The sequence below is a fragment of the uncultured Kordia sp. genome (assembly GCF_947489565.1).
In the GTDB taxonomy this organism is placed as follows: Bacteria; Bacteroidota; Bacteroidia; order Flavobacteriales; family Flavobacteriaceae; genus Kordia.
In genome coordinates this window covers 1-57,671 of record NZ_CANLEA010000028.1, presented here as the reverse complement: position 1 = coordinate 57,671, position 57,671 = coordinate 1, and the positions used below count along the sequence as shown (strand labels likewise).

Here is a 57,671-nt window from a genome sequence, read left to right as displayed (position 1 = left end):
CTGATAACGATACACCATCGATAGTAATCGACGATGTAACGGTAGATGAAGGCGATGGTAATGCAGTAGTTCCAGTAACGATCAGCAACCCAAGTGATGAGGATACGGTAGTAAGTATCACCACGACGACAGGAACAGCAGGAACGGATGATTATACCGAGACAACCGTAACAGCAACGATCCCAGCAGGACAGACCACTGTAGATGTGATGATTCCAATCACGGATGATGGTATTGATGAGCCAGCAGAGGACTTTACAGTCAATGGAACTGTAACAAGTGGCAACACAAGTAACACAGATCCAAGTGGAACAGTAACGATTACAGACAACGATGGATTACCAATGGTGACTATCGGCGATGTAACAGTTGATGAGACAGACGGCACAGCAACTGTACCAGTAAGTATTGATACACCAAGTAGTGTAGATACGGTAGTAAGTATTACGACGACTGATAACAGTGCGACGAATCCAGATGATTATACAACCACAACAGTAACAGCAACAATCCCAGCGGGACAAACGACTGTAGATGTATCGATTCCAATAGTAGATGATACCATTGGAGAAGATACTGAAGACTTCACAGTTAATGGAACTGTGACAAGTGGAAACACAAGTAATACAGATCCAAGTGGAACAGTAACAATTACTGATAACGATACACCATCGATAGTAATCGGCGATGTAACGGTAGATGAAGGCGCAGGTAATGCAGTAGTTCCAGTAACGATCAGCAACCCAAGTGATGAGGATACGGTAGTAAGTATCACCACGACGACAGGAACAGCAGGAACGGATGATTATACCGAGACAACCGTAACAGCAACGATCCCAGCAGGACAGACCACTGTAGATGTGATGATTCCAATCACGGATGATGGTATTGATGAGCCAGCAGAGGACTTTACAGTCAATGGAACTGTAACAAGTGGCAACACAAGTAACACAGATCCAAGTGGAACAGTAACGATTACAGACAACGATGGATTACCAATGGTGACTATCGGCGATGTAACAGTTGATGAGACAGACGGCACAGCAACGGTACCAGTAAGTATCGATACACCAAGTAGTGTAGATACGGTAGTAAGTATTACTACGACTGATAACAGTGCAGTAAGTACAGATGATTATACCACTACGACCGTAACAGCAACAATCCCAGCGGGACAAACGACTGTAGATGTATCGATTCCAATAGTAGATGATACAATTGGAGAAGATACTGAAGACTTTACAGTTAATGGAACTGTGACAAGTGGCAACACAAGTAATACAGATCCAAGTGGAACAGTAACAATTACTGATAACGATACACCATCGATAGTAATCGGAGATGTAACGGTAGATGAAGGCGCAGGTAATGCAGTAGTTCCAGTAACAATCAGCAACCCAAGTGATGAGGATACGGTAGTAAGTATCACCACCACAACAGGAACAGCAGGAACGGATGATTATACAGAGACAACCGTAACAGCAACAATCCCAGCAGGACAAACGACTGTAGATGTGATGATTCCAATCACAGATGATGGTATAGATGAGCCAGCAGAGGACTTCACAGTTAATGGAACTGTAACAAGTGGGAACACTTCAAATACAGATCCAAGTGGAACGGTAACTATTACAGACAACGATGGATTACCAATGGTGACTATCGGAGATGTAACAGTTGATGAGACAGATGGCACGGCAACTGTACCAGTAAGTATCGATACACCAAGTAGTGTAGATACGGTAGTGTCAATCACCACGACTGATAACAGTGCAACAAATCCAGATGATTATACAACCACAACAGTCACAGTAACGATCCCAGCGGGACAGACAACTGTAGATGTAAGTATTCCAATAGTAGATGATACTGTAGGAGAAGATACTGAAGACTTTACTGTAAACGGAACAGTTACAAGTGGCAACACAAGCAACACAGATCCAAGTGGAACGGTAACGATCACTGATAATGATACACCATCGATAGTAATCGGCGATGTAACGGTAGATGAAGGCGCAGGTAATGCAGTAGTTCCAGTAACAATCAGCAACCCAAGTGATGAGGATACGGTAGTAAGTATCACGACCACAACAGGAACAGCAGGAACGGATGATTATACAGAAACGACCGTAACAGCAACGATCCCAGCAGGACAGACAACTGTAGATGTGATGATTCCAATCACAGATGATGGTATTGATGAGCCAGCAGAGGACTTCACAGTCAATGGAACTGTAACAAGTGGGAACACTTCAAATACAGATCCAAGTGGAACGGTAACTATTACAGACAACGATGGATTACCAATGGTGACTATCGGAGATGTAACGGTTGATGAAGGTGATGGTACGGCAACTGTACCAGTAAGTATAGATACACCAAGTAGTGTAGATACGGTAGTAAGCATTACAACATCTACAGGAACAGCAGGAACAGACGATTACACAGAGACAACAGTAACGGCTACAATTCCTGCAGGACAAACGACGGTAGATGTATCGATTCCTATCACGGATGATGTTTTAGATGAAGGAGATGAAAACTTTACAGTAGATGGAAACGTAACAAGTGGTAACACAAGTAATACTGATCCAAGTGGAACAGTTACAATTATAGATAATGATGTTTGTACATCTGATCCAGCTACAGACTGTGATGGAGATGGAGTAACAAACGGAGATGAGTTGAATCCACCAAACGGAGGAACACCAACAGATCCAAATGATCCATGTAGCTTCAATGATGGCGACCAAAGTGTAGCAGTATCAGGAGACTACTTAGCAGCAGACTGTGATGGAGACGGAGTAACTAATGGAGACGAGTTGAATCCACCAAATGGAGGAACACCAACAGATCCAAATGATCCATGTAGCTTCAACGATGGCGACCAAAGTGTAGCTGTATCAGGAGACTACTTAGCAGCAGACTGTGATGGAGACGGAGTAACAAACGGAGACGAGTTAAATCCACCAAACGGAGGAACACCAACAGATCCAAATGATCCATGTAGCTTCAACGATGGCGACCAAAGTGTAGCAGTAAGTGGAGACTACTTAGCAGCAGACTGTGATGGAGATGGAGTAACAAACGGAGACGAGTTGAATCCACCAAATGGAGGAACACCAACAGATCCAAATGATCCATGTAGCTTCAATGATGGCGACCAAAGTGTAGCTGTATCAGGAGACTACTTAGCAGCAGACTGTGACGGAGATGGAGTAACCAATGGAGACGAGTTGAATCCACCAAATGGCGGAACACCAACAGATCCAAATGATCCATGTAGCTTCAACGACGGCGACCAAAGTGTAGCAGTAAGTGGAGATTACTTAGCAGCAGACTGTGATGGAGATGGAGTAACAAACGGTGACGAATTAAATCCACCAAACGGCGGAACACCAACAGATCCAAATGATCCATGTAGTTTAAATATGGATGATATTTCAGTAGCACAATCAGGAGACTGGTTAGCAGCGGACTGTGATGGAGACGGAGTAACCAATGGAGACGAATTGAATCCACCAAACGGCGGAACACCAACTGATCCAGCTGATCCATGTGATTTCAACGATGGCGACCAAAGTGTAGCAGTAAGTGGAGATTACTTAGCAGCAGACTGTGATGGAGATGGAGTAACAAACGGAGACGAATTGAATCCACCAAATGGCGGAACACCAACAGATCCAAATGATCCATGTAGCTTCAACGACGGCGACCAAAGTGTAGCAGTAAGCGGAGACTACTTAGCAGCAGACTGTGATGGAGATGGAGTAACAAATGGAGACGAATTGAATCCACCAAATGGAGGAACACCAACAGATCCAAACGATCCATGTAGTTTAAATATGGATGATATTTCAGTAGCACAATCAGGAGACTGGTTAGCAGCGGACTGTGATGGAGACGGAGTAACAAACGGAGATGAGTTGAATCCACCAAACGGCGGAACACCAACAGATCCAAATGATCCATGTAGTTTAAATATGGATGATATTTCAGTAGCACAATCAGGAGACTGGTTAGCAGCGGACTGTGACGGAGATGGAGTGACAAATGGAGACGAATTGAATCCACCAAACGGCGGAACACCAACCGATCCAAACGATCCATGTAGCTTCAATGATGGCGACCAAAGTGTAGCAGTATCAGGAGACTACTTAGCAGCAGACTGTGACGGAGATGGAGTAACCAATGGAGACGAGTTGAATCCACCAAACGGCGGAACACCAACAGATCCAAATGATCCATGTAGTTTAAATATGGATGATATTTCAGTAGCACAATCAGGAGACTGGTTAGCAGCGGACTGTGATGGAGACGGAGTAACAAACGGAGATGAGTTGAATCCACCAAACGGCGGAACACCAACCGATCCAAATGATCCATGTAGCTTCAACGACGGCGACCAAAGTGTAGCAGTAAGCGGAGACTACTTAGCAGCAGACTGTGATGGAGACGGAGTAACCAATGGAGATGAGTTAAATCCACCAAACGGCGGAACACCAACCGATCCAAACGATCCATGTAGCTTCAACGACGGCGACCAAAGTGTAGCTGTATCAGGAGATTACTTAGCAGCAGACTGTGATGGAGATGGAGTAACAAACGGAGACGAATTGAATCCACCAAACGGAGGAACACCAACAGATCCAAACGATCCATGTAGTTTAAATATGGATGATATTTCAGTAGCACAATCAGGAGACTGGTTAGCAGCTGACTGTGACGGAGATGGAGTGACAAATGGAGACGAATTGAATCCACCAAACGGCGGAACACCAACTGATCCAGCTGACCCATGTGATTTCAACGATGGCGACCAAAGTGTTGCAGTAAGCGGAGATTACTTAGCAGCGGACTGTGATGGAGATGGAGTAACAAATGGAGACGAGTTGAATCCACCAAACGGAGGAACACCAACAGATCCAAACGATCCATGTAGCTTAAATGCGGGTGATATTTCAGTAGCACAATCAGGAGACTGGTTAGCGGCAGACTGTGATGGAGACGGAGTAACGAATGGAGACGAGTTGAATCCACCAAACGGAGGAACACCAACAGATCCGAACGATCCGTGTGATTCTAATGTGGATGATATCTCTGTAACACCATCAGGAGACTACTTAGCAGCAGACTGTGATGGAGACGGAGTAACAAACGGAGACGAGTTGAATCCACCAAACGGAGGAACACCAACAGATCCAAATGATCCATGTGATTTAAATGCAGATGATATATCTTTGGTACAAAGTGACGAATGGTTAGCAGATGACTGTGACGGTGACGGAATACCAAATGATGTAGAAGGAACACAAGACACTGACGGCGATGGAATCCCTGATTTCTTAGATATTGATAGTGACGACGATGGAATTATTGATACAATAGAAGCAGGAAACGATCCAACGATGCCAGTTGATACGGATGGAGATATGATTCCAGACTATCTAGATCAAGACAGTGATGACGATGGTATCTTAGATAACGTTGAAGCACAAACTACGGATGGATATGTACCACCAAGTGGAAATGATGCTGATGGTAACGGACTAGATGATGCGTACGAAGTAACACCAGGATCTGGCGAAGGAATTGATCCAGTTAACACAGATGGAACTGATAACCCAGATTATATTGATACAGACAGTGATAATGATGGAGCATTAGATATCGTTGAAGGTCATGATTATGACGGAGATGGAATTCCAGATGTAATGCCTTCAGGAAATGATGTTGATAATGATGGTGTAGATGATGCATTTGATGGAGACTTAACAGGATATGGTGATCCAAATGGAGCAGCTGTAGACGATCCAACAAACGATTTACCTGATACAGACGGAACAGAAGATCAAGATTATAGAGACGACGATGATGATGGTGACGGTTTACCAACATCAGACGAAAACCCTGATCCAAATGGAGATGGAGACAACAGTGATGCTACAGACGCAAATGCGAATGATATTCCAGATTACTTGGAACCTAACAATGCATCACCGTCAGAAGATGATCTGGAAATCTTTAACGCGGTAACGCCAAACGGAGATGGAGATAATGATGTGTTCACAATTAGAAACATTGAATTATTCCCAGACAACACAGTACGAATCTATAACAGATGGGGAGTTTTAGTATACGAGACAAACGGATATGGACAAAATGGAAACTATTTCACAGGAATATCTAATGGTCGAGTTACAATTCAGAAAAACAAACTGTTACCAGTAGGAACATATTACTACGTTGTTGATTATGTAGCCAACGGTGTAAGCAAGAGCAGAGCAGGTTACTTATACATACAACGATAAACAATACAAGCGTGCATACTATTTCGGTAGTATGTACGCTATAACTAATAAACAAAAACACAGCATACTATAATGAGAAATAAAATCATCATCATCATAGTCTTATTGAGCACTGTATTTTCAATAGAAAGTTACGGACAGCAGGACGCTCAGTATACGCAGTACATGTACAACACCATAAGTATCAATCCAGCTTATGCCGGATCTAGAGGAGTATTTAGTATTGCGGGATTACATCGTTCACAATGGGTAGGTTTAGAAGGTGCACCACAAACGCAAACACTAAACTTACATACGCCAATAGGAAAAACAGGAAAAGTAGGACTCGGTGTCTCTATCGTAAATGATAAATTAGGACCAACCGATGAAACCTATTTCGATATTGATTTCTCATATACAGTCAATACATCAGAGAATGGAAAACTTTCTTTTGGTGTAAAAGCTGGTGGGCATTTATTAGATGTATGTTTTGATTGTTTAAATCAGTACAATCCAAATGATTTATTACTACAGAGTAATATTGATAATAAATTCTCTCCAAATGTCGGAGCCGGAATCTACTATCGAAATTCTGAAAAATGGTATGTTGGACTATCAGCACCAAACTTATTAGAAACAAAACACTTTGATGAATCGTCATTGTCAACGGCCAAAGAACGTATCAACTTTTATTTAATTGGTGGATATGTATTTGACATGAGTGATAGTGTAAAGTTTAAACCAGCAGTACTATTCAAAGCAGTATCTGGAGCGCCTTTACAGGCAGATTTATCCGCTAACTTTCTAATCAATGACAAACTAACACTAGGAGCCGCCTACAGATGGAGTGCCGCCTTTAGTGGATTGGTTGGATTACAACTATCAGATAGTTTTATGGTAGGTTTTGCCTATGATCGTGAAACAACTGAATTAGGAAATACACAATTTAACGATGGTTCATACGAAGTCTTTTTACGCTTTGAACTGTTTAATAACCGTGATAAAATTATCTCACCAAGATTCTTCTAAAACTAACTACGATGACACGAACAAAATATCTCATATACACTGTAATATCTTTATTCGTCCTTGTTGGTTATGCACAAGAACGAAAACTTGACAAAGCAGATAAAAAATATGATAGCTATGCTTTTATCAACGCCATAGAAATCTATGAAGAAGTTGCAGAAGAAGGATACAAATCAAAAGAACTGTTTGAAAAACTAGGAAATGCATATTATTATAATGCCGATTTAGCAAACGCTTCAAAATGGTATGGCGAATTATTCAGTCTAGGAGAAGAAGTAGCACCAGAATACTATTTCCGTTATGCACAAGCTTTAAAAGCAGAAAAACGCTATGCAGAATCCGACAAGAAAATGCAAGAGTTCAATAAACTTACAGGAAACGATATTCGTGGAACGAAGTTTATGAATACACGCAACTATCTAGATCAAATTGCAGAACAATCGGGTCGTTTTCGTATTGAAAACTTAGGTGTAAACTCGCCGTATTCAGACTTTGCACCATCATTCTATTTAGAAAATAACTTAGTATTCTCTTCCGCAAGAGATACAGGAGTTACCAAACGCTACAAGCACAAATGGAATGCACGTCCATTTTTAGATTTATACGGAGCCGAAGTTGCCGATAACGGAAGCTTATCAAACGTTGATAAATTCTCAGGTAAACTCAATACAAAATATCATGAGTCTACCACAGTGTTTACCAAAGATGGAAACACCATGTATTTTACACGTAACAACTATTACAAAGGAAAATACAAAAAAGACAGAAAAGGAATTAACAAACTAAAAATATTCAGAGCAACACGTGAAAACGATCGTTGGACAAACATTGAAGAATTACCATTCAACAGTGATTTATACTCTGTAGCACATCCAGCGTTAAGCGTAGACGAGAAAAAACTCTACTTTGCTTCAGACATGCCAGGTTCTGTTGGACAATCAGATTTATATGTCGTAGATATTAATGATGACGGCACGTATGGCGAACCAAAAAATCTAGGAAAAAGTATCAACACGGAAGCAAGAGAAAACTTCCCATTTGTGAGCCAAGACAATGAACTGTACTTTGCTTCAGATGGACATGTAGGTTTAGGTGGATTGGATATTTTTGTAATGCGTTTAGACGATGAAGAACAAATAATATACAATGTTGGAGAACCCGTAAACAGTCCTGTAGATGATTTCTCGTTCATTATCAACACAAAAACAGGAAAAGGATACTTTGCTTCCAATCGAGATGGAGGACAAGGAGATGACGATATCTATTCGTTTCTTGAAATAAAGCCAATTCAATGGTCATGTGAGCAAGAAATTGCAGGTATTGTAAAAGATAATAAAACCAATGAAATTTTAACGGGAGCGCAAGTTGTTCTATTTGATAAAGACAACAAAGAGCTAGAAAATACCTATAGTGATGATCAAGGTACATTTAGATTTAAAGCACTGTTAGCGTGTGACGAAGTATACTTTGTAAGAGCATCGAAAAAAGATTATACGCCGGCAGAAGTATTGTTGCCAAAACAAGAAGAACCTGGATTACGCTCAACAGTTTTATTACTTGAAAAAGAAGAAGTTCCTTTTAAAGTAGGTGACGATTTAGCTAAAATCCTAAACATTCCAATCATTTACTTTGACTTTGATAAATCGAATATTCGTCCGGACGCTGCTGCAGAATTAGAAAAAGTAGTGGCGGTTATGAGAAAATATCCAACACTCAAAATTGACGTACGTTCGCATACAGACAGTCGTGGTAGAGATGCTTACAATAAGAAACTATCACAGAGAAGAAACAAATCTACGCGTGATTATATTGTATCAAGAGGAATTGATGCAAGCAGACTTATAGGAGCAGGTTATGGAGAAGAACGTCTTGTAAACCAATGTAGCAACGGTGTAAAATGTACAGAAGAAGAACACCAACTTAACAGACGTAGTGAATTTATAGTTATAGAAAGATAAAACTAACTAATCATACACTCATTCTTAAAAGCATTCTAATTTTATATTAGGATGCTTTTTTTTATGGATTTTGATTTTAATCGAGAAAGAAGTAGTTTCGATTTATACAAAACTGAACTGCAATAAAAATGACACATCCGTTGCGACAACATATAGAAGAAATCATTCCGCTTACGGATGCGGAATTTGAGTTTATATTAGGTCATTTTCAAACCGTAAAAAAACGGAAACATCAGTATATTGTTCAAGAAGGAGAATATGTCAATAAAGAATATTGGATCATCAAAGGTTGTTTGAAAAGCTATTTTATCACTGATAAAGGAAAAGAACACATTCTGCAATTTGGAATGGAAAATTGGTGGATTACAGATTATGAAGCCTTTATAAAACAAACAAAATCTAAAATCTCAATTGACTGCATAGAAGATAGCGAACTCTTATATATTAACTATGAAAACCGAGAAAAGCTAACAGCAGAAATGCACAAAATGGAACGTTTTTGGGCGAAAAAAAGCAAAAAAGGTCGCATTGCACTCCAAAACAGAGTCTTATCACTCCTTAAAAATTCGACAAAAGAACAATATGAACTATTGCTAGAACAATATCCAAAACTCTTTCAACGGGTTCCTAAAAAAATGATTGCAGCGTATTTGGGTGTTTCTAGGGAAACGTTGAGCAGGCTCAATTCTTAATTACAAATAATGTATAACACTGAACATACGTCATTTCGAACGCAATCGAAATACAGTTGAGAAATACGCCTTTTAATTTTAGTCATAAAAAAATCAGTACTTATTAGATGTCGATTTGTGGTAAGTTATTTTAAGATAAAGGCCTTGGGTGATTACTTTTTCACATTAATCGAAAATTAAAGATTAAATAAAGTCTTTATAAAGCGTTTATATGCCCATTATTATTTTTTGAGATTCTATGAATTCATTGATTTTTTTATTATAAATCTGCTTTAATCCACCAGGACTTCTATTATTTGAGCCTAACTGCTTAGTATCATTATATTTTAATGAAAACGGAAATCTACCAGCCCATTGTGCGTATTCTTTTAACTCTAGGAAAATATTATGATGTTCTTCAGACACATCAATTTTATAGTACTTTATAATTTGAAAAAAATCATGTCCATTACTATCACCTTTCCAAGTCTTTAAAAAGTCTTTTAAGTTTTTAATTTCACCATTTTTAATTCTATCTTTTTCTTCGAAAAGAGCTCTTGCTTTTAATATTAACTCTACACTTACTGCATAGAGTAACATTGAAGCATTAAACAAACCTATTCCTTTAAGACGATTGTTCTCAGTTAATGGTTGAGTAGCTATAGATGAAAACATATTTGAATTTTCATCAGCTGCTAACTTCAAACTATAAGAATGTTCATAATAAGTGTAAAAATGTAGAGAATTTGGTATATCTAAATTGTACATGTCTTAATAATTTTCTAAATAATAAGGCAAATAAACAAAATGTCTACGCAACCTATTTACGTATGTTCTACTTACCATATTAAGTCAATGATTATTTTCTACTTGTCGTAGTACTGAGTAACAACTGTTTTTTTTATAGAATTTCACTCATCCTCATCAATAAAAAAGTGACATACATCACTTCAAAAACGTGATGTAGCTCCTATTGTATAGCGAGTCAATCACAGAAATTTGCATCATACTAATTTTAAAACAATGAAATATGAATGCACAAAAAAAAGAACAGTATCATCACATCGGATTGTTGTTACTAAGAATTACTATCGGAATACTTATCCTATTTCATGGAATCGCAAACCTGACTTCTAACTATGCTTTTATCAAGCAAGTATTGCAAGGATATCACATTCCAAGCTTTCTAGCGTATGGTGTTTTTGTCGGAGAAATCATAGCGCCTATTTTAATCATCATAGGTTATAAAGTCAGAGGTAGTGGTTTGATTATAGCTTTTAACTTTCTCGTAGCAATTCTGCTAGCACATAGCTCAGATATATTTGCACTCAATCAATTTGGTGGCTGGGCCATAGAGCTGCAAGTAGTGTACTTATTTGGTGCAATAACGCTATTCTTTACAGGCGCAGGAAACTATGCGCTATCAACAGACTCAAAATGGGATTAATATAAACTCTTAAATCATAAAATTATGCCATACGTAAATATTAGAATCACAGACGAAGACGTCACAAAAGAAGAAAAACTCCAACTAATCCAAGGAGTTACACAATTGTTAGTAGATGTATTAGACAAAGATCCAAAAACCACACATATAATAATCGATGAAGTCTCCGTTGAAAATTGGGGTTATAATGGAGAACAAACACTAAAAAAGAAAAAGTAACAATGATGAAAATGTACAGAAGAAAAACACCAACTTAATAAAAGAAGTAAATTTATAGTTATTGAAAATAATAAAAAAAACCTCCGTTACATCGGAGGTTTTAATTTTCAAATCAGCCTCAAAATATGTTTCAGGCTTACCTATAAAGCTTAATCAGTTGTATCACAAAGATCACTATAGCAAATACCTAAGCATGATTTAGCTATCGTTAAAGGAATCTTTCCGCCTCCTGTTATTGTAGTAGATTTAAAATTAGAAACGGCTCTTTTGTTTAAGTGTAATGAATTTAAATGTTGTTTTTTCATAATAAAAGTTTTAAAAATTAATTACGATAAAACTAGAGCAAAACAATATTCTTCAAATCGTGCAAAGTGTAGTATTTCTTTAAAAGACACATAAGAAACAAAATTCATTTATCAATAAATTAGATGCTTTATGTTAATTTTAACTAAAAAATAGCAAATAAGTATAATATACACAGAAAGCTATTTCGTAAATTTGTGTTCCAACAAAAAATATGACAAAAGAAAACGTAATTCTAGTAAACGAAAATGATGAGCAAATCGGTCTAATGGAAAAAATCGAGGCGCATGAAAAAGCATTGCTTCACAGGGCTTTCTCTGTATTCATTCTCAACGATAAAGGCGAATTAATGCTTCAACAACGCGCCTTACACAAATACCATTCTCCAGGACTATGGACCAATACATGTTGCAGTCACCAACGCGAAGGTGAAAGTAACATTGCTGCGGGTAAACGAAGATTGCAAGAAGAAATGGGATTTGTTACGGAACTTGCGGAAGCAGTTTCGTTCATATACAAAGCAGCTTTTGACAACGGATTAACCGAACATGAATACGATCATGTAATGATAGGAACATACAATGATGAACCTACAATCAATCCTGATGAAGTCGCTTCTTGGAAATGGATGGACGTGCAAGCGGTAAAAGATGATATTGCGGCAAATCCAGATGCATATACAGCTTGGTTTAAAATAATATTTGAAAAATTTTATGAACACATAAAAGTGGATATATGAAACGAGCATGTTAAAAAGTTTATTACTAAATACATTGATTATTAGTGAACAGCATGTAACCAATGAAAAACAAACAATATATACACATGAAAGTTACCGTAAGTAGAAGAGCACACTTTAACGCAGCGCACCGATTATATCGACCAGATTGGGACGATGCTAAAAACAACGAAGTTTTTGGTAAATGTAACAATCCAAACTTTCATGGGCACAATTACGAAATGATTGTGAGTGTAAAAGGTCCCATAGATCCAGAAACGGGATATGTGATGGATGTAAAAATTCTCAAAGACCTCATTCGTTCGGAAGTGGAAGATGCCTTTGATCATAAAAACCTAAACTTAGATGTTCCGGAGTTTAAAAACTTAAATCCAACAGCAGAAAACATTGTGGTAGTCATTTGGAACAAACTAAGAAAGCATATCAGTACTTCACTAGAATTAGAAGTAGTATTGTATGAAACACCTAGAAACTTTGTAAAATACACCGGAGAATAACAAAAAATATGATACTACATCCTTTAAAATTCGAGCCAATCTATAAAGAACGTATTTGGGGCGGAGAAAAACTGCAAACACAACTCAATAAAAATGTTTCGGGAGAAGCTATTGGTGAAAGTTGGGAACTATCGGATGTAAAAGGAGAACCTTCTGTCGTTGCTGAAGGTGTTCTAAAAGGGAAAACGCTTCAAGAATTGAGCGAAACCTATCAATCAGCATTACTAGGAAAAAAAGTATACGATGCATTTGGAACAAAATTTCCGCTGCTCATCAAATACATAGATGCTAAAAGCGACTTATCGATTCAAGTACATCCTAATGATCAATTGGCCAAAGAACGTCACAACTCATTTGGAAAAACTGAAATGTGGTATGTAATGCAGGCGGATGAAGGTGCAAAATTAATGGTTGGTTTCAATCAGGAAGTCACCAAAGAACAATATCAAAAACATCTGGAAGACAATACACTTACAGAAATTCTCAACTTTGAAGAAGTAAAAAAAGGAGATGTATATTTTTTGCCTACGGGCAGAATTCATGCCATTGGTGGCGGAATTGTCTTAGCGGAAATTCAACAAACTTCAGATATTACCTATCGCATTTACGATTGGAATCGAGTAGATGCACAAGGAAACGGTCGTGAATTGCACACAGCTTTAGCTTTAGATGCAATTGACTATACATTGCATAAAAACTATAAAACGGACTACAAAGAAGCAGAAAACGAAGTCACAACCATTGTAGACTGTCCATATTTCACTACGAATCTCATTCCATTCACAGGAGAATTAATATTGAATCATGACGACAAAGATTCTTTTGTCATATACATGTGTGTAAAAGGAAACGTAACCTTTGAAACAAACTTGTACAAAGAAGTACTCAAGTTTGGAGAAACATTATTACTACCAGCTTCCCTCAAAAACATAAAAATAAGCACAGACGAAGCTTCTGAATTGTTGGAAGTATATATTAAGTAGTATTGAGGAGTTAGTATTGAGTATTAAGATATTAGTATTGAGAAGCTAGTGCGAGTTTCCAACTCGTGCTAAAAAAAATAAAAATACTAACAGTCCAACAATCTAAAAGTCTAAGTAAGTCTAAGAAGTCTAATCAAGTCTAAGAAATCTAACCAGAAGCTAGCGCGAGTTTCCAACTCGTGCTAAAAAAAAATCCCAAGCAGTAAACAACTTGGGAATCTTATAACTCACGAAACTTTACGTATAGGTTTCTCCAACAGTGGAAAGCCAAACAAAGCATTACAAATGACTTCTTCGGTTTTTGATTTCTTTTTTGGTTTGGTGACTATAATGCGCACCATTAACTTTTTTTCGTCCTGTTGAATCAATTGTGCTTGAATTGTCAAAGAATCGTTTAAACGAGCGCTTTTGGTCATTTTAAACGTATAATCGACAATAGAAGGAACTTCATGAATATAAAATTCTCTAATCGGATACGTGGCTACTTTTTGAATTTTGTCAAAAAGAATATGTGGATGTAAAAATCCATTGCGGTTTGTTACTTTCTTCGTAACTAAAAACTGAATATTTGTTTGTATTTTATTTTGTGCTAATGTGTTCATAATGTAAAAAATTTAATGGTGTAACAATAGAGGTATCGGTTCAATAGGCGTATAGGATTTTTGCATCCCGAAAAAGGGTTGTAAAATTCGAATTGTCATGGCGATCATCTGGGTAATATTTTTTGTGGATTTCATAATAAATAATTTTAAAAATTAAACAGGTTAAAAATAAAAAAGGTGCTTTGTAAAAAGCACCTTTGTAAGTTTATAATATAGATATTGAATTGTTAACTAATACTTATGTCGATGCTTATTATAGGTACGTTTTGAATTCGATACGGGAATATAGATCATGGCGCACTTCGTTTGTGCGTTACGATTCATAAATTGGCGATATAATTGTACTAAAGCATTCATTGGTATAAAACTAAAAAATTAAACTTAAACCTACTAACATTTGTGATGTTTATAACAAATTATATACCATTTTAGTTTAAATTTGCAAAAAAATATACACCATGTCGAATAAAAGAGATTTAAAAAAGGACTTAAACTACGTTTTTGGAGATATCATTGACGCAGCTTTATTATGGCAAATGGCAAATCCGGATGCAGATGCTACTAAGAGTGAAGAAATCATTGACGAATCTATCAAAGGCTTTGATGAATTGATCGCAGAAACTAACAAAAGAGGTGTTGAAAATGTAAAAACACACTTCAAAGGAATCAGACAATCATTAGAGACAAAAGCAACAGAATTGGTAACAAAAATCAACAGTCTTTAAAAAAATAAAAAAAAGGTTTGCAAAAAATAAAAAGCTTTTTATATTTGCAACCGCTTTGCCGATGTAGCTCAGCTGGCTAGAGCAGCTGATTTGTAATCAGCAGGTCGTGGGTTCGAGTCCCTCCATCGGCTCAAAGTAATAAATTAAGCAGTAATCTTCATGGTTACTGCTTTTTTTGTACGCTAAAATTATGTTAGGACGAGAAGTTTATCCAGAGCGCAGTCGAAGGAAGTCCCTCCATCGGCTCAAAGTAATAAATTAAGCAGTAATCTTCACGATTGCTGCTTTTTTTGTACGCTAAAATTATGTTAGGACGAGAAGTTTATCCTGAGCGCAGTCGAAGGAAATTCCAGATTGGTGTAAACCTAGAAGGAATAATAATAAACGTGAGTTTGATATAACTAATTTGCCATATGTTTGATTTTTATAAACTTACACCAAATGTCAAATCGAGCGCAGTCGAGATTCAATTGAAATTATAGTTTTTCCAGTGTTCTCATGAGCTACGCTCGGTATCTACGATAATGCTCGAACTGACAAATGATTAATATTTAATACTTTCAGTTTACTATTACCTTTCAGCTATAAAAACTCCTTTGTAAACTCCTTCGGAAATTTTTAAAAATTCTGATCTCTCTACTAATTCACGACGATCTTTACCAAACAATTCCTGAGCACGTACGTCATATATTTTTTCGAAACCTTGAAATACAGCTGCAAGATTTGTTAGATAATTTTCAAAAACATCATTATCATCGTATGTTATGCTGATTAAATATGCTCTTGATTTTTTATCAACATGCTTTTTTACGAACCTATATACTTCTTCTTTATAATTTACTCCTGTACTACTTACATTAAGTTGAAGATATTCAATACCATTTAGTGTCGCTACATTACCTTCTATTGTGGCATTTGTCAAATCAATTCTCGCAGGTAAAGTATCATCATGAGAAGGATCTGCCCAATACAAAGGAGGAACTAAAAACGGCTGAATCATTTGTTTGCCAGAAGCTGTTTCACCATAATAGATCACTTTTCTTTTATCGAACTTTCTAAACTCATTCTGTATTTCTCGTACCTTTTTCATGTTTTGATTACGGTCAATTCTCATGGGAATTACGCCATGAGTCAATAAATCTTTAACCGCAGCTTCTATTTCTGCAATCGTAAAAGGTTTTCCATTTACTGTAAGCTTATCGTTTGCTACAGCAAATACTGGAGGACGAAGAAAACCAGTATCAGACATATTCATTACAATACCTCTATCTTTCTCATACTTGTTTAAAAGCGCTTCTGCTTCATCAGTTTTCGAATTACATTGAAATAATAGTAGACTAAATAAGATAGTACAAGTTATTGTCAGCGCTACTTTTAATTTTCCTTTAAATCCTGATTTATTACTTTTCATCATGGTGATTCTTTTTTTTATAAATGATAAATTAAAATTGTGTACCAACCCGCATGAGTTGTTGCTAACTAATTGTCTCAAAAGTAAGGTCTGGTAATCAACTAAAGAATAACCTGCTTTAATTATTTTCTTGTCTACTATATATTCATGTACTGCTTTTAAAGAGTTAATAAGCATCCAAATCAGTGGATTGAACCACAGAAATGCTGCTAAAAATTGTATACATATTAAATCAATAGAATGCTTCTGTTCAATATGTGCTTTTTCATGGGCAATAATCTGATCAATTTCTGGCGTATCAATTACTTTATCATACACAAAAGCATATGTTAAAAATGAAAAAGGTGCAATTGGCTGTGAAACCTTCACAACTGTTATTCCATTTATTTGTTCCTGAGGATGCATCAAAATCATTTTCCGAAGCCTTCTAAAATTCCAAAACAGTTTGGACAAACAGAATAAAACTCCAATAATATAGATGCCAATTATGGCCATCAATAAAATGGATATCCAATCGATAGAAGCGGTTTCAATTACTTTTGTAGTAGAGTCATCCAGAGAAACTGGGTTTTTATAAACCTGATACTCTAATGCTTCTGCATTTTCATAAAAAGACATTCTAAACTTACTAAACTGCTCAATAGAGTTATCTATCACAGCTATTTTACCTTGGCTAAAATCAAAACTCATTAAAGGCAATAGCAATGAAAAAACGACAATTCCCAGAAGGAAAAACCGATTCAAATTAAAAAAAGTCTCCTTTTTCATCACAACATAGAGTAGATAAAATACGGCTAATATGGCACTAGACTCTAAAAGATATATGAGAAATTTGATCATTTTTTCTTAGCTTTTAGTTCTTCTAACATTCTCATTGCCTCATCCAATTCCTTCTCATCTAGTTTTTTGCTTTCCGTAAAAAAATTAACTACTTGAGAAAGTGAATTATTATAATAATCAGTTACTAAGCGCTTCATTTGCCCTTTACTATATTCTTTCTTACTAATTAATGGATAGTATTGGTGTGAATTTCCATAGGCTTTATAACCTACAATTTCCTTTTGAACCAACACGCGTACAATTGTAGATACAGAATTGTAAGGCGGCTTTGGATTCGGATATTGTTCAATAATATCTTTGATAAAACCTTTTTCAATATCCCAGAGAATTTTCATTATTTTCTCTTCTCCTTTAGTTAACGTGATCATTACTTTATGAGTTTTAATTAATTAGCACTACAATTATACAACTTAATTTTAAGTTAACAAACTTATTTATACGTTATTCAACTTAAAATTAAGTTAAACTATTTGTTTTTAAGTTAAAACAAAGTGAGGTTCTCAACATGAATTTCACTTCATACAAATAATAAACACCGACATTTTGTTATTAAAATATATTCTAATAGTTTTAACAACAAATAAATACAAACACTTCTACTAAATTCAAAAGATGAAAAGAATCATTATCATTTTATTAGTCTTTGTGTCCTACACGCAAATGACAACTGCGCAATCTAACTTGACAGAATCACAGCAATATTTTCTTAAAGAATTAAGAGATGCTTATGGCGGACAAATTATGTTTGCAAATAATTATTATAAAACAGAAACTGTATATAGAAAATTAGCGGAATATTCAGGAATGAACTTTCCCGTAGTATTCAATCAAACATTTCATTGGGGAGAAGCACATTATGGCGGATTGATCATTTTAGATTATTCAACCATACACAAAGAAAAAGATGTGCTCGCTTTTGTATTTGCACACGAATGGGGACATCAAGCACTAGGACATCAGCCTAACATGTACAAACCACAAGGAAGTCAATGGCGAGTACGAACATCTAGCACACAATATGAAGACGAAGCAGATTACTATGCAGGACAGTTTTTAGCACAATACAGATATGATGTACAAGCGGTTGTAACTTACTTACGTTCGCTCCCTAACTCATCTGGAAATACACATTCATCGCCTCAAAAAAGAGCGCAAACGGTGTTAAGAGGATTCAATAGTGTCAATGACCGACTCAATAATGGAGAATTTCAATCAGTAAACCCTATAGATATACAAAGACAAAACAATTCTTTACGAAATCAATTGCCTTATACATCAATTTTGGTAGAAGATTTTAACAACAATAAAAACAATTGGAAGATTGGTAGAGATTACAAAAAATATAAATTTTCTTCAGATGGAGAAATCACTACACTAAACGTAACCCATGCAATGTCTAATGGAAAATACGTCATTAAAAGTAGCGGTGATTATGGAAAAGGTGACATAGGAACTAAACAATTAAGGTTCGATGCAAATAATAATTTTGAAATTTCAACGGTATTCAATTTATACACAGGAGAATTTGAAGTAAATTGGGACTCCTGTAAAGGTGAAACTGATGCAGATGGCTCTTATGAACAATTCTCTAACAGTATTCGTTTTACATCAGATGGTGAATATTTGGTATTACATCATAACAGAAGTTCAGAACTTGGGAGTATAGGAAAAGAAGGGAAATTTACATTTGGGAAAAGAAATAGAGTATACTTGCAAATTATTTATGAAAATGGTGTTTGTAAATACTACATCAATAAAAAATTAGTAGCAAGCGTAAAAGCAGATGTTTGTGGAAATGGAGCAGTTTTAGGAGTAGATTCCAATGTAGATGTGGAAATAGATAACATAATGATATTGCGAAAAAATAGATAAACAACAGATTTGTTACTTTTTAGAAAACAATAGTGCATAAAGCGCAGCTTCCTGTATCTTTGCGCAAAATTGTTTCTATAAAAAATTAGCTGAATGAACTTCAAAGAACTAAAATTAAACAAACACCTCGTCCGAGCACTATCTGAAAAAGGCTACGAAGATCCAACTTTAGTTCAAGAACGTGCCATTCCTATAATATTAGAGAAAAAAGATATCATTGTATCTGCACAAACAGGAACAGGAAAAACAGCTGCGTTTGCATTGCCTATTTTGCAATTACTGTTCGATAAGCAAGATGCGCCCAAAAAAGGGAAAAAAATACGTGCCTTAGTTGTGTGTCCAACACGCGAATTGGCGATTCAGATTGAAGAAAATTTCAAAAACTATAGTAACTATACCAATTTACGTACAGGTGTAGTTTTTGGTGGTGCTTCGATAGAACCACAAAAAGACATGCTCAAAAAAGGAGTAGATATTTTGGTGGCTACACCAGGACGACTGCTAGATTTACACAAACAAGATCTAGTCAATCTGGATTATATAGAAACCTTAGTATTAGATGAAGCCGATTTAATGTTAGACATGGGATTCATCGATGATGTCAAAAAAATAGAGCGGTTGTGTCCTGATGAGAAGCAAATTTTATTGTTTTCAGCCACAATGCCATACAAAGTAGAACACTTAGCAAATTCAATTTTAAGAGCACCAGAATACATTGAAGTATCTCCAACTTCTTCTGCAGCAAAAGGCGTAAATCAAGTATTGTATTATGTGCCGAAACCAAAAAAGATTGAACTGTGTTTGCATTTATTGCGAAATACCATCAAAGGAAGTGTCATCATTTTTAGACGCACCAAGTACGGTGTAGACAAATTGGAAAAAACATTGCTTAACAATAACTATAAAGTTGCGAGCATTCATGGAGACAAATCGCAAAGTTTACGACAACAAGCATTAAACGATTTCAAAAACGGAGAAGCCAATATTTTTATCGCGACTGATGTGGCTTCAAGAGGAATAGATATTAAAAATGTAGATACTGTTATTAATTTTGACATTCCAAATGTATCCGAAACCTATGTGCATAGAGTAGGAAGAACGGCGAGAGCTGGCGCATCAGGAATGGCATTATCATTCTGTTCTGCTGATGAAAAAGGATATATCAAAGACATTCAAGAATTAATAAACACTTCAATTCATGTAGAACAAGAGCATCCGTATCCACTCGATCCAAAAGCAAAACCGCAAGTCCACAAAAAGAAAGGAAGCAAATACAAAAAAGGACGTAAGTCAGAAGCTTCTAAAAAGAAGAAAAAACGCTGGTACTGAAAAGATTATTGTTTGAGAGTTTTTGACTTTTTCTCTAAGATTTGAAAAAGTATCCTATTTTGCCAAGTATTTTTTGATTCTTAAATACACTAAAACAAAAAAAAATTTGTGTTCTAAATAATTTCACTTACTTTTGTTGTTATAAACAACTATTGTTTAAATGAGTGAAGAGAATCTTTTTAAGGACGAAGCTAAAAACTGGCATGCTAGAGGATATTTTAAGTTCTTGCAAGTCAGTGGTAAAGTAGATGTTCAGTTGAAAAAAACCTTAAAAGAGTTTGGAGTAACTCATTCACAGTTAAATGTTCTTAATCTTTTAGTAAAAAACCATCCAAATCCTTTAGATGCAAAAACGATAAAGGAAAAACTGATTGTACCAAGTCCAGATTTAACACGCTTGCTAGATAGATTGGTAAAGAAAGAATTGGTAAAAAGAGAAACTTGTTTAGATAATAGAAGAAAATTAGATATCACAGTGACAGATAAAGGAATCGAATTATTTTATGCGGCACATAGTAAAGCTAAAAAATCTGTAAAAAATTATTTTGAAGATTATATTTCAGAAGAAGAAGCCAGAGAGTTGTTTCGAATTTTGAATAAAGTACAATTATAAAAAATTTATATAAAATGTTGTTTAAAACAACATTAGTTTAAAACAAATAAAATGAAAACTAAAAAAATCAGCCTATTCATTGTCATGTTTTGTCTTCAATATGTATTTGGGCAAGAGGCGATCGAAAAAAAAGAAGCTCCAGCATATAGCCTGTTCAGAGCTACCGAAAATTATGAATATTTAAAAGATAAAGATCAAAATGAATTTAAAAAAGGTGCATTTGATGCAATTAAATTTATAGCATTGAATGATCAAAAGAGCATTTATGTATCTTTTGGAGGACAGTTTAGACCACGTTTCGAACACTATTCTAATAGATTATGGAATGCTGAAGAAGATCAAAATTTTTATTCGCAACGACTAGCATTTCATGCCAATTTAGTATTCGGAAAATATGTTCGCGTTTTCGGGGAATTGTATCATGGGTACACAAGTCATGAAAAAGAATTTGTAGAATATGATGAGGTGGATATTCACCAAGCTTTCATAGAATTTAAGCTGCCATTAAAAAACAATAACAATGCATCTATAGTCTTAGGACGGCAAGAACTTGCCTATGGATCAGCACGATTAATAGGTTTTAGAGAAGGTCCAAACATTCGAAGAACTTTTGATGCTGCTAGATTTGTTTATAAGCATGGGCAAACCAATATTCAAGCATTTTATGGGCATGAAGTACGTCCAACGTTTGAAGCTTTTGATAATAAATTTACCCTTTTTGACGATGATGCTATAAACCCAAAACTTTGGGGAGTCTACAGTCAGTTCAAAATAAAAGGTTTTACAGGTTTAAATGAAGTATTTTACATAGGATATCAAAACCAGAATGCAAGATTCAATGATGTTTTAGGAAAGGAAAATAGACATTCTATAGGTTTGAGACGTTTTGGAAAACTAGGCAAGCGTTTTCAGTACAATACAGAGATCATCTATCAATTTGGAGAATTGGGGAATGCAGATATAAATGCCTTTAATATTGAAACTGACTGGCATTACAAACTCATCAATACAATTTGGTTATGGAATCCAGGGCTAAAATTAGAATACACAAGTGGAGATAAAAATAGAGGTGATGGAAAAATAAATTCATTCAATCCACTATTTGTAAATCCAGCATATTATAGTCTAGCTGCTACAATCACACCTATCAACTTGTTATCTGTGCATCCTTCAATTTCTGTAAAACCTACAGAAAAACTAATGCTATATACAGAGTGGGCATTCTTTTGGAGAGCTTCAAAAAATGATGGACTATATCAACCACCTCGATTTTTAAATCAGCCAGCCAACGGATCTGGAGAAAAAGACTTAGGAAGTCAATTTGGATTCAAAGCATCATACGAATTCAACAAACATCTTTCGTTCGATTTGGATATCAGCTACTTTATTGCTGGTAAATTCCAAAAAACGAGTGAAGCATCCGAAAATATTTTCCATTTCGCTCCAACACTGAGTTATAAATTTTAATCATAAAAACAATAGAAATTCAAACATTAAATAATTTAAAAAATGAAAACAATAAAAAACCTATCAATCATCTTGCTAGCAGTACTATGTATGTATAGCTGTAAAGCACAACAAAATGTAATGAAAAAAGGAGCATCTAGTGAAGCTTTAGTAACGACTAATAGCTTACAAACACTATTGCCAGGAGCTTCTGTTATGACATTCGGTCCTAATAATGTATTATTTGTAGGAGATAGTAAAGCAGGTGTTATATATGCTATTGAAACCCAAGCAAAAGTCTTAAAAGATCCAATATCATTCAACCTAAAAGGAGTAGATAGAATAATTGCTAAAAAATTAGGAGTATCAACTTCCGATTTAATTTTCAATGACATGCAAATACATCCTGTAAGTCAAGAAGCCTATATTGCTGTTCAAAGAGGTTTTGCACCAGATGCACCAGCAGTAATTGTAGCAGTAAGCCCTGCAGATAGTAATGTGCGTTTAATTGATCTAAGCAAAAAAACGCAAGTGCAAGTTAAAAACATTAGAACCGATGCGTTTGAAATTTATAAAAGACCATCAAGTCGACTCAACATTACAGATATCGATTATCATGACGGATATATTTATGTAGCTGGGTTGACCAATGGTGAATTTGCTTCTACTTTGCGAAAAATTGCATATCCGTTTTCTAACAAACAAGAAACTGTTTCTGGAATAGAAATGTATCATGCAGTACATCTTCAAAAAGAAACCAGAGCACCTATTAGAACGATGGCATTTGAGGAAATCAATGGAGAATCAACATTAATTGCAGCTTATACCTGTACGCCTTTGGTAAGCATTCCAACTTCAGAAATCAAAGAAGGCAATCATGTAAAAGCCAAAACAATTGCAGAATTAGGGTATGGAAATACACCAATTGATATGATTACGTTTACAGCGCAAGAACAAGATGGGTCATTTGATAAAAAACTATTAATCATCAACAAAGAGCGTAGTGCGAGTTTAATTTCCTTAAAAGATTTCGCAGAAGCTAACAAAGGAAAGGGGTTAGAAGGTTTTTCTATGGGGCCAGAAGGAGTGAAAATATTTCCCGTGCCGATGTCTGGAACGATGCAAGTTGCCGAACAAAATCAGATGATGTTAACTACTTTACAAAGAAATATAGATTCAGGTAGTGTTGATTTACTTTCTGAGTTAAAAGGAGCATACTTTAGACTAAGCAACTTTGATAGTGAATATGAATTTCCAGATTATAAATACACAGAAGGTGGAAAAGTTTGGAAAGATTTTCACAATATGGTAAAACCAATGGAAGGCTTTCCTGAGCTGATTAAAGAAAAATAATAAATATTAAAAAGAGGGCAGTGTTATAACTGCTCTCACTTTCAATACAAAGATGAAACTACAATTTTTTATACTGAGTTTAGTATGTATATGGAATAGTGTATTTGCTCAAATGGACTCTATTTCTGTGGAAAAAAATAGTGTTACATTTCACAATTGGCAAGCGAATAGTATTGATGCTTCTATTTTTGTTTTTGACAAAACAGATCGTATACCGATTCATGGAAATTTCTACAAAGCAGAAAATGATCTAGTATTTATACCGCAATTTCCCTTACTTCAAACTAGAAATTATGTATTTGTGTTTGAACAATTCAAAAAAGACTTTTCGCTTCCCAGAGAGAATTCAGAATTGCCTAAAGTAACGGCTATATTTCCGAGTGCTAATAAGTTGCCCGAAAATTTGTTGCGGATGTATATACAGTTTTCACAACCTATGAAAACTATTGGGAATTTAGAAAACATAAAATTAATAGATGAAAATGGAAAAGAAGTAAAAGGTGCTATTTTTAATAATGTACATGAACTTTGGGATGCATCACAAACGCAACTCACAATAATTTTTGATCCAGCAAGAGTGAAAACAGGTTTGATAGCTAATGAAACTCTTGGACGTGCCTTAACACCTAACAAAACTTTTACACTTGTCATTGATAATTTGGAAGATATTTATGGTGAAAAATTAGAAAAACCATATATGAAAGCCTTTTCGGTATTTTCCGCAGATACTATAGCACCTGATACTACAATTTGGAAAATAGAAATTCCAGTGATAGAAAGTATGAAACCACTAAAACTACACTTTTTTGATACGGTGGATAAAATGTCTTTACAAACACGAATTCAAATTTTCAATGCAGAAAACAAACTGATCAGAGGGAAAATGCAAATTGAAAACCAAGAAAAAACATGGAGTTTCATTCCTGAAAAAACATGGAAAAAAGGAACGTATTTCATTACTGTAAATTCAAGACTAGCAGATCCTTCAGGAAATAATTTAAATGGATTATTTGATCATGAAATTGGAAGTTTGAAAAACGATAGAGAAGGCGAAATTGTACGGTTAAAGTTTCTGATAAAGTAGTTCTTTGAATAGATTGATTAGTTGCAGTTTTTGTTTTTATACTGAGCCATTCTTGTGTAGGTAGGAACTTATTTTGATGACTTTTTATATCTTTAAAAGTAGTAAAACCATCAGATGACCTTCAAAAAACTATATTTAATACTTCTTACAATCTCTACAGGTATTATTTCTTGCACAAAAGAATCACCCAAAAAACAATATGATACTACCCGAATTCTAGCATACGAAGTCAATCCAAAAAAGGCTCAATTACATTTCTACTGGAAAAATGAGCAGGGACAAATCTATGGAAATGCTAAAAATCTAAAAACGCAGCTTCAAGCCAACAAGCAAGAACTCATCTTTGCAATGAATGGCGGCATGTATAAAAAAGATCAATCGCCACAAGGTTTATACATTGAAAAAGGAAAAATCCTAGCGCCATTAGATCGTAAGGAAGAAGGATACGGAAACTTCTATTTACAACCGAATGGTATTTTTTATATTACAAAAGATAATGTTGCCACTATTTGCATTACAGATTCTTTAAATACTGCGATAAGAAGTATAAAATATGCTACTCAATCTGGTCCAATGTTAGTAATTGATGGGAAGCTTCATGCAAAACTCACCAAAGGCTCTAAAAACCTCAATATTCGGAATGGTGTAGGTGTATTGCCCAACGGAAATTTGTTATTTGCCATGAGCAAAGAGAAAATCAACTTCTACGACTTTGCTACTTATTTTAAGGAAAATGGTTGTCAAAATGCTTTATACCTTGACGGATTTGTCTCTAAAACTTATCTTCCAGAAAAAAAATACGAACAAATGGATGGTAATTTTGGCGTAATTATTGGTGCAATAAAAACAAACTAAACCAATATCTCATACCATGAAAACCGTTTATACACTACTATTTTTAGGCATTATTTTTTTAACAAGTTGCGAAAACAAACCAACATCATCTATTGAAGGGCTTTGGCATGTGACTTCCGTAACTGCAGGCAAAAACGAAATGACTCCAAATGCACGTTGGGTTCAATTCAATGCAGATGCAACACAACAATCAGGCAATGGTTGGTTTCAACATTCAATTGGAACGTGGAATTTGAATGAAACAACAAACGAATTATCAATTGTAAATACAAATGGTTTAAAAGATCTGGCAGATCCGTTTCAAATAAAAATCAACCAAAATAAAATGACTTGGAGTAGAGAAGAAGAAGGCGAAACCATTACCGTTCATTTACAAAGAATAGAAACACTTCCCACAACCTATGGCGATCAACTATTGGGTTTATGGAAACTAGAAAAGGCTGTTGGGAAAGAAGACTATTTTTCCAATTCAGAAACATCAAATACTTCTCTTTATTTCGGATGGGACAAACGTTTTAGAATTAGAACTGGAAATGGCAGTATAAGCGGAATCTACAATGCACACGGACACAAATCAGAAGTTCAATTGATTCCATATAACAAAGAACTAAAACGAAGCTTTTGGAACATTCAATTTGAAGAAAATTCCATTACCTTAAAATTATTAAATTCGGATAGTTTGGTAACGAGAACCTTCAAAAGAATTCATGAGTTTCCAACACCTTAATAATTAACAAATTTTAGTAGTTTCGTGTTCTTAATAAAAACAGAAAACGATCATGTCGAAATTATTTTTTACTTCTGATCATCATTTTGGACATACCAATGTGATAAAATTTTGCGATCGACCTTTTGAAACGGTTGAAGAAATGAACGAAGTCTTAATTCAACGTTGGAACGAAAAAATTAGTCCAGAAGATGAGGTTTATCATTTGGGTGATTTTGGAATGACAAAAGATCGCGAAATGATTTTAGACATCTTAGATCGCTTGAACGGAACCATCTATTTAATTGTTGGAAATCATGAAGGAGCAGCACTCAATCACCGAAAAAAATTCAAGTGGATCAAAGATTATTTTGAACTCAAAGTAAAAGATGATAGCTGCAAAAATGGAGTACAACGCATCATTTTATTTCATTATGCAATGCGCGTTTGGCGTGGTGATTATAGAGGAACTTGGCATTTGTACGGACATAGTCATGGAAACTTACCCGATTTGGAAGATCGCTACTGTTTTGACATTGGTGTGGATTGTCATGACTTTTATCCGCTTTCGTATGATGAAGTCAAAGCCATTATGGAAAAAAAGACTTGGAAACCACCATTTGGCCCTTTAGAAATGTAAAACAATCAATTGAACGTAGATTTTGATAAACTTATCGGAGTTGTCAAATGTCTAGAGCGACTTTTTTTTAAAAACTTTAAATATATTGTATCTTACAATCAGAAAACGAAATCACAATTTAATCATTCACAAATGAAAAAATATATATTCCTTTTGGCGATGCTGTTTGCTTTACAATCGTATGCACAAAAAGACAAAACAGTTTTTGAAATCAATCCATCTCAAAGCATGTTAATGACCGGAAAAGGCATTGGGCAAGATGGCGCTATCAATCCGTATAAAGATGGAAATAGCATTGCACTTATTAAAAACATTGGTCAAAATGAATTTTCAATTCGCATTCAACGCGATGGAAAAGTGATCAAAACTAGAAGTTTAGCTGCAGGAAAATCAACAAAGATTGCCTTAGCTAAAGGAAACGAATTGTATTTTGATACTGAACAAAAAGCAAAAGTCAAGCTAGAATTTATGGATGGACTCAATTAGAAAAACTCTAATCAATATATAAAAGAAAAGAGATGGTTTTACGCCATCTCTTTTTTTTTGATATTATAATTCATCACATTGAAGAGCAGAATCTTTAAGTTTTTGACACGTACTTTCTTAAGAATTGAAAATGTAATTTGTAAATTTACTCAAATGACTTACTAAACATGTATGGGACAACGCGGAAACTATGTTATAAAATCGAATGCCAAAACTCAAATCTACTATACACATTGGCGATCAATTCATGTTGCAGATGATTTAATGTTGGGACCCGAAAAATATATCGAGTTCATACAAGGATTTGAAAAAAGAACCTATCTAACCAGCGAACCTTGGATAGAATCTTGTGTACACATTGATATAGACACAAAATCATTGCTTTTTTGGGAAGGTGAGGATTTAACTTTGACTTCCGTCAGAAGGCGCTATATGGAATTATTAAAGCAACTATGGAAAGGTTGGAGCGTGCAGTATGCAGTACAAGAAATGTATGATATTGAAGCAAAAATGAATATTCAATATGCCATTGAACAAGAGTACGATTATGAATATGACGTTACCTTGGAAGATTTCAAGAATGAAGAGGTTGATGACTATGAAACTTGTATTATTGTTTATATAAAAGACGGAAACGTTCAAGTAAAATGTTCGTATGATTATGATGTGCAAGAATTTATATTTTTTGGAACTCAAATTTTAGAAATACTAAACCAACGACCAACCTTTGATATCTCTGAGCACTTCGAAAAAGATGTGCAAGATGTGATGGTAATCGATTGCGATCAGCGGAAACTCATTATTAATTATGTGCATGGAGGTTTCAAAGAAAAACTTGCAAACGTCTGGAAAGATTGGAGCATCGATGTCGGCGATTATGGATATATCAGTATTTTAGAAAAAGCAGGAATTGATACTGCAAAACTGAAAATGACAGCAGCAGAAGTGGAACAGCAAATTCTAAAAATACTACATAAAGACGATACGTTTGATCCGAAAAGTTTCGCTGAAAATATTATGAAAAAAGATGATACAGCAAAGTTTCATCCGAGCTTTTTTGAAAATAGAAAACCTTCTCAAACCAATTAAAAATATACTATGAAAATAACCATCAAATTATTATTAATACTTTGTTTTGTGAGTTGTGCAACTACAAAAAATGAAGTAGCGGGAAATCCAAATCTCACCAAAAACTTAAAAATCGATAAAAACGATATACAAATCATCACGCCCAACATCGAATTGAGTGAGAAGAAAAGTGGGAAATTCTTAAAACATCCTGAAAAACGTGAAGAACTACGAAAACTGGCATTACAAGCCATCCGAATAAAGTTCCCAGACCAGCCGTATGTTGAGGTGCCATTTTTATACAAAGGTTCGTATACGATTAATAAAGTGTTAGAAACCGAACTCAATTACAAAAAGAAAAAAGCACCAGCAGAAATTTTGACCGCAGGAAAAAGATACAGCATATTGATAAGTACCAACGGTTATTTTGGCGAAATAGAAAGAGGCGTCGTGAATCTTATTTTGATTGATAATGAAAAGAAAACACGCAAAACATTAGAACATTATCGATACAAACACAGTCCGCTAGAAACCGAAAAATTTAAGCGCGAAATTTTGAAAGTTTTGGATAAATTGTAATTGAATTTATCGATGGAAGAAAAGCAATTTTCACCAGATTTTATAGCACAAGTTCATTATATAACTACTGAAGAAGGAGGAAGAAGTACACCAGCTAGTTCTGGATACAGACCGCAAATAAAATTTCCTTTTTCAAAACAAATGATTTCTGGGATGCAAAATTTTATAGGAAAAGATACTGTTTATCCCGGAGAAACTATCGTGGTAGAAATTATAATGCTATCACCTCAATTTTTTGAAAAACAATTAAAAACAAGAATGCATTTTGAACTTCGAGAAGGATACCGTATTGTAGCGACAGGAATCGTTTTAAAAATAGTAAATGATACACTAAGAGAATAAATTTTATGGAAACTAAATAAACTTTTATTCCATATATACCGTTACATATAATAACAACGAACCTTTTTAATATGAAGCTAACCGATAGAAAAGTTGTATTATATCTATTCTTATTACTAGTAAGTACCCAAACATTTGGTCAAAATATACGTCCTGAAATCAAAAAAATAACAGAAGCTATTTCCAAAGGAAAACAGTTAGAAGGTCCGCGCATAGGTTTTGGAGGAATGTCATCCAGTCAATATTCCAGATTTGAGAAACTTAAAAAAACAACTACAGAAAAAGAACTTTTGACATTGCTTCAACATGAAAACCCTATTGTAAAAGGATATGCAGCTTGGGCGTTGGCTGACAAAAAATATCATAAACTTGTTTCAGTTTTTAATACATTTCTAAATACTAAAGAATTTGTGCAAACGCAGCGTGGTTGTATTATTTCAGAAGATCTTTTAGCTTGGACATTATATTCACATATAGTATATCCGAGTCATGAAATTGCAGTAACTGAAGCAGATAAAAAATATTATAAAGAACAGATTCAAAAATTTGATAAGATCATACTCAGAAAAAGAGAGCAAACTTTTTTACTAAGAATTGCACTTGAAAATAACCAAGCGAATCCTGAAAATTATGCCATTATAAAATCACTTGCTTTGGAAGATGGTAATGTAGGTGCATTAGCTGAATTGGCAAAGTATCAAAAAGAAAGCGATATTGATATCATCTTAGAAAAAGGAACAGTCGCTTTTAAAGCAATGTCACATTTTCCGAATCCTAGGTTTTGGAATTTTTTAATGAAACACAAAACCACAGCAAACTCTTTAGACTATTTTAAAGCTATTGCAGCGTTTCAAAATGAGGAAGCAACACAAACATTAAGAAGTATTTATAAAACATTCATAAAAGAGGAAAGAAAAGGGATTACAAGCTTAGCCGAAGCTATCATTGAATTGTATTGTCCGAAATACAAAAAACTAACCCTAGAAATCTTTGCAGATACTAAATTGATCAATTTTAACCACGCAAAAAAGTTATTAAAAATTGCACCAAAAGAGTCATTACCTTACTTTATAGATGGATTACTGACTGATAACGGAAATAATTTTTTAGATGATTATCTGTCGTTTTCAAGTAAAGATTCGGTGTTGCCATTACTGCTAAAAAACATAAAAAAATATCAACCAGAAAGAATGCCAGAAATATGTGTTTATAATGTGTCAAAAGCAGAATTTATTCATTTAGTTGTGTTCTTAGAATTCATTATAGAAGATAAAATTGAAGCAGCAAAACAACCTTTAATGACTCGACTAGAGAAGAAGACCTATCCTTTTGAAACATTTCATTTGACAAGAACCTTACTTTCTTTTAAAGACAAATCATTGCATAAAGAAATAGAAAGAATATTATCCGCATCTCAAAAAAATTGGGATGATGGAATTTGGTCAGCATCTTTTAAAGAGCTTTTTGAAAAGTATGGGATTAATATATAACTATGATGAGGAAAACAAATAATTATATTGCAATCACTATTGTATTAGTATTGATAGTTGGATGTGCACAGAAATCAGAAATTGAAACGTATGGAGACCATTACCAAAAATATAAAGACTACAAAAGTCTCAGCAAGGTAGTGGAACTTGTAAAATTGGAATCAGATACTTCGTATGTCAAAAAAATACTAGGAGAACCTATTGACATGGGATTTGATTACAGATATCTAGTAGATTCTACAGGTGTAAAAGGCTGTCCATTTGGCGCTGTATTTCACATTACTAATGGCAAAATAGATGACAAATGGCTTGACGAAATTTGTGAGTAGATCTAAAAATAAAAGCATAAAAAAAAACAACTTTAATTAAGAAGCTGGGATTTTTTTATGTTTATATAGAAATAGTATGTGACAAATATCTAACAAGTCTAAAAAACGTCATGCTGAACTTGATTCAGCATCACATAAAGCAATGAAATAACGAAATAAATTATGCGACCATGAATCAAGTTCAAGGTGACGAAATGAATTACTTAAAAGTAAATTTTAGTTTTTGAGCAGATCTCGATACAAATTTGTTGCACAAATCCACTCGATCAGACGCTAGCAATTCCTATTAAATAAAGATTCTAAAAATCTAATATTCTAACAAGTCTAACAAGTCTAACAAGTCTAACAAGTCTAACAAAGTCTAACAAAGTCTAAAAAACTACTTCGTTTCTTCAACTTTACGTTTCTCTACCAAATCTTTTAATTTTTTTCCATACTTAGAAGCTGCAATCTTTGGCGTCAAGCGTTTGTAGATAGTATCTAAAAAGCGCGAATTGGCATCGTAAGTTTCTGTAGTAACTACATATGGTGAAATTTCTTTGTCACCATTCGTAATCGCATAATTCAAAATATACTGCATACGACTTTTCGCATAACGCGCAATTTTATCATTGATTTCTATGACTGTTTTTGTGTCTTCTTCTTTCTGAGCGTCCATTCCGTCACGTAACAACATCAATTCTCTGGTGTTGTACTTGGTCATATATTCTTTAAAAGTCACTAAATCTTTCTGATTGTTGGAACCCGTAACTTTCGCATCCTTTACAAACCTACGTAAGGTCGTATTAAAAGTCATTTCGCCAGGTTCAGCAAAGAATTCCACACGATCATTCAAATCATTAAAATCTTTTTTTGACAAATAGAAATACAATACTTCAGGTTCTTCAATTGTAGTGTTAAAGGTAAAATGAGCATCACCATTCACCACAAGAGAATCTATTGTTACCAAGGTCGTATCTTGTATTTTTTGCAGAAATAAGGTTCCTTCTTTTAAACCATCTATATTTCCAGAAATCGTTAAGTTTCCTTTTTTATCATTTCCACAAGCAATACATCCTAAAATTACTAGGACAAGCATACATTTTTTGAACATCATATTGAATTTTAAAGAAGGCAAATATCTACAATTTTAAGCAACTTTTGAAGCCATTTGCATCAAAATTGTACACAAAATTGCTCCATAGGTTCCTACTACATATCCAAACACAGCTAACAATACACCAACCGACGTTAATGACGGATGAAATGCGGATGCAACAATTGGTGCTGAAGCAGCTCCACCAACGTTTGCCTGACTTCCTACAGCCAAGAAAAAATATGGTGCACGAATGAGTTTTGCAACCAAAATCAATAAACCTGCATGAATGGACATCCACACCAATCCGACAGCAATCAATCCTGGATTTTTCCATACTTCTGTCAAGTTCATTTTCATTCCGATAGAAGCCACTAAAATGTAAATAAAAATACTTCCAATTTTACTTGCGCCAGCTCCTTCATAGTTTTTTGCTTTGGTATATGAAAGCATAATTCCGAAGGCAGTTGCAATGGTAATCATCCAGAAGAAAGAAGAACCTAAAAAGGACAAGGCGCCATCATCATTTTTTACAATATCAAATTGATTCAAATAGTCGGTAATCATACCGGCGCCAAAGTGCGCTAAGGAAACACCTCCAAACGCTAAGGCAAGAATAATCATCAATTCTGTTAGCGTAGGATTCCTTTTAATTTTATCTGTAAACGAAGAAACACGTTCTTTTAAGCTTTCTATGGCAGAGTTATCGGCTTTCAATTTTTCATCAATTTTTTTCGATTTTCCAATTCCAAAAAGTAAAATACCCATCCATAAATTTGCCACGACAATATCAACTAATACCATCGCACCGTATTTATCTTGACTATATTCAAAAATTTCTAACATCGCTGCCTGATTGGCTCCACCACCAATCCAGCTTCCCGCCAAGGTTGACAATCCACGCCAAACAGCATCTGGACCTGCGCCACCAACAGTTTCTGGAGAAACTATAGAGATTAATAAAATAGCCAATGGACCTCCAATAATAATTCCGACAGTTCCTGTAAAGAACATAATTAAGGCTTTTGGTCCTAAATTAAAGACACCTTTTAGATCGATACTTAAAGTCATTAAAATTAATGCCGCAGGTAATAAGAAGCGACTTGCAATGAGATATGCACTTGAATAATGATCTGAAATGATTCCGCAAGAACTTAAAATTGCCGGTAATAAATAGCAAATTAATAAAGCAGGAATATATTTATAAAACTTTTTCCAAGTAGCATTTTTGCTGGCTTCTGAATAAAAGACAAATCCTAGTAGCAACATTAAAATTCCAAATACAACTTTGTCACTAGTAAAAAATGGTTTTGCATAAATAATGGTAACCTTTACTTTTTGTTTGTCTTTCGGAATTGGAATTGCTTGATTTCCATCATAAAATGTAGCTTCTGTGACTTGGAAAATAAATTCTGAAAACCCTTTTTTAGGACTACTTTGAAGATCAAAAAGCGCTAAAGGCTTCTTTGTACTAGTTTTAGCAAAACCGCGATACGAAATAATTGCTTCAGAATTTTTTATATCAAACCTAAAATCACCGTTCTTAAGAAAATCTTTGTTGATATTTTTAATGTTTTCAATACTGGCAAGATCTGCAAAGGTATCAATGACTTTTATTTTAAGTTCAAATCCTGTAAAATCAAGCGAGTCAATGGTAATTTTTGTATTGAAGTTTTGTTGTTTGCCTTCTACACTTCCCACCGTAAGCTGTTGCGAAAACATGGTGAATGAAATAAAAAATAGAACGAAAGCAGTGGCTTTTTTGAACATAGTCGGATGGTTTATGCTGCAAAATACCAAAAATTGAAATTATAAATGTTAAATGATGAATTTTAAATGCTAAAACTATATTTCTATTCTAAAAAGATGGATAATTTTTAAGAAGATATAATGAAATCATTTTCTAAAATATTCAAAAATCAAATAGCCGGAATACTATTTCCGACTATTTTGATTAAACGAGTTAGTATGAACCTCCACATTGCATCATTCCAGAAGGTCCCCAACAAATAGTTTCAATAGTTAAGGGATGATCTGGTGCTTGTCCACAATTGCAATATGTTTTTGTGTTTGGCGCTGCACCAACAATCTTACTTTGATTGAAGTTAGAGATTGATTTCTTGTTTAATTTCAAATTTTTTAAATCCTGTTTTTTCATAATTGTATAAGTTTTTGTGTGTAATAAATTCAGTAACAAATAAATAGCTAAAAATAAGTAGAGTCAATAAACACCTATATCAATTCCTTGAATTGTGATTAGAATTCAGTGAATTATGAAAAATTTCACCTAAAAATTGAAAGAGCGGCAGATACATTTGGACTATATTTGTTAGAAACGTGATTCGCTCAATGAAAAAATTGATTATATATTTTTGTTTGTTTTTTGTGATGATTTCTGCCTATGGACAAAAGAATGATGCATTGCAGAATGAGATAGAAATGTTGACGGAAAAAATGTATCGAAAAAATATCAGTTTTGAGCATCTTAAAACAGATGTGGAGCATTACCTAATAAAAGTGAAAAAAGCCCAAAGAAAACTATTAATTGGGCGAGCTTATTATATTTTAGGATTAAAAGCACCTGATGCTACTACTCGAATTCACTATTTAGATAGCACTATTTTTTATACCAAAGATTTAAAAAAGATTGGCGATTTTCCAATGCTAGCTTATATAGCAAAAGGAAGTGTTTTATTCTCACAACGCGATTATCAAGAAGCTTTGGATAATTATATAATAGCAGAATCAAAAGCAAAACTGCATGAGAATGATGCTTATAAGTATGATATTAAATATAATATTGCTTCTCTAAAACGAATTTTAGGCAACTACACAGAAGCAGAAACGCTGTTTAAAGAATGTATTGCCTATAATGAAAATCAGGATAAAATGTATGTAGTTGGGCAATTGCATAATTTGTTTCAATTGTCTTCGGTGTATTATGAATCTGGACAAGTAGCCAAATGTTCAGCAATCAATACAAAAGGCGTTTCCTTAGCGTTAGAACATAATTTGCAGAAATTATTTTATTTTTTTGTTGTCAATGAAGGAATCAACCTGAATATTAAGGGTGAATATCAAGCTTCTATAGATAGCATACAAAAAGCAACGCCGCATTTATCAGCACAAAGCAAAGTGGTAGCCGATTTTTATTTGGCAAAAAGTTATCATGCATTAGGGAAAAAGGAAAAAGCACTGCACTATTTTGAACGTATAGATTCCGTGTTTACAGAAGCCAATGATTTATGGCCACCATTACGTGAATCATACGAGTATTTGATAAAAGATTCGAAAACCAAAGGAAATCTAAAACTTCAGTTACACTACACAAATCAATTATTAAAACTAGATAGTATCATTCATGCTGATTATAAATACCTTTCGCATACGATGACTAAAAAATATGATAATCTTGAACTCGTAGCAAACAGAAATCGTTTAATTCAATCATTACAAGAAGAAAAAGCAGTAGTAGAAAAAGAAAAGAGTTGGATTATTCAAGGAAGCATATACCTAACAATTTTGTTGCTTTTGGTTTTAGGATATTACTATCAATCAAGACTGAAATATAAGAAGTACAAAAAATTGTATGACGAGATTGTTGAAAAATCGAATAGTAGTATTGAAGAAGAGATAAATGTAAAAGATACTCATACACTTATAGTTCCGGTAGATATAGACGATGCTGTTGTACAAGAGATTTTAGCGCAGTTGGATACATTTGAAAAAGCACATCAATATTTGGAAAATCAAATTTCCTTGAGCGATGTGGCAAAAATTGTCAATACCAATTCAAAATACTTATCAAAAATCATCAATTCATACAAAGGAAAAAACTTTACGACTTACATTAATGACTTACGAATAGATTATTTGATAGATCGCATTCAACATGATCCAGTGTATCAAAAATATACGATCAATGCGATTGCGACGGAAGGTGGATTTTCAAACCCGCAAGCTTTTTACAGAGTTTTTAAAAAGCGAACAGGATTAAAACCTGGATATTTTATTAAAAAAGTTAAACAAGATCAACAAAAAGACTAACAATTCACGGAATTGTTATAGGTAAATGATTCTTAAGTTTTTGAATAACGTTTTCAATATGTAGTTTTAAGTTAGAATATTTATATAATCGATACTAAAGTATGAAAAAAGAGAGACGACAACTACAATTAAGAAAGTTTAAAGTAGCAAAGTTAACAGCATATTTTCTGAAAGGTGGTACTGAGAATGTTCCTGAAGAACAAAGTGCTGAAGTCATAACGATTCAAGCTAGTTGTGCCACTACTACATGTACTATAGGAGAACCAAAAACGGATATAAATAATGATTGTGGAGCCTCAGGAAGAGATACCTGTAATGTAATAAGTGGATAAATTATATAAAGGACACGTCCGTTTATTGACATACTAAAAAAATAAAATCACAAATAAAAAGCGTCAGATTGAGTGACTTTCTATAGAATTTTACTCAATCTGACGTTTTAAAATATGTTGATATAAACGTACTTTTTAAGACCCAAGACCCAAGACCCAAGACCCAAGACCCAAGAAATCTAATTCTTAAGCCACGCTTTTCGTAACTGTACTTCTTTGCTGTTTTCAGGTAAATCTTTTACCATGATTCCTGCGCTTTTTATAGTTGGTTTTGTAATATTCCCAGACAATGTTTTTACTTCTCCATTACGCTTTACAGTCATTGTAATTGGATCGCCAACATTCCAACCTCTCGAAGCTCCAATAAGATCGTATACATTTTTAAGATTGTATTTCACACCATTAATTTCATCAATAACATCTCCGTTTTGCAAGCCTAAATCAGTCATAAACGAATTCAAAGGACCTTCTGGCAGAATAAATATTTCCATCGTGCTTTCATCGGCGCCAATGTATGGAACTTGTCCGTCTAAGAAATATCCTGTTGTTACTTCCGTTTCTCCTAATTCCAACCCAACTTTCTGTAAAAAGTCATTGTATGGAATTGGCGTATTCCCAACAATATACGTGTCTATTACGCTTCTCAATTCAGGTGTTGTGAATTCTATAATTTTATCAAAAAGCTCATTGTCTTTAAAAGGTTTTTTGCTTCCATAGGCAATAGAGAGTTTTTGCATTAAATCTAAAATTCCAGTTTCCCCGTTGCTTTCTGCGCGAAGCGTTAAATCGATCATCATAGCAATTAAGGTTCCTTTTTCATATACATTAGCGTATTCATCTTTATATTCAGCCGAAAGAATATTAGCGCTCATTTCTGTGAATGATAACGCATCGTTAAAGCGTAAACGCGATTCTTTAATTTTTTCGTTGATTCTATCATAAAAAGCTTCTTCATCGATCAATCCTTGATTAATTTGAAAAAGATTTGCAAAATATTCTGTAACTCCTTCATACATCCATAAGTGTTTAGACATTTTAGGATTGTTGTAATCGAAATAGTGAATTTCTTCAGAATGTACTTTTAAAGGCGTCACAATATGAAAAAACTCATGCGAAACTACATCCTTCAACGCATCTTCAATGGCAGCTTTTGGCATTTGTTCAGGCAATACTACCGTGGTTGAGGTATTGTGTTCTAAAGCACCAAAACCAGAAGCATCTGTTTGAGTAAGAGTAGATAAGTACAATAAGATTGTATACTGTTTTGTAGCGTCAACGTCACCCAAGAAATTCTTTTGTGCTATAATCATCTTTTCAATATTCTCTTTTAGACTTTCCGCAGAATAAATGCCTGTTGGCGAATATACGCTGAGCGTAATATTCATGTCGCCTACTTTAAAACTCGCGATATCTGGTTCAGAATACATAATAGGATTGTCGGTTACTTCTGCGTAACGTGTTGCACCAAAAGTATCTACATTATAGTTTTCTTTTTCAGCAACTATTTTAGGAAGAGACGTAACACCTTCTAAGTTTTTCGGATACTGTACTACAATTTGATATGGATTTTGTTCGCTTCCGCTGAAATAACCCACGAATGCATGAAGATTCAATACAAAGTTTTTGTTTTCTAAAATATTAGAACCCGTAGGAGAGAAGACTTTTGCTTTGTCTTCATATTCCGTATCAAACGTATCGTTTACCCAATACGAGACTTTATCTACTTTTTTTGCATTGGAAATTAACCATGAATTTTGATTGATACGTGTAGTAGTGACTTCATTTCCTTTATAATCATACGCTTTAAAGTCGTCTATATATCTTCCGTAATTATCATCGCTATAGGTTCCGGGAACGGTTTTAGGAATATTGAATGTAGCGGTTTCGGTTTGAAACTTTCCGGGATTGACTTCTACTTTTACCTTATCGTCTACAACTGTGACTAAGTCAATAGTAGCAACAATATCTTTATTTGTATCGGTTCCGTTTTTTCCAGGACCACAGCTTGCTAAGGTGATGAGTGCAGCTGCTAGAATTCCTAAATTTTTTCTAAGCATGATTTTCTCTGTTTACATTCAATGCTGCAATTAGTATGATTTTTTTGAAAACGTAACAGATTATAGTGTTAATTAATGTTAAGATTGATGAAATATGCAATTAATAGGAAAAAATACAGCAAGCACCTTAAAAATTATTCAGGTGGTTGCTGTGAGGAATCAGGTTTCTTTTTAGGAGCTCTTTTTGCATTTTTTAGCGTTTGCATGAGCATCCATTCTATTTGTCCATTGGTGCTGCGAAACTCGTCCGCAGCCCATTTTTCAATAGCTTTCAACATCTCTTCATTGATTCGTAATGCAAAGGCTTTCTTTTTTGCCATAATTCTTATTTTGACTTTGGAGCTTTTTGATTTTTCAACATAAATACAATTAAAACAATAGGCATTGCCACGGAATATCCAATAATTACATACATCATTGTAGACGCTAAGAAAAAGTCGTTCCCAAATGCTTTTTGTATGATAGAATAGCAAACATACGCAAGCAAAAGTAAGGTTAAAATATTGACAAAGCGCAATAAACGATTGCTCATTTGGTAGTTGTGTTCGGCATTATCTTCTGTAATTTCTACCATATAATTATGAATATGAGGAAACTTTGTTAAAGCGTATAAACCAATTGTCACAACTGTTGTAATTCCAAGTAAAAACCATATCGTTGTCTTGTTGCCTGTTCCATCTACTTGCCCACTTAAATCGACATGTGTGGGCACAATTTCTGGCAAAGAAGCATAGGAAACAATTACATATACCCACAAAACAACAAGCAATGCAGCTGTGGTGCTTTCTAAGATAGTATCAATTGGTGCTAAAGGCACTTTTATTCTTGGTCTGTTTGCATACATAATTATCTGTTTTTATTACGTTCAAAGATGACTTGTACATAGCCTTCATGTTTGGAGACAGTATGTAAAACCCAACCTTGTTTTGCATGATTATTTAGAATTTCTTCTAATTTTTCGCTTCTGTCTCTCCAACCTAAACTTGGTTTTACAACTTTATATTCTTTCATCACTTACAAAATTAATGGTTTTTACTTTTCTTCTTTATCCTCGTCAAAAACAATAAAACTTAATATGACACCAATACTAGTTCCTATAATGGAACCGATCAATGTGCCCATAGCTACATCGCTCATAACGGCACCAATACTGGTTCCTATGCTTGTTCCTAAAGCTGTGCCAAGCGCAATAGCTGTGATTTGTTTATTGTTCATTATTATTGATGTAAAGTTCCCGTGTTTACTACAGGAGAAGCTTCCTTATCTCCACATAAAATCACTAATAAGTTACTTACCATAGCAGCTTTTTTCTCTTCATCAAGTATGAGCAATTCTTTTTTGTTAAGTTCGTTAATTGCCATTTCTACCATACTTACAGCACCTTCCACAATTTTATGTCTTGCAGCAATAATAGCAGTAGCTTGTTGTCTCTTTAGCATAGCACTTGCAATTTCTTGTGCGTAGGCTAAATATCCAATGCGCGCTTCCAATACTTCAATTCCAGCAATTGACAAACGCTCTTCCAATTCTTTCTCTAAAGCTTCACTCACTTCATTCACACTAGAACGTAAAGTAATGTCTTCATCATGTCCTTCATCAGCAAAATTATCGTACGGATACATACTTGCCAATTTACGAACTGCTGCATCTGTTTGTACACGTACAAAATGCTCATAATTATCTACATCAAAGGCAGCTTTGTAGGTATTGTGTACTTTCCAAACCAAAATGGTACTAATCATAATTGGATTTCCGAGCTTGTCATTTACTTTTAAACGTTCACTATCAAAGTTACTTGCACGTAAAGAAATTTTCTTTTTTGTGAAAAAAGGATTTACCCAATAAAAACCATTCTGTTTTACGGTTCCTACATACTTACCAAATAATAAGAGTACACGTGAGTTGTTTGGATTTACCATTAAAAACCCAAATGCTAGCACAATGGCTATCACAATACCTGGAATAAATAGTGGATTTTCTAAGGCAATCATGGTAGCAATGCTTCCAAAAAATAGGATAAAAAATATAAATAACATTAAATACCCATTAGCAGGCACAATAATTTTCTCTTCTTTCATGTTTAGATGTTTTAGATTGATATTAAAATGATATCATAAATATATAAAAATAAATTGATAATTTCCAAGAGGTTAGGCAAAATATTTTTGGAGGTATCATTTTTTTGTACAATTTAGAATCAATTACTTCATGCGTTTTGAAAGGAAAAATAAAGTTTGGCACGCCGTTTGTTTATATACAAGTGTAACAAGGCAATGACATTTAGCAAAGCTGGTTACTTTCTAAAAAGAGCTTGTTACATTTTTGGTTGGTTAGTTAAAGAAAAAAGCATCCTTCGGGATGCTTTTTTATGTTATAATGCGAAATGTAATATTGATGCGACCTTGAATTTGTTTGGTCGTTTTCGGAATTTGATGCAACCACTTATGCTGCGTTTCACCTTTCATCAATAATAAACTTCCGTGTTCTAATAAAAGTTTATGCTTTAGCGTTTTATCGGTACGATGTTTTAGATGAAAAAAACGTGCTTGCCCAAAACTTAAAGAAGCAATGACTGGATTAGTGCCTAATTCTTTTTCGTTATCTGCGTGCCAACCATTACTATCTTTTCCATCTCTATAATAATTGAGGAGCATTGTGGTAAAATTTGCCTCACAGGTTTGATCTACTTTTTGTTTTAAATCTGCTAGTGTAGTTGTTAATGGATGCGGCGTCATTTCAATATTAGAATAACTGTATGTGTTCAGATTTGTTCCATAAAGAGCTGTCAGCCTTGGTTGTGCGTACACTTTCCCAAAAACTTTAATATCATCTTGTTGCCAAGGCGTTTCTTGTAATAGTGTTTCAAAAATACTTGTGGCGTCTTTACTATTGATAAAATTTGGATAATACCTAATGTCCGCGTCTGGTAAATGTAATGGAAACCCTTGTGTATGTTGGTTATTCTGCACTTTTGAAAATATTTTTAAAAGCTTCTGAGCTGGTGAAAGCTTTAAATTCAAAAAGTTCTTCGGTAAAGGCTTTTTCATCTATTGAAAAGCGATCTTTTATTTGCACAACAATTTCCAATGCTTCTGTCGTTTTATCATCAAGGATGTAATTGCAGAGTTTGTATAAATATGCATCATAAAAATCAGGAACATTGGCAATCAGGTGATTAAAAAATGATGATGAAGTTTCAGAATCACCTTGATAATAATACATCAAACCTCTAAACAGGTCAAAAACAGGATCTTCTCCGACATACTCTTTTAATGCATCAATAGCTGTATTTAGTTGATCGATATCACCAGTAATCACATTTTTTCTAAAATCTAAATAAGCGTGTAAGCGTTTGTCATCTGGTTTTTGTGCTTTCAATTGTGCAATGACTTCTAGAAATTTATCATCATCAAGATTGGAAGCTGCAATTAATAAAAATTGATAGTGAAGTGCATCTCTATTCTTTTCAGGAATTGAAGTAAGTAAGTTATATGCTTCTTCATACGTGCCAACCTCTATACCAGATTGAATTTTTCTGTATGTTTTTACGTTTGAAAGGGAAGCACTGTTGCTATTGATCGATTTGTAATAAATATCAGAGATAATATCAGAAAAGTTGATTCCAGAAATGAAGTTATACGCATCATTTAAAACCAAGGTATCTTTTTTTATACCAACAGTAAAATCTACAAAATTGATAAATTGCGGACTGTATATTCTAAAAATTATATGCGGGACACCATTTTCTTTATAAAAACGAACAAACTTAAAATCCTTTTCAAAAAGTATTGAGGAACTAATATTTTTCCCAAATTTTAAAATTGGTTTTGCGGCGTTTAAGATTCTTCTTTTATTGAGACTTCCTTCCAATTCTTTCTGTGAAAAGCTAAAAAATGAAGCGAGATTTACACTTTCATCAAAAAAATCTGGTTTTTTAGTGTGAATTGATTGTTCTAGTTTTTTAGCAAATTCAATATAAGCTTCATCAGAAAACTGATTATAATATTCAGTATTCTCAGCTACTTTTTTTGAGGTAGTATATTTTTTTCCGAAATAAACTGCAGCCACAAGTACGATGCCAGCCACAATTATTGTGATCATATTTTTTTGAAAACTGTTCGTACTTTGGTTATTAAGGTTATTCATGTACTTTTAATCTGTATGTTTGTATTCAGTTGAAATATTATCATGCTTAAGTCAATAAATATACTATTAATTCTTGTAAGTGCTTTTACCTTGCAATCATCATCGCAACTTCCAAAAGGATTTGTGTACGTGACTGATTATATTCCAGATATTTCTTTAGAGTTGCGTTATTTTTGCTCTGATAATTTCATCGGAACACATATTGATGGCTACGAAGCAGAAAAATGTATTTTATCATTGCCAGCAACATTGGCATTACAAAAAGTACAAGCAGTCCTGAAAGAAAAAAACTTGGGAATCAAAGTATTTGATGCCTACAGACCACAACGCGCAGTAGATCATTTTCGCCGTTGGGCAAGAAATTTAAGTGATACTTTGATGAAGCAAGAATACTATCCAACTGTCGCTAAAAAAGATTTATTTCGACTTGAATATATTGCAACCAAATCACGTCACAGTAGCGGAAGTACCGTTGATATTACGCTGATTAATTTGGACACCAAAAAGGAATTAGACATGGGAAGTTCCTATGATTTCTTTGGAAAAATATCCTGGGTGGCGTATCAAGATTTAACAAAAGAACAATTACACAATCGAAAACTACTACAAGAAGCAATGTTGCAAAATGGTTTTCGAAACTATCCGCAAGAATGGTGGCATTTTACACTTCGTGGCGAACCTTATAGAGATCAGTACTTTGATTTTCCTGTACGATAATAAATACTAGGTCTGAGCTATTGTTTTATTTAAAACCAGAAATTACTAGATTTCATGTGAAGTAAATATGGTATTACCGTAATTGGTTACGTATTAGTTTCCATAAATTTAATCTTTAACAATTAAAATTTACACAATGAAATCAAAAAGATTAGCCAATTTGAATTTGGCAAAAGAGACCATTTCTCAGTTTGATGCTAATGCCATAAAAGGTAGAGCAAGAGGAACACAAAGTAATAACGAATTGACAGGTTGTCATACAAATTGTACTTCAACAGTTAGTAAGGGAACTCAATAGTTTGTTGTAAACTATGTGCAATCATTAAAACAAAAAATACAAAACTGAAAATATATGATTGAAAAATTAAAAACATTCGAAATTGCAAATGTAACATCAATAACAGGTGGCGCAGGAGCCACTGAGTATATTATTTTGTAGATACTCTAGTAAAATATGTACTAAAATATTAAAGGCGAACTTTTGGGTTCGCTTTTTTTATGGGTTTTATGAAATTTTGTATCTTATTGAAAATTAACTCACTAAAAACCAAAACGATGATTCAAAAGTTAACAACATTCGAAATTAAAAATGCTTCACAAATCTTAGGAGGATCAGATATTCATTCAATAACTGCTGAAGTCACTGTGAATAAAGCAAAAATGGCTGACAAAGCGATGAATGCCATGACACAATATATTTCATCATAACCTTCTTAAAAATGTACACAGAAGCGAACTTCGGTTCGCTTTTCTTATCCAAAAAGTCTAAGCAAGTCTAAGCAAGTCTAACAAGTCTAACAAGTCTAAAAATCTAACAAACTAATCCCTAAATTTCAAAAAACGCTTTTCTTCTCGTGCTAAAAGCGCAGCATATTTATTTGGCGGATGGATGGAGAACGTTAATTTTTCTTTTGTTTTAGGATGTGTAAATTCGATAGAAGTTGCACATAAAAACAGTCCTTTTTTATAATTCTCTTCCTTTTTTCCATACAATTGATCGCCCACAATAGGATGACCAATACTTGCTAAATGAATTCGCAATTGGTGCGTTCGTCCTGTTTTTGGAAATAATTGCACCTGTGACAAATGTCCATTTTGCAAGGAAGCTACTGTGTGTATTGTTTCGTAAGTAGTCAATGCTTCTTTGTCAGCTACAGCTGAAGTAATTTTGCCTGTTTCATTGGTGTTTCCAATTACAATTGCTTGATATATTTTAGTAATTTCTTGTTGTTCAAATTGCTGATATAAATCTCTTTGCGCACTTTTTGTTTTCGCTATGATTAGAATTCCACTTGTTGGATTGTCCAATCGGTGCACAGGTTTAGGAGTGTTGAGTGCATCTATAGCTATTGTTGCTTTAAGATTGTGTGGCAATGCATTTTCAATCGTTTTAAAATAGTTTCCATTGGTGGGAAATCCTGCTGGTTTATTGATGATTGCAATATCGTCATCTTCAAAAATTACAGCAATTGACAGCTTGAATATTTTCTTGACACTCGTTTCTTCTGCATAAATTTTAATAATGTCATTTTCGGAAACATACATTGCCGTAGTTGCCGTTTTTTCATTAATGGTCACCAATTTTTTTTTGATACTTTTTTTAAGGGCACTTTTTGTGAGAATGCATGTGAAATTTGATACATCATATTCCTGTATACGTACAGTAGCATTGACTTTTGGAACAATATGTGTTTCGATAAGTTTCAAAGAAAAGTTTTTGCAAAAATAGAGATTGACAATCATTATAATTGCTTTATTTTATGTAGTGTATAAATTTTAACAAAATATGTCTTATATTTAATACTTCTAAATAACAATTATGAAAGTAAAAAAGTATTTATTGCCCTCAATATTTTTGCTTGTTATATTCGTAACAGCTTGTACTTCAGATGATATCACTGGTGATGAGTCACCAACAAGACAGTCAGAATTGCAAGGAAATACACAACCTGTTGCGACTAGTATTCGTGTGGAGAAAGACTCAGTTACTATTAGAGTAGACAACATCACAAATACTAGAATAAAAAATACAGAGTATACTTCGGCACCTAGACGTCGTAGAAACTAATCATAGAAAACAAAGCGTATTCTTAAGCAACAATTGTCACGGTGTTGTTGTCTTCATGACCTTTACTTTTTCATAAAATTCACTACATAAATTCGTGGCTAATAATTCTAAAATTAAAACATTACCCTTCTTTAAAAATAAAGTAAATCTTACAAAAATCTCACTATTTAAGGTTTTCCGTAAGGATTAGTTGTATGTATCCTATATTTTTGATGGAAAATCAACTAATTAAATCATGAAAAAAAATCAAATCATACTTTCTTTGTTATGCGTACTCACCATATTCATGACTGCTTGTTCTTCTGACGATCTCACCATTGAAGAAATGACATTAAGTAAATCTGAACAAGATGCGATTGTAAAATTGGTGAAAACGAATGTTTCTATTGCAAAAAACATACAAATAACGATTGATTCTGTCAAGTTAAAAAAAATAGACGATGCGTATTATTTATCGTCGTACCACGGAGACGAAATAACAACGACATTATTGAAAGTTGAAAATGGTATAGATTTAAAGTATGCAGGAATTTCGTGTACTTCAAAGAGTTGTGCTACAAGTGATGGTTGTGTGCCTCATAAAGATGGAAAAAAATGTACCAAATGTCCGTGGAGTGCTGATTGTACAAAAATAGTCACTTCGGATGCTTTGACAAATTAAAACTTAGAATCTCCTTTTTCTCAAAATAAAAACACGAATTCAGCAATTGCCAAATTCGTGTTTTCACATTTTTATATATAATACTTTACTTAATCTTTTTTCCTACGGTTTGATTGCCACCTTGATCTAAGGTTAAGCTAATAGGCAATTTTGTAGTTTCATCAATTTGAAAAGTAACTGTGGCAACTACTACTTTTAAAAAGAATTTGTCTTCAGATTCTGCAAATAATTCTACTTTCGATTGATTCGTTGGTTGTCCAAAAATTTTGTCTCCTTCCACTGTAATTTCAATAGTAAAATTAGGTGCTAATTCGTATGTTCCAATATATTTTTTAAGAACTTCTGCAGAAAGTTGAACTTCTTTTTTGGCTTCGGGTTTCTTTTCATTGCTCCAAACACCTTTTGCTTCTGATGTATTATCTCTAAAAATGACTTGCTTTTTTGTGCCATCAGGGAAAATTAATTCAGCAAAACTATCATCAAAGAAAAAACGATTTTTAGAAATTGGATAAATTTTAAACTTCGAATTACTGTCACCACGTTGACTGTACAATTGATTTCCTTCTTGAGTGACGAATCGAACAGCGCCGTCTTCAAATTTGTACGCGCCCACAAATTGTGCTAAATCTGCTTTACTAATTTTAATCGCGTCTGCTGCTTTCGGATATGAGTTTCCAATAGTAATCGCGGCTATTTTATATGCAATATCTGTTGGCGAAACACAATCGCAATTCGTTAAAAGAATAACATACACATTGTCGCTTGGCACATAAATTCCTTGTGAAGTATACCCAAAAATTCCGCCACCATGCTCAATTACAGGCACATCTTTGATTCTGTTTGTAAACCATCCATAGCCGTAATTGATGTTATTTCCATTATCGATTTTATAGTTTGTAAAAGCTTTTTCCGTACTTTCTTTAGAAATTAATTTGTGATTGCGAATCGCTGTATTCCATGTAAATAAATCATCTACTGTGGACATTAAGGAACCAGCTGCATACGGAATGGTCATGCTAATATAATCGGCATTTACATATTTTTCGTTACGATCTTGATATCCGTAGGCACGATTTTTTATAAGCTGAGATTTGCTTCCGTAATACGAACTCTTCATGTTCAATTTGTCAAAAATTCGTTCTTGTACAAATGTTGCATACGATTCGCCTGTGATTTTTTCTATAATATATCCCAAAAGAACATATCCAGAATTGTTATAACGAAACTGCTCATTTGGTTTAAAATCCATTGGCTCGTCTTTAAACGCGTCAATAAGTTCTGTCACAGAAAGATCCTTTCTAGCAAAATCTCTTAAAGATGGAATGGAAGTATAACTCTTAATTCCTGACGTATGTGTCAATAAATGATGAATTGTAATCTTGGTGCCTTGTGTTGGATAATCTGGAATGTATTTCGTGATTTCATCATCGAGCGAAAGCTTTCCTTCTTCCAATAACATTAAAATTCCCACTGCGGTAAATTGCTTCGTGATAGAGCCAATTTCAAAGACATTTTCAGGAATCATATCAATATCGAGTTCCATATTGGCTTTTCCGTATGCTTTTTTAAAGACAACTTTGCCTTCTTTTGCGACTAAAATTGTTGCTCCAAAACCATCTGCTTTGTATTGATCGTTCATTAATTGATCAATTTCAGTAGTTATATTTTGTGCATAATCTATGGACGGAATCGCCATAAAAAGAACCAAAAAGAATGCTTTGAGGATAAATGTTTTTTTCATGTGTACTTTATTTAAGTGTTTTTTTTGATTGAATATAAATATGACGACTGAACTTGGAAATGGTTACAAAAAAAGCCTCTTCAATTGAAGAGGCTTTTAAGATACTGATTTAATATGATTTATTTAATCATTTCATAACTACGCTTGATGAACTGTGTCAATTCTTCTCCCGTTAGTAAGTTTTGTGACAAACGTGCTAAATCCAACGATTGTTTGATTAAGCGTTCTTGTTTCTTTCTAGTTTTTGTGTTTAGAATTTGTCCCACCAATTCGTGATTTGTGTTAACCACTAAATTGTACATTTCTGGGAAATGTCCAAACATGCCACCACCAGTTTGTTGCATTTCTTTCATACGACGCATAAACTCTGGTTGTGTAATCATAAATGGTGACGCATTAGAATCCATAGCTTCTAACTGTACAGTATATTTATCAGAAGGAACAACTTCAGTTAACGTCGTTTTTAAAGACTCTTTTTCTTCATCAGAAAGTTTTGAGATTTGCTCTTCGTCTTTCTTAATTAAGTTGTCAACATGATCTGCATCGACACGTGCAAAAGAAATCTTCTCTTTTGAGGTTTCTAACTTTTGAATTAAGTGTGAAACAATAGGAGAATCTAATAACAATACTTCGTATCCTTTGTCTTTTGCAGCTTGGATGTAACTGTGTTGTTGATCTTTGTTAGATGCGTATAAGATGATGGTTTTATCATCTTTATCTGTTTGTGTATCTTTAATTTTTTCGTATAATTCTTCGTATGTATAATACGTTCCATCAACTGTTGGATACAATGCAAACTTGTCAGCTTTATCAAAGAATTTTTCTTCTGAAAGCATTCCGTATTCAATTACAATCTTAATATCATCCCACTTTGCTTCAAAGTCTTCTCTGCTGTTTTTAAACAATGAGTTTAATTTATCGGCAACTTTACGCGTAATGTATGAAGAGATTTTCTTTACATTTCCATCGGCTTGTAAGTACGAACGAGATACGTTTAATGGAATGTCTGGAGAATCAATCACACCTTTTAACATGGTTAAGAATTCCGGTACAATTCCTTCTACATTATCCGTTACAAAAACTTGGTTTTGATATAATTGGATGCGATCCTTTTGCATGTTCATATCGTTTCCAAGCTTCGGGAAATATAAAATTCCTGTTAAGTTGAATGGATAATCTACATTTAAGTGAATGTTGAATAACGGCTCTTCAAATTGAGCTGGATACAATTCGTGGTAAAAACTTTTATAATCGCCTTCTTCCAATTCCGATGGTTGTTTTGTCCATGCTGGATTAGGATTGTTGATGATATTGTCAACCGTAATTTTCTCAGCTTCTGCACCTTCTTCTGCATCTTCTGGAAGTGGTAATGTTTCTTCTTTTGTTCCAAATTTGATTGGAATTGGCATGAACTTATTGTATTTCACTAACAATTCGCTGATTCTTGAATCTTCTAAGAATTCTGTTGAATCTTCAGCGATGTGTAAAATAATTTCTGTTCCTCTTTCCGTTTTGTCATGTTCTTCCATTGTATATTCTGGAGAACCATCACATGTCCAATGTGCCGCTTTTGCGTCACCGTGACTTTTAGAAATGATTTCAACTTTTTCTGCAACCATAAATGCAGAATAAAAACCAAGTCCAAAGTGTCCAATAATTCCTGAATCTTTTGCAGAATCTTTATATTTTTCTAAGAACTCTTCTGCTCCTGAAAAAGCGACTTCATTGATATATTTTTGAATTTCCTCTGCAGACATTCCGATTCCTTGATCGATAATGTGCAGTTTTTTTCCTTCTTTATCTACTTTAACTTCAATGATTGGATTTCCATACTCTACACTTACTTCTCCAATGTTTGTTAAGTGCTTTAGCTTAAGTGTCGCATCGGTTGCATTAGAAATAAGTTCTCGTAAAAAGATTTCGTGATCGCTGTATAAGAACTTCTTAATTAGAGGAAAAATATTTTCTACAGATACATTAATATTTCCTGTTGCCATTTGTTATCTTTTTAGTTTATGATTAAAATTAGTATTCTTTGATAAGGTTCTTTTCAAAAAAAATACCAACTTCACACAAATGACAAGATGACATAATTTCTGTCAAATTGGACAAAAAATAAAACTTCGCTTTTTCGACGGAGTTTTATTTTTTATAAAGATTATTCTATTATACCGAGCGTGTCACATCAATTGGAGTTGAGATGCAGACGAGTTGCGTTCTTACAGGTTCTGCATTTGCGAGTTTTAATATTTCCTGTGGCAGTTCTTGATATTCAATATTTTCTTGAGCGTTTAATCTAAAAAATGGAAGTAATAAAAAAGTTTTTTTCATAGTCTTTTCCTGTGTTTATAGTTGATGAGGCATATAGCTATCTAAAAAAAAGCGAGATATGTAAAAAAAAGTATGTTTTATTGTAAGGATTCATAAATCTTCTCGATTTACTCTCTAGTGATTAAGGATAGAGATTGTTATAGAAAAAAGAATAATTCCTTAATCAATTGTTTATTTATTGGTTAGGTTGTTTTAAAGCACATTTATGTTTCATAGATGTGCTTTTTTGTTGAACTAGCTCCAATTAAAAGTTGAGATGTAATTATTAATGCTTAATTTTGTAGCTTGAATTTTTGAGAATTCGTAATTTTATGAGACGTTTTCACACTAAAAAATAAAAAGTCGATAATTTATGTATACATCTAGAATTATAGGATTAGGACATTATGTTCCAGATAATGTGGTTACCAACGAAGATTTATCCAAAGTAATGGATACTAATGATGCATGGATACAGGAACGTACAGGAATTAAAGAAAGAAGATTTGCCGTAAAAGGTACAGAAGATACAACTTCTGGTATGGGAATTAAAGCAGCTAAAGTTGCTATTGAACGTGCAGGAATTGACAAAGATGATATCGATTTTATCATTTTTGCAACCTTAAGTCCAGATTATTATTTCCCAGGACCAGGTGTCATGGTACAAAAAGAGTTAGATATTAAAACTGTTGGAGCACTTGATGTACGTAATCAATGCTCAGGATTTGTATATGCAATTTCTGTAGCAGACCAATTTATTAAAACTGGAATGTATAAAAATATTCTGGTGATTGGTTCAGAATTACACTCTCATGGTTTGGATATGACCACACGTGGAAGAGGAGTTTCTGTGATTTTTGGTGATGGAGCAGGAGCCGCTATTTTGACGCGTAGTGAAGACGATAGTCGTGGAATTTTATCAACACATTTACATTCGCAAGGAGAACATGCAGAAGAATTAGCATTAACAGCGCCAGGTATGGGAACACGTTGGGTAAATGATATTTTGAATGATCATGATAAAGGAGTAGAAGATATCTCGTATTTTCCACATATGAATGGACAATTTGTATTCAAAAATGCAGTGGTTCGTTTTAGCGAAGTAATCATGGAAGGTTTATCGCAAAACGGATTGAACAAAGAAGATATTGACATGTTGATTCCGCATCAAGCAAACTTGCGAATCGCACAATTCATTCAGAAAAAATTTGGTTTAGGAGACGATCAAGTATATAATAACATCATGCGCTACGGAAATACCACGGCAGCATCTATTCCAATTGCATTGACAGAAGCATGGGAAGAAGGAAAAATTAAAGAAGGAGATACCGTAGTATTGGCAGCTTTCGGAAGTGGATTCACTTGGGGAAGTGTCATTATAAAATGGTAATATAAGATCTCGAGAAATTATAAAAAAATAAAATCCCAAGTGCTAGCGCGCTTGGGATTTTTTCTTAGATAAAAATCTAGTATACGTTCTGCAATAATGGATGTTTTTAGAGTGCTAAATTCGAATAATCAACTTAATAACAATACAGTATACTTTAATAATAGTACAAAAGTAGGTTGTTTTTTTTCAGGTTGTATTACTGCTAAGGGTAATTTTAACAGTTTTTTTGTCAAAATGCGCTACTTTACGGATTAAGAGTATATTAGATACTCCATAAAAAACAGAAAACCTTAGTTGTGCACAACTAAGGTTTTCATTTATTAATAACATTCAATTAACACTAACCATCAATAATAATTGAAGCTATTAACTTTTTATATATTGTAAATTAATGTAATCTTATAGGAATCCGCCGCTTCCAGACTTTTCGTCATTATCACGTCTCTTACGAGATTTTGCTCTATACTTTCTACCTCCAAAACGGTATGAAATACTAACATTTACAGTATTACTTTCCCATCTAAAAGCTCCTTCTTGACGGAAAGGTCTTTGACCATTAAAACCAAATTCCATAGTGTTGAAAATATCATTATAATTCACACTTAATGTTCCGTTTCCTTGAGCAAATGAGTAACGTGCTCCAACATTTACAAAATACATTGGTTGCATTTCAAATTGTAATCCTTGTACACTTCCTCTGTAGAAACCAAAAGCAGATAAGTTTAATTTTTTAGTCACTCTAAAGTTGTTAAACATTCTAAAGTTCCAAGCTGCATTGTCAACTTCTACCGTTTCACGAACAATATTATCAACTGTTGCAACATCTGTTGGTGCATTTAATGATTCTGTAATTCCTTTTTGTGTTTGTGAAAAGAAATCAAAACTTGTGTTAAAACTCCACCAGCTAGTTGGTCTAAAGTTACTTGAAACTTCTACTCCGTAAGCAGATGTATTATCGAAGTTATCATGTGTTAAGATCAATCTGTTGATATCTGTTGGATCTACAAAAACAGCTCTGTTAATTTCATCTTCAATAAGTCTGTAAAAAACACCACCAGTAATAGTTCCTTTGTTTCCTAACTTACGTGTGTAGTTTACTTCCATAGAGTTAGTAAATTGTGGCTCTAAATTGATATTTCCAAAAGAAGAGATTAAAGGCGTACTCCATTCTCTAATAGGATTTACTTGTCCAATTCCAGGACGATCTACACGACGACTGTAACTAACTTGGTATGAATTTTTTTCAGATGGAGTATACGTGAAAAACGCAGACGGATACACCTGAATATAATCGTTTTCAAAAACAATATCTGTAACATCAGTTGAAACAATCTCTCTTGACAAAGCATTTGCGTCTACTTGTACACTTTCTGCACGTACACCAATTTGGTACGACCATTTGTCAAACTGCTTTCCATAAGTTCCATATACTGAATAAATATCTCTACTATAATTGAAATCAGTACTAGGAGTTCTACGTAAGTTTCCTAATTCATTAAATGTAAATCCTGTAGATTGGTAATCGATCCCAGAGTTAAATAAACGCGCTTCTGCACCAAGTTCTAACTTTGCTTTATTTTTCATTGGACGCACATAATCTAAGTTAATCGTAGTACGATCTCTGTCAGTTTCTGTGTCATCAGTATAATTAGGGAATGTGTTGAATCCTGAGAATACAAAGTCAAAATTATCAGTTGCATCAAAAACATTATAATCTACTTCCAATTCAATATTATGTCCTTCGTCATTAATATCATACTTATAGTTAAAGTTATATTGAGAAGCAAGGTTTTCGTTTTTCGCTATAAAATCTTGAAAAGTATCAAACTGCGAATCATCATAGAAAAATACATCTGTAATACCATCATTCTTACTATCTGTAATATTTTGATTTGTAAAGAAAGAAACGGTGTTTTTCTCGTTTAAATAAATATCAACTCCAACTTTAAATAAGTGTGTTTTTTGATTGTCTAAAAAGCTAAATATTTGTTCTGAATTTTCATCTGGACGGAAAATGTTTCCTGCGTTTGCATTTTTAGAAATATTATTAGAATAGTTTCCGAAAACATTAAATTTTCCATTACGATAGTTCATATCAAGCGAACTATTAAACTTCGCTTCACGCTCACGTGTCAAACCAATATTTACATTTCCGTTGAATCCAATATTTACATTTTTACGTAAAACGATATTGATAATTCCACTCATTCCTTCAGGATTGTACTTTGCAGAAGGATTTGTGATCAATTCAATTTTTTTGATCGAATTGGAAGGTAATTGCTTTAATAACTGTGCTGTAGGAATGTTTGAAAGTTTTCCGTCAACCATAACACGTACGTTTTGGTTTCCACGTAAACTAATAGCTCCAGTTTGCTGATCTACATTTACAGAAGGTAAATTGTTCATAATGTCAGAAGCAGTTGGCCCACTAGTAACCAAATCTTTTCCAACCGTAATTACTTTTCTATCAACTTTCTGTTCAATTGTAGTTCGTTCGGCAACCACTTCAACTTCATTTAGCGCCGTTGCACTTTCTGCAATGGAAACCGTACCAACATCTATAACCTTATTGTCTGCTGAAATTGTAGCTTCTTTTGAAATAGTTTCGTAACCGATAAATTGAATATCCACAATAATTGCTCCCGCAGGGATTTTTTCAATTTTAAAATTTCCGTTGTCATCAGAAATAGCTCCAGTAATAACTTTACTATCTGCTTTTGATTTAATGACAATCGTTGCATAAGGAATCGCTTCTTTAGAAGTTGCATCTATGACTTTTCCTTTAACAGTTCCGATTTTGGGGGCTGGGTTTTGAGCATGCAAGGTAACGCATAGCATTAGCATGCATAGTGAGAATAGTTTTTTCATTCTAATTAGTTCGTTTTTTAATTTTTTTGATGATGTTCTAGATTTCTAGAATCATGCATACTTGACGAAGTAATTACTATTATGTTACGCCTTTTGACAACTTTTAACATATTTTAACAAATAAAGCTGTAGCACCTCAAAAATTACTAAATTTGTAGCCTCATTACCAGTGAGAAATACCTAAATCGTAAACCTAAATATCGTTACCTATTGAAAACATTAGTGTTAGGCGCTTCTATGAAGTCGCATCGCTTTTCTAATAAAGCCGTACATAAATTGGTTGCCTATAACCATGAAGTCGTTGCCTTTGGACTTAAAGAAGGAGAAATTAACGGCGTTACCATTGATACAGAATTAGTACAATACGAAGATATTCATACAGTTACACTGTATTTGAATCCTGCTGTGCAACCAGATTATTATGAGTATATCTTTTCGTTACAACCCAAACGTGTAATTTTTAATCCAGGTACAGAAAATTCAGATTTTTGTACTGCATTACATGAAAAAGATATCAAATGCGAAGTCGCTTGTACTTTAGTGATGTTGGCGTCTAATAATTACTAGACCTATAAAAGTAAGCAAACCATTTATCGGCAATAATTCATATCCAAATTGATAAAATGTTTCTTTGGACAGTTTTGTAGCTTCCGCTAGACTAGCCACATCTTCGGTAAAATATGTATAGTATGAACCGAAATTGGCCAATACGTATGTTAATGTGATTGAAAGTAGTGTAACTAACCATACATACTTATCAATCACTTTATATTTAGTGAAAATTCCAAAAGCAAATAAACCTAAAAGTGGGCCATATGTATAACCAGCAATGGTCAATAAATTGTCGATAACACTTTTATCACTCAGACTATTAAAAATAATCACCACAATAATTAATACGACAGACATCAAAATATGTACTACCTGACGTATTAGTTTTTGCTCGTTTACAGGTTTTTGTTTTGGTTCTTCTTCAGTTTTCTTTTTAAAACTAAAAAAGCTAGCAGCCGAAACTGCAATTGGTTTTGCAACTTGAACGATGTTACGAGATAATTTATTTTCTTTTCCAGCTTCTTTTTCAATATCTAGAAAATCGACAGAAAATGAAGTAGTCAACGAAGTCAATGCAGAATCTGCACTAGAATATGCAGCAGCAATTAATCCTAATAAAAAGACAATTGCTAAGGAAAGTCCCAATCCGCCTTTAAGCGCAATTTCAGGAAATAACAAATCTGTTTTGGCATTGCCATCCATTAAAGGAACTCCTATATTATGTTTTGCAGCATACATGTATACTAATGCTCCTAATAGTAAAAAAACAAAGTTCACCACGATCAATACCACACTAAAACTCACCATGTTTTTCTGAGCATCGCCCAAACTTTTACAGGTTAAATTCTTTTGCATCATATCTTGGTCAAGTCCTGTCATACAAACTGCAATAAACAATCCGCCAAGGAAAGACTTTATAAAATAATTCTTCGCCATGGCATCTTCGGTAAACCAAATTTGACTGTATTCTTTTAAAGCATCTGAATTGAAAAATTCGCCAAAGCTCAAATTCAAATCACCTAAAATCAAATAAATAGCAACTCCAACGGCAATCAGCATAAACAGTGTTTGCAACGTATCTGTCCAAACAATCGTTTTAATTCCGCCACGAAACGTATACAACCAAATCAACACAATGGATAAGGTTACTGTAACTGCAAAATCAATTCCGTAAGCATCAAACACATAGCGTTGTAATACAATGGCAACTAAATACAATCGGAACGAAGCACCGAGAATTCTGGAAATCAGAAAGAAAAATGCACCAGTTTTATAACTCACCATTCCAAAACGATCTTCCAAATACTGATAAATAGACGTCACGTTCAAGCGATAATAAATCGGCATCAACACGTATGCAATAATAAAATAACCGACCAAATAACCAAATACAACTTGCATATAGCTAAACTTGGAAGCTTGAACCCAACCAGGAACTGAAATAAACGTAACGCCCGAAAGGGAAGCGCCAATCATTCCAAAAGCTACGACATACCAAGGCGATTTTCGAGATGCTTTAAAAAATGTTTCGTTACTATCGTCTTTTCCAGTGAAGTAAGAGATTAAAATTAAAACGCCAAAATATCCGGCAATCAGTAGTAAAATGTGAATCGGCTGCATCTATTGTATTTTTCTGTATTGCAAAATACAAACTTCTGTGTCTTTTTTTGAATTGAAATATTAAAAGATTGAAATAATGTCACAATCTGCCAATTCTAAACATTAGTTCGAGTGAATTTGTGGAACAAATTTGTATCGAGAACAGCTAAGAAATCGTAAAGTAATGTATTTTATCAAAGTA

At 34.0% G+C, this 57,671-nt stretch carries 56 protein-coding genes and 1 tRNA gene (1 of these 57 running past the window's edge); 35 read left to right on the top strand and 22 right to left on the bottom strand.

The annotated features are described in order from the left end of the window. The 4 genes from Q0845_RS25355 to Q0845_RS25340 form a co-directional block, all read left to right on the top strand. The coding region annotated (locus Q0845_RS25355) for a Calx-beta domain-containing protein (protein WP_298520055.1) crosses the window boundary (this coding region is incomplete at its 5' end): on the top strand, positions 1-6,311 show 6,311 of its 10,725 nt. Its footprint begins 4,414 nt before the window's first position. Between the two features lie 72 nt (positions 6,312-6,383). Beyond that, positions 6,384-7,319 (top strand): type IX secretion system membrane protein PorP/SprF, encoded by a 936-nt coding sequence (locus Q0845_RS25350; protein WP_298520052.1) that lies wholly within the window; start codon positions 6,384-6,386, stop codon positions 7,317-7,319. A gap of 11 nt (positions 7,320-7,330) precedes the next feature. Then, on the top strand, positions 7,331-9,277 hold the full coding sequence (locus Q0845_RS25345; protein WP_298520049.1) for an OmpA family protein: 1,947 nt from the start codon (positions 7,331-7,333) through the stop codon (positions 9,275-9,277). A gap of 128 nt (positions 9,278-9,405) precedes the next feature. Continuing rightward, positions 9,406-9,969 carry a Crp/Fnr family transcriptional regulator gene (locus tag Q0845_RS25340; RefSeq protein ID WP_298520046.1) on the top strand — a complete coding sequence of 188 codons (564 nt, stop codon included), beginning with the start codon at positions 9,406-9,408 and terminating at the stop codon, positions 9,967-9,969. Positions 9,970-10,176: 207 nt separating this feature from the next. On the opposite strand, the gene Q0845_RS25335 is transcribed toward Q0845_RS25340, so the two are convergent. Further along, positions 10,177-10,716 carry a hypothetical protein gene (locus Q0845_RS25335; RefSeq protein ID WP_298520043.1) on the bottom strand — a complete coding sequence of 180 codons (540 nt, stop codon included), beginning with the start codon at positions 10,714-10,716 and terminating at the stop codon, positions 10,177-10,179. Between the two features lie 262 nt (positions 10,717-10,978). Between Q0845_RS25335 and Q0845_RS25330 the strand changes: the two genes are divergently transcribed. After that, on the top strand, positions 10,979-11,395 hold the full coding sequence (locus Q0845_RS25330) for a DoxX family protein (protein WP_298520040.1): 417 nt from the start codon (positions 10,979-10,981) through the stop codon (positions 11,393-11,395). A 24-nt stretch (positions 11,396-11,419) separates the two neighbouring features. Further along, on the top strand, positions 11,420-11,614 hold the full coding sequence (locus tag Q0845_RS25325; RefSeq protein ID WP_298520036.1) for a 4-oxalocrotonate tautomerase family protein: 195 nt from the start codon (positions 11,420-11,422) through the stop codon (positions 11,612-11,614). Between the two features lie 149 nt (positions 11,615-11,763). Here the strand turns inward: Q0845_RS25325 and Q0845_RS25320 are convergent, their stop codons facing one another. Beyond that, positions 11,764-11,919, bottom strand: coding sequence for a hypothetical protein (locus Q0845_RS25320; RefSeq protein WP_298520033.1), 156 nt, complete (start codon positions 11,917-11,919; stop codon positions 11,764-11,766). Positions 11,920-12,131: 212 nt separating this feature from the next. On the opposite strand from Q0845_RS25320, the gene idi reads away from it, so the two are divergent. The 3 genes from idi to Q0845_RS25305 all read left to right on the top strand — a co-directional run bounded on the left by idi (position 12,132) and on the right by Q0845_RS25305 (position 14,136). Next, positions 12,132-12,656 (top strand): isopentenyl-diphosphate Delta-isomerase, encoded by a 525-nt coding sequence (gene idi / locus Q0845_RS25315; RefSeq protein ID WP_298520030.1) that lies wholly within the window; start codon positions 12,132-12,134, stop codon positions 12,654-12,656. Between the two features lie 86 nt (positions 12,657-12,742). Continuing rightward, entirely contained in the window at positions 12,743-13,153 is a 411-nt protein-coding gene (locus Q0845_RS25310) for a 6-carboxytetrahydropterin synthase (protein ID WP_298520027.1), read from the top strand. A gap of 8 nt (positions 13,154-13,161) precedes the next feature. Beyond that, positions 13,162-14,136 carry a type I phosphomannose isomerase catalytic subunit gene (locus tag Q0845_RS25305; protein ID WP_298520024.1) on the top strand — a complete coding sequence of 325 codons (975 nt, stop codon included), beginning with the start codon at positions 13,162-13,164 and terminating at the stop codon, positions 14,134-14,136. Positions 14,137-14,363: 227 nt separating this feature from the next. On the opposite strand, the gene Q0845_RS25300 is transcribed toward Q0845_RS25305, so the two are convergent. Further along, complete coding sequence (locus tag Q0845_RS25300) at positions 14,364-14,738, bottom strand: hypothetical protein (RefSeq protein WP_298520021.1); 375 nt, start codon at positions 14,736-14,738, stop codon at positions 14,364-14,366. A 458-nt stretch (positions 14,739-15,196) separates the two neighbouring features. On the opposite strand from Q0845_RS25300, the gene Q0845_RS25295 reads away from it, so the two are divergent. Beyond that, positions 15,197-15,463, top strand: a complete 267-nt coding sequence (locus tag Q0845_RS25295; RefSeq protein ID WP_298520018.1) for a hypothetical protein — start codon at positions 15,197-15,199, stop codon at positions 15,461-15,463. A 57-nt stretch (positions 15,464-15,520) separates the two neighbouring features. Beyond that, positions 15,521-15,594 (top strand) — tRNA-Thr (locus Q0845_RS25290). Positions 15,595-16,034: 440 nt separating this feature from the next. On the opposite strand, the gene Q0845_RS25285 is transcribed toward Q0845_RS25290, so the two are convergent. Together Q0845_RS25285 and Q0845_RS25280 are read right to left on the bottom strand one after the other, a co-directional pair. Continuing rightward, positions 16,035-17,714: a M56 family metallopeptidase gene (locus Q0845_RS25285; protein ID WP_298520015.1), complete on the bottom strand. Its 1,680-nt coding sequence runs from the start codon at positions 17,712-17,714 to the stop codon at positions 16,035-16,037. Continuing rightward, positions 17,711-18,082: a BlaI/MecI/CopY family transcriptional regulator gene (locus tag Q0845_RS25280; RefSeq protein ID WP_298520012.1), complete on the bottom strand. Its 372-nt coding sequence runs from the start codon at positions 18,080-18,082 to the stop codon at positions 17,711-17,713. Before Q0845_RS25280 ends, Q0845_RS25285 begins: the two co-directional genes overlap by 4 nt. A gap of 244 nt (positions 18,083-18,326) precedes the next feature. On the opposite strand from Q0845_RS25280, the gene Q0845_RS25275 reads away from it, so the two are divergent. The 15 genes from Q0845_RS25275 to Q0845_RS25205 all read left to right on the top strand — a co-directional run bounded on the left by Q0845_RS25275 (position 18,327) and on the right by Q0845_RS25205 (position 31,906). Next, complete coding sequence (locus tag Q0845_RS25275; RefSeq protein WP_298520009.1) at positions 18,327-19,586, top strand: hypothetical protein; 1,260 nt, start codon at positions 18,327-18,329, stop codon at positions 19,584-19,586. Positions 19,587-19,679: 93 nt separating this feature from the next. Then, a complete protein-coding gene (locus tag Q0845_RS25270) occupies positions 19,680-20,915 on the top strand; it encodes a DEAD/DEAH box helicase (protein WP_298520006.1) in 1,236 nt (411 codons plus the stop codon). A gap of 160 nt (positions 20,916-21,075) precedes the next feature. Further along, the gene (locus Q0845_RS25265) at positions 21,076-21,528 is read left to right on the top strand and encodes a MarR family transcriptional regulator (protein ID WP_298520003.1); all 453 of its coding nucleotides are present in this window, start codon (positions 21,076-21,078) and stop codon (positions 21,526-21,528) included. A gap of 51 nt (positions 21,529-21,579) precedes the next feature. Further along, complete coding sequence (locus Q0845_RS25260) at positions 21,580-22,995, top strand: alginate export family protein (protein ID WP_298519999.1); 1,416 nt, start codon at positions 21,580-21,582, stop codon at positions 22,993-22,995. 42 nt (positions 22,996-23,037) lie between these two features. After that, on the top strand, positions 23,038-24,327 hold the full coding sequence (locus Q0845_RS25255) for a hypothetical protein (RefSeq protein WP_298519996.1): 1,290 nt from the start codon (positions 23,038-23,040) through the stop codon (positions 24,325-24,327). A 52-nt stretch (positions 24,328-24,379) separates the two neighbouring features. Next, positions 24,380-25,411 (top strand): hypothetical protein, encoded by a 1,032-nt coding sequence (locus tag Q0845_RS25250; RefSeq protein WP_298519993.1) that lies wholly within the window; start codon positions 24,380-24,382, stop codon positions 25,409-25,411. Positions 25,412-25,525: 114 nt separating this feature from the next. Beyond that, a complete protein-coding gene (locus tag Q0845_RS25245; protein ID WP_298519989.1) occupies positions 25,526-26,266 on the top strand; it encodes a phosphodiester glycosidase family protein in 741 nt (246 codons plus the stop codon). Positions 26,267-26,282: 16 nt separating this feature from the next. Then, positions 26,283-26,993 (top strand): hypothetical protein, encoded by a 711-nt coding sequence (locus Q0845_RS25240; protein WP_298519986.1) that lies wholly within the window; start codon positions 26,283-26,285, stop codon positions 26,991-26,993. A 52-nt stretch (positions 26,994-27,045) separates the two neighbouring features. Further along, positions 27,046-27,612 carry a metallophosphoesterase gene (locus Q0845_RS25235; RefSeq protein WP_298519983.1) on the top strand — a complete coding sequence of 189 codons (567 nt, stop codon included), beginning with the start codon at positions 27,046-27,048 and terminating at the stop codon, positions 27,610-27,612. A 132-nt stretch (positions 27,613-27,744) separates the two neighbouring features. Then, positions 27,745-28,098 carry a hypothetical protein gene (locus tag Q0845_RS25230; protein ID WP_298519981.1) on the top strand — a complete coding sequence of 118 codons (354 nt, stop codon included), beginning with the start codon at positions 27,745-27,747 and terminating at the stop codon, positions 28,096-28,098. A gap of 171 nt (positions 28,099-28,269) precedes the next feature. Next, complete coding sequence (locus tag Q0845_RS25225; protein WP_298519978.1) at positions 28,270-29,187, top strand: hypothetical protein; 918 nt, start codon at positions 28,270-28,272, stop codon at positions 29,185-29,187. Positions 29,188-29,196: 9 nt separating this feature from the next. Then, on the top strand, positions 29,197-29,745 hold the full coding sequence (locus Q0845_RS25220) for a hypothetical protein (protein WP_298519975.1): 549 nt from the start codon (positions 29,197-29,199) through the stop codon (positions 29,743-29,745). Between the two features lie 12 nt (positions 29,746-29,757). After that, positions 29,758-30,087, top strand: coding sequence for a hypothetical protein (locus Q0845_RS25215; RefSeq protein WP_298519972.1), 330 nt, complete (start codon positions 29,758-29,760; stop codon positions 30,085-30,087). Between the two features lie 71 nt (positions 30,088-30,158). Further along, positions 30,159-31,577 (top strand): hypothetical protein, encoded by a 1,419-nt coding sequence (locus Q0845_RS25210; protein WP_298519969.1) that lies wholly within the window; start codon positions 30,159-30,161, stop codon positions 31,575-31,577. A gap of 2 nt (positions 31,578-31,579) precedes the next feature. Further along, complete coding sequence (locus tag Q0845_RS25205) at positions 31,580-31,906, top strand: hypothetical protein (protein WP_298519966.1); 327 nt, start codon at positions 31,580-31,582, stop codon at positions 31,904-31,906. A gap of 379 nt (positions 31,907-32,285) precedes the next feature. Here the strand turns inward: Q0845_RS25205 and Q0845_RS25200 are convergent, their stop codons facing one another. The 3 genes from Q0845_RS25200 to Q0845_RS25190 all read right to left on the bottom strand — a co-directional run bounded on the left by Q0845_RS25200 (position 32,286) and on the right by Q0845_RS25190 (position 35,139). After that, positions 32,286-32,984, bottom strand: coding sequence for a DUF4369 domain-containing protein (locus Q0845_RS25200; RefSeq protein WP_298519963.1), 699 nt, complete (start codon positions 32,982-32,984; stop codon positions 32,286-32,288). 51 nt (positions 32,985-33,035) lie between these two features. Continuing rightward, positions 33,036-34,301: a DUF819 family protein gene (locus Q0845_RS25195; protein ID WP_298520058.1), complete on the bottom strand. Its 1,266-nt coding sequence runs from the start codon at positions 34,299-34,301 to the stop codon at positions 33,036-33,038. A 643-nt stretch (positions 34,302-34,944) separates the two neighbouring features. Next, entirely contained in the window at positions 34,945-35,139 is a 195-nt protein-coding gene (locus Q0845_RS25190) for a hypothetical protein (protein ID WP_298519960.1), read from the bottom strand. Positions 35,140-35,330: 191 nt separating this feature from the next. Here Q0845_RS25190 and Q0845_RS25185 point away from each other — a divergent pair, with 191 nt between their 5' ends. Together Q0845_RS25185 and Q0845_RS25180 are read left to right on the top strand one after the other, a co-directional pair. Then, positions 35,331-37,028, top strand: coding sequence for a helix-turn-helix domain-containing protein (locus Q0845_RS25185; protein ID WP_298519958.1), 1,698 nt, complete (start codon positions 35,331-35,333; stop codon positions 37,026-37,028). A gap of 101 nt (positions 37,029-37,129) precedes the next feature. Continuing rightward, positions 37,130-37,360, top strand: a complete 231-nt coding sequence (locus Q0845_RS25180; protein WP_298519955.1) for a hypothetical protein — start codon at positions 37,130-37,132, stop codon at positions 37,358-37,360. Between the two features lie 179 nt (positions 37,361-37,539). Here Q0845_RS25180 and Q0845_RS25175 read toward each other — a convergent pair whose 3' ends face one another. The 8 genes from Q0845_RS25175 to Q0845_RS25140 all read right to left on the bottom strand — a co-directional run bounded on the left by Q0845_RS25175 (position 37,540) and on the right by Q0845_RS25140 (position 43,518). Beyond that, entirely contained in the window at positions 37,540-39,417 is a 1,878-nt protein-coding gene (locus Q0845_RS25175; RefSeq protein WP_298519953.1) for a peptidase M61, read from the bottom strand. A gap of 134 nt (positions 39,418-39,551) precedes the next feature. Then, positions 39,552-39,737 (bottom strand): Arc family DNA-binding protein, encoded by a 186-nt coding sequence (locus Q0845_RS25170; RefSeq protein ID WP_298519950.1) that lies wholly within the window; start codon positions 39,735-39,737, stop codon positions 39,552-39,554. A gap of 5 nt (positions 39,738-39,742) precedes the next feature. Next, positions 39,743-40,261: a DUF1648 domain-containing protein gene (locus Q0845_RS25165; protein ID WP_298519948.1), complete on the bottom strand. Its 519-nt coding sequence runs from the start codon at positions 40,259-40,261 to the stop codon at positions 39,743-39,745. Between the two features lie 2 nt (positions 40,262-40,263). After that, the gene (locus Q0845_RS25160; protein ID WP_298519945.1) at positions 40,264-40,428 is read right to left on the bottom strand and encodes a DUF4177 domain-containing protein; all 165 of its coding nucleotides are present in this window, start codon (positions 40,426-40,428) and stop codon (positions 40,264-40,266) included. Positions 40,429-40,449: 21 nt separating this feature from the next. Continuing rightward, positions 40,450-40,632 (bottom strand): hypothetical protein, encoded by a 183-nt coding sequence (locus Q0845_RS25155; RefSeq protein WP_298519942.1) that lies wholly within the window; start codon positions 40,630-40,632, stop codon positions 40,450-40,452. A gap of 2 nt (positions 40,633-40,634) precedes the next feature. After that, positions 40,635-41,495 (bottom strand): SPFH domain-containing protein, encoded by an 861-nt coding sequence (locus Q0845_RS25150; protein ID WP_298519939.1) that lies wholly within the window; start codon positions 41,493-41,495, stop codon positions 40,635-40,637. A 288-nt stretch (positions 41,496-41,783) separates the two neighbouring features. Next, positions 41,784-42,386 carry an alpha-ketoglutarate-dependent dioxygenase AlkB gene (locus tag Q0845_RS25145; protein ID WP_298519937.1) on the bottom strand — a complete coding sequence of 201 codons (603 nt, stop codon included), beginning with the start codon at positions 42,384-42,386 and terminating at the stop codon, positions 41,784-41,786. Further along, a complete protein-coding gene (locus Q0845_RS25140; RefSeq protein WP_298519934.1) occupies positions 42,376-43,518 on the bottom strand; it encodes a hypothetical protein in 1,143 nt (380 codons plus the stop codon). Before Q0845_RS25140 ends, Q0845_RS25145 begins: the two co-directional genes overlap by 11 nt. 87 nt (positions 43,519-43,605) lie before the next feature. Between Q0845_RS25140 and Q0845_RS25135 the strand changes: the two genes are divergently transcribed. From Q0845_RS25135 to Q0845_RS25125, 3 genes are all read left to right on the top strand, one after another. Then, a complete protein-coding gene (locus tag Q0845_RS25135) occupies positions 43,606-44,280 on the top strand; it encodes a M15 family metallopeptidase (protein ID WP_298519930.1) in 675 nt (224 codons plus the stop codon). Between the two features lie 136 nt (positions 44,281-44,416). Beyond that, a complete protein-coding gene (locus Q0845_RS25130) occupies positions 44,417-44,578 on the top strand; it encodes a hypothetical protein (protein WP_298519927.1) in 162 nt (53 codons plus the stop codon). Between the two features lie 257 nt (positions 44,579-44,835). Then, positions 44,836-44,988, top strand: a complete 153-nt coding sequence (locus tag Q0845_RS25125; protein WP_298519924.1) for a hypothetical protein — start codon at positions 44,836-44,838, stop codon at positions 44,986-44,988. A 111-nt stretch (positions 44,989-45,099) separates the two neighbouring features. Here the strand turns inward: Q0845_RS25125 and Q0845_RS25120 are convergent, their stop codons facing one another. After that, on the bottom strand, positions 45,100-45,987 hold the full coding sequence (locus Q0845_RS25120) for an RluA family pseudouridine synthase (protein WP_298519921.1): 888 nt from the start codon (positions 45,985-45,987) through the stop codon (positions 45,100-45,102). A gap of 112 nt (positions 45,988-46,099) precedes the next feature. Here Q0845_RS25120 and Q0845_RS25115 point away from each other — a divergent pair, with 112 nt between their 5' ends. Both Q0845_RS25115 and Q0845_RS25110 read left to right on the top strand, forming a co-directional pair. After that, positions 46,100-46,348 (top strand): hypothetical protein, encoded by a 249-nt coding sequence (locus Q0845_RS25115; RefSeq protein WP_298519918.1) that lies wholly within the window; start codon positions 46,100-46,102, stop codon positions 46,346-46,348. Positions 46,349-46,583: 235 nt separating this feature from the next. Then, positions 46,584-47,009: a hypothetical protein gene (locus Q0845_RS25110; protein ID WP_298519915.1), complete on the top strand. Its 426-nt coding sequence runs from the start codon at positions 46,584-46,586 to the stop codon at positions 47,007-47,009. 85 nt (positions 47,010-47,094) lie between these two features. Here the strand turns inward: Q0845_RS25110 and Q0845_RS25105 are convergent, their stop codons facing one another. From Q0845_RS25105 to Q0845_RS25095, 3 genes are all read right to left on the bottom strand, one after another. Further along, positions 47,095-48,750 carry a serine hydrolase gene (locus tag Q0845_RS25105; protein ID WP_298519912.1) on the bottom strand — a complete coding sequence of 552 codons (1,656 nt, stop codon included), beginning with the start codon at positions 48,748-48,750 and terminating at the stop codon, positions 47,095-47,097. Positions 48,751-48,869: 119 nt separating this feature from the next. Then, positions 48,870-50,747 (bottom strand): molecular chaperone HtpG, encoded by a 1,878-nt coding sequence (gene htpG / locus Q0845_RS25100; RefSeq protein ID WP_298519909.1) that lies wholly within the window; start codon positions 50,745-50,747, stop codon positions 48,870-48,872. A 169-nt stretch (positions 50,748-50,916) separates the two neighbouring features. After that, a complete protein-coding gene (locus Q0845_RS25095) occupies positions 50,917-51,081 on the bottom strand; it encodes a hypothetical protein (protein WP_298519906.1) in 165 nt (54 codons plus the stop codon). A 352-nt stretch (positions 51,082-51,433) separates the two neighbouring features. Between Q0845_RS25095 and Q0845_RS25090 the strand changes: the two genes are divergently transcribed. Beyond that, on the top strand, positions 51,434-52,450 hold the full coding sequence (locus tag Q0845_RS25090) for a 3-oxoacyl-ACP synthase III family protein (protein WP_298519903.1): 1,017 nt from the start codon (positions 51,434-51,436) through the stop codon (positions 52,448-52,450). Positions 52,451-52,849: 399 nt separating this feature from the next. Here the strand turns inward: Q0845_RS25090 and Q0845_RS25085 are convergent, their stop codons facing one another. Continuing rightward, positions 52,850-55,318: a TonB-dependent receptor gene (locus Q0845_RS25085; protein ID WP_298519901.1), complete on the bottom strand. Its 2,469-nt coding sequence runs from the start codon at positions 55,316-55,318 to the stop codon at positions 52,850-52,852. A 210-nt stretch (positions 55,319-55,528) separates the two neighbouring features. Between Q0845_RS25085 and Q0845_RS25080 the strand changes: the two genes are divergently transcribed. Continuing rightward, positions 55,529-55,885: a CoA-binding protein gene (locus tag Q0845_RS25080; protein ID WP_298519898.1), complete on the top strand. Its 357-nt coding sequence runs from the start codon at positions 55,529-55,531 to the stop codon at positions 55,883-55,885. On the opposite strand, the gene Q0845_RS25075 is transcribed toward Q0845_RS25080, so the two are convergent. Next, entirely contained in the window at positions 55,856-57,490 is a 1,635-nt protein-coding gene (locus Q0845_RS25075) for a sodium:solute symporter (RefSeq protein ID WP_298519895.1), read from the bottom strand. The genes Q0845_RS25080 and Q0845_RS25075 overlap by 30 nt on opposite strands. Positions 57,491-57,671: the final 181 nt, after the last annotated feature.

Excerpts from the sequence above, each read along its gene's own strand:
- Q0845_RS25095 (WP_298519906.1), bottom strand. The coding sequence starts at position 51,081 with ATGAAAAAAACTTTTTTATTACTTCCATTTTTTAGATTAAACGCTCAA.
- Q0845_RS25265 (WP_298520003.1), top strand. The coding sequence starts at position 21,076 with ATGAGTGAAGAGAATCTTTTTAAGGACGAAGCTAAAAACTGGCATGCT.
- Q0845_RS25300 (WP_298520021.1), bottom strand. The coding sequence starts at position 14,738 with ATGAACACATTAGCACAAAATAAAATACAAACAAATATTCAGTTTTTA.
- Q0845_RS25280 (WP_298520012.1), bottom strand. The coding sequence starts at position 18,082 with ATGATCACGTTAACTAAAGGAGAAGAGAAAATAATGAAAATTCTCTGG.
- Q0845_RS25135 (WP_298519930.1), top strand. The coding sequence starts at position 43,606 with ATGCTTAAGTCAATAAATATACTATTAATTCTTGTAAGTGCTTTTACC.
- Q0845_RS25115 (WP_298519918.1), top strand. The coding sequence starts at position 46,100 with ATGAAAGTAAAAAAGTATTTATTGCCCTCAATATTTTTGCTTGTTATA.
- Q0845_RS25345 (WP_298520049.1), top strand. The coding sequence starts at position 7,331 with ATGACACGAACAAAATATCTCATATACACTGTAATATCTTTATTCGTC.
- Q0845_RS25165 (WP_298519948.1), bottom strand. The coding sequence starts at position 40,261 with ATGTATGCAAACAGACCAAGAATAAAAGTGCCTTTAGCACCAATTGAT.
- Q0845_RS25190 (WP_298519960.1), bottom strand. The coding sequence starts at position 35,139 with ATGAAAAAACAGGATTTAAAAAATTTGAAATTAAACAAGAAATCAATC.
- Q0845_RS25350 (WP_298520052.1), top strand. The coding sequence starts at position 6,384 with ATGAGAAATAAAATCATCATCATCATAGTCTTATTGAGCACTGTATTT.
- Q0845_RS25125 (WP_298519924.1), top strand. The coding sequence starts at position 44,836 with ATGATTCAAAAGTTAACAACATTCGAAATTAAAAATGCTTCACAAATC.
- Q0845_RS25295 (WP_298520018.1), top strand. The coding sequence starts at position 15,197 with ATGTCGAATAAAAGAGATTTAAAAAAGGACTTAAACTACGTTTTTGGA.
- Q0845_RS25160 (WP_298519945.1), bottom strand. The coding sequence starts at position 40,428 with ATGAAAGAATATAAAGTTGTAAAACCAAGTTTAGGTTGGAGAGACAGA.
- Q0845_RS25150 (WP_298519939.1), bottom strand. The coding sequence starts at position 41,495 with ATGAAAGAAGAGAAAATTATTGTGCCTGCTAATGGGTATTTAATGTTA.
- Q0845_RS25175 (WP_298519953.1), bottom strand. The coding sequence starts at position 39,417 with ATGCTTAGAAAAAATTTAGGAATTCTAGCAGCTGCACTCATCACCTTA.
- Q0845_RS25250 (WP_298519993.1), top strand. The coding sequence starts at position 24,380 with ATGAAACTACAATTTTTTATACTGAGTTTAGTATGTATATGGAATAGT.
- Q0845_RS25320 (WP_298520033.1), bottom strand. The coding sequence starts at position 11,919 with ATGAAAAAACAACATTTAAATTCATTACACTTAAACAAAAGAGCCGTT.
- Q0845_RS25245 (WP_298519989.1), top strand. The coding sequence starts at position 25,526 with ATGACCTTCAAAAAACTATATTTAATACTTCTTACAATCTCTACAGGT.
- Q0845_RS25215 (WP_298519972.1), top strand. The coding sequence starts at position 29,758 with ATGGAAGAAAAGCAATTTTCACCAGATTTTATAGCACAAGTTCATTAT.
- Q0845_RS25075 (WP_298519895.1), bottom strand. The coding sequence starts at position 57,490 with ATGCAGCCGATTCACATTTTACTACTGATTGCCGGATATTTTGGCGTT.
- Q0845_RS25155 (WP_298519942.1), bottom strand. The coding sequence starts at position 40,632 with ATGAACAATAAACAAATCACAGCTATTGCGCTTGGCACAGCTTTAGGA.
- Q0845_RS25170 (WP_298519950.1), bottom strand. The coding sequence starts at position 39,737 with ATGGCAAAAAAGAAAGCCTTTGCATTACGAATCAATGAAGAGATGTTG.
- Q0845_RS25105 (WP_298519912.1), bottom strand. The coding sequence starts at position 48,750 with ATGAAAAAAACATTTATCCTCAAAGCATTCTTTTTGGTTCTTTTTATG.
- Q0845_RS25340 (WP_298520046.1), top strand. The coding sequence starts at position 9,406 with ATGACACATCCGTTGCGACAACATATAGAAGAAATCATTCCGCTTACG.
- Q0845_RS25240 (WP_298519986.1), top strand. The coding sequence starts at position 26,283 with ATGAAAACCGTTTATACACTACTATTTTTAGGCATTATTTTTTTAACA.
- Q0845_RS25180 (WP_298519955.1), top strand. The coding sequence starts at position 37,130 with ATGAAAAAAGAGAGACGACAACTACAATTAAGAAAGTTTAAAGTAGCA.
- Q0845_RS25275 (WP_298520009.1), top strand. The coding sequence starts at position 18,327 with ATGAAAAGAATCATTATCATTTTATTAGTCTTTGTGTCCTACACGCAA.
- htpG (WP_298519909.1), bottom strand. The coding sequence starts at position 50,747 with ATGGCAACAGGAAATATTAATGTATCTGTAGAAAATATTTTTCCTCTA.
- Q0845_RS25335 (WP_298520043.1), bottom strand. The coding sequence starts at position 10,716 with ATGTACAATTTAGATATACCAAATTCTCTACATTTTTACACTTATTAT.
- Q0845_RS25185 (WP_298519958.1), top strand. The coding sequence starts at position 35,331 with ATGAAAAAATTGATTATATATTTTTGTTTGTTTTTTGTGATGATTTCT.
- Q0845_RS25210 (WP_298519969.1), top strand. The coding sequence starts at position 30,159 with ATGAAGCTAACCGATAGAAAAGTTGTATTATATCTATTCTTATTACTA.
- Q0845_RS25200 (WP_298519963.1), bottom strand. The coding sequence starts at position 32,984 with ATGCTTGTCCTAGTAATTTTAGGATGTATTGCTTGTGGAAATGATAAA.
- Q0845_RS25330 (WP_298520040.1), top strand. The coding sequence starts at position 10,979 with ATGAATGCACAAAAAAAAGAACAGTATCATCACATCGGATTGTTGTTA.
- Q0845_RS25255 (WP_298519996.1), top strand. The coding sequence starts at position 23,038 with ATGAAAACAATAAAAAACCTATCAATCATCTTGCTAGCAGTACTATGT.
- idi (WP_298520030.1), top strand. The coding sequence starts at position 12,132 with ATGACAAAAGAAAACGTAATTCTAGTAAACGAAAATGATGAGCAAATC.
- Q0845_RS25110 (WP_298519915.1), top strand. The coding sequence starts at position 46,584 with ATGAAAAAAAATCAAATCATACTTTCTTTGTTATGCGTACTCACCATA.
- Q0845_RS25235 (WP_298519983.1), top strand. The coding sequence starts at position 27,046 with ATGTCGAAATTATTTTTTACTTCTGATCATCATTTTGGACATACCAAT.
- Q0845_RS25085 (WP_298519901.1), bottom strand. The coding sequence starts at position 55,318 with ATGAAAAAACTATTCTCACTATGCATGCTAATGCTATGCGTTACCTTG.
- Q0845_RS25230 (WP_298519981.1), top strand. The coding sequence starts at position 27,745 with ATGAAAAAATATATATTCCTTTTGGCGATGCTGTTTGCTTTACAATCG.
- Q0845_RS25260 (WP_298519999.1), top strand. The coding sequence starts at position 21,580 with ATGAAAACTAAAAAAATCAGCCTATTCATTGTCATGTTTTGTCTTCAA.
- Q0845_RS25270 (WP_298520006.1), top strand. The coding sequence starts at position 19,680 with ATGAACTTCAAAGAACTAAAATTAAACAAACACCTCGTCCGAGCACTA.
- Q0845_RS25225 (WP_298519978.1), top strand. The coding sequence starts at position 28,270 with ATGGGACAACGCGGAAACTATGTTATAAAATCGAATGCCAAAACTCAA.
- Q0845_RS25220 (WP_298519975.1), top strand. The coding sequence starts at position 29,197 with ATGAAAATAACCATCAAATTATTATTAATACTTTGTTTTGTGAGTTGT.
- Q0845_RS25305 (WP_298520024.1), top strand. The coding sequence starts at position 13,162 with ATGATACTACATCCTTTAAAATTCGAGCCAATCTATAAAGAACGTATT.
- Q0845_RS25140 (WP_298519934.1), bottom strand. The coding sequence starts at position 43,518 with ATGATCACAATAATTGTGGCTGGCATCGTACTTGTGGCTGCAGTTTAT.
- Q0845_RS25130 (WP_298519927.1), top strand. The coding sequence starts at position 44,417 with ATGAAATCAAAAAGATTAGCCAATTTGAATTTGGCAAAAGAGACCATT.
- Q0845_RS25310 (WP_298520027.1), top strand. The coding sequence starts at position 12,743 with ATGAAAGTTACCGTAAGTAGAAGAGCACACTTTAACGCAGCGCACCGA.
- Q0845_RS25090 (WP_298519903.1), top strand. The coding sequence starts at position 51,434 with ATGTATACATCTAGAATTATAGGATTAGGACATTATGTTCCAGATAAT.
- Q0845_RS25285 (WP_298520015.1), bottom strand. The coding sequence starts at position 17,714 with ATGATCAAATTTCTCATATATCTTTTAGAGTCTAGTGCCATATTAGCC.
- Q0845_RS25325 (WP_298520036.1), top strand. The coding sequence starts at position 11,420 with ATGCCATACGTAAATATTAGAATCACAGACGAAGACGTCACAAAAGAA.
- Q0845_RS25205 (WP_298519966.1), top strand. The coding sequence starts at position 31,580 with ATGATGAGGAAAACAAATAATTATATTGCAATCACTATTGTATTAGTA.